The following is a 57671-nucleotide window of genomic DNA, read 5'->3' on the forward strand; positions in this document are numbered from 1 at the left end:
ACGCACTCCGTTCAAGGAGCTCGTTCCGCTGTATCCCGACCAGCGGCTGATCCTCGAGGGGACGCAGGACAACCCGCTCGAGGATCAGCCGCTGGTCGGGATACAGCGGAACGAGCTCCTTGAACGGAGTGCGTTCCATGACCGCCTCGGGGTCGCCGGCGTCGATCGTCGAGATCGACTTGAGCGCGAAGTACTTCTCGCCTTCCTTCGGCGGCCGCAGCTCGCCCTCGACCGTCATGCCCGTGCGCATGGCATAGCGCTGGATCATGGAGGGCGGGACGAAGGGGTCGGTTTCGTGGGGGAGGTAGGAGTTCCTCGCGTAGCGCAGGAACGCGTGGCCGTCGGAGCCCACTTCCAGAAGGCCCGAGCACTTCACCGGCACGTGCTTCTGCAGCCGTTGGAAGGCGATGGCCCAGATCAGGTCCCGGCGCTTTCGCAACTCGGCCCCGTTCTCGACCTTCTCCTTCTTCGCCACCTCGTGCAGGTCCGCGAGCTGGAGCGCGACGAGGTCGTCGTAGCTGGTGGCCTTGGGTTTCGTCTTGCGCGTCGAGGGCGGGAGACTGGCGACGAGCTCCTCGAGCTCCTCGAGGGACAGGTCCGCGGGCAAGGCTTCGTAGTCGATCCGCACCTCGTGCGAGGGCGTGGACATGAGTGCGGTTCCGCCGCCGCCGCCTCCACCGCCGCCGCCCTTGAACTTCTTCTTCCGTTGCCAGTTGCGCTTCTTCGCCATGGTGGGGGGACCCCGGGGTCGGGGAAGGTCCTAGTCGAGATCGAGCTCCCGACGCAGCGCCTGGAGGGCGACGTCGAGCTCTTCGGTGGTGCCGTTGTTGGTGAGAACGTGGTCCGCGCGTCGCCGCTTCTCGCTGAAACATCGCTGCGCCTTGGCAAAGCACTGGGGATGTCCGAAAAGTTCTGGTTTAACTTGCAAGCCGACTATGACTTCAGAATAGCAAAGCGATCTATAACTGGGCTTACACAAATACAACCGCTTGTATCACCAATGCCTTGAATCAAAGCAATCTTTAAGCGAAGTTAGTCAGCAATCCTTTTTGTCACCCACCCGCTGACTTGCCATGCGCCCTACCATCCTATTCTTTTGTGCCGTATTCCTCCTTTCAAGTTGTGAAACGCAAGAATCATCCACAGCAACTGGTCCACCCAACATCGTACTGATTTTTGCAGATGATCTTGGCTACGGCGACCTCAGCATTTACGGCCATCCCACCATCCACACGCCTCGGCTCGATGAAATAGCGCGACAAGGCATCAAGATGACCTCCTTCTACACAGCAGCTCCAGTGTGTACGCCATCACGCGCTGGCCTGCTCACCGGGCGCTACCCCATACGCTTCGGCCTTCCGGGCAATGTGGGCCCTGACTCCCCAAACGGACTCCCGCAGGAAGAACGTACCCTCGCTGAAGCCCTCAAAGAACAAGGCTACCGCACCGGTGCTTTTGGAAAATGGCACCTTGGCGCTGTTGATGGCTACTACCCCACTGACCACGGCTTTGACACATACCTCGGCCTGCTGTATTCCAACGATATGATTCCGCCCTGGGTCAACACCGAGCGGAAAATGTACCTGCACCGCGACAAAACTCCGACAGATGAACACCCGGTCAATCAGCACACCCTGACCAAACGCTACACGGAAGCAGCGATTCAGTTTATCGAGGCATCGGGAGATGATCCCTTCTTTGTGTATGTACCGCATTCGATGCCTCACCTGCCAGTATATGCGTCTGAAGCCTTTCAGGGCACGTCGAAAGGCGGAAGGTATGGCGATGTGATAGAAGAGCTAGACTGGAGCGCCGTCGCCATCCTTGACGCTGTTGTCGATGCCGGCAAAGACAACAACACCCTGTTCATTTTCACCAGCGACAACGGCCCCTGGCGCAACATGCCCCCACGCATGTACACCACTGAACCTGTAGAGAAATGGCACGGCGGCACCACGGCTTCGCTTCGCGGCGCAAAAGCCACAACATTCGACGGCGGATCGCGCGTGCCTGCTATCCTCAGGTGGCCAGGCCAAATTCCTGCCGGCCAGGTAAGCGCTGAAATTGCAACAACAATGGACCTGCACGCAACCATACTCGAACTCGCTGGCACAACCCCTCCGCCCAATCCATTGGATGGAAAAAACATCTGGCCGCTGCTCACCGAAGAAGCACCTTCACCCCATACCTACCACCATTACTTCATGGTAGACAAGCTTGAAGCTGTTCGCGATGCGGAGTGGAAGTTACGCGTGGCAAAGCCGGCTTCCGATTGGGATTCGCCGGAACTGCAAACGGGCAATGAACCCGTTCTGTTAGAGCTTTTCAACATGGAAGACGATCCTTACGAACAGTTCAATATAGCAGCACAGCATCCAGCAGTTGTCGAGCGCCTGCGCAAGCAAATGGTCGATTTTGCCACAGAAACAGGCGCGCAGTTGCTATTTGAACCGTGATTTTGCCTGTATTTTCAGGCATTTTCTCTTACTTTAACATTGGTCTCACCAACCAGGCTAATCGCGTATCATCATATAAAGAAGGGGCAAGTGGAGCAGGCTGATATGCGTATCCCGTTCACCCCCAACCCACTTGACCATGAAACGCACCCTCGGGTTTGCCGCATTGCTGCTGGTATCAGCTTGTACCCCCACGACCTCGCCCCAACAACACGACTGGCCGCATTACAAGGCTGACAAAGCGTCGAGCAGTTACTCCACCCTCGACCAAATCAACAGAGACAATGTTAGCGGCCTCGAAGTAGCCTGGGAATTTCGCACCAATGACGGTGGCAAAGGCCGCATCGAGTGCAGTCCCATTGTCGTCGATGGCATCATATACCTGACTACGTCAGCCTTGCATTTGGTGGCGCTGGATGCCGCTACAGGAGAAGAGCTATGGCGATTTGAACCGTCCAATCACTACGGCGGATTTTTTGCCAACCGCGGCGTCACGTATTGGGAAGATGGAGAGGACAAACGCATCTACTACCCCGCCGGCACCCGCCTGTTTGCTGTTAACGCCACGGATGGCACGGCAATCACTGCTTTCGGTGAGAACGGCAGCATTAGTATGGGCGACAACCTCAGTCGTGATATCGGCGACAAAACAGTGAGTCTGACCACTCCGCCTGTAATTTTTGAAGACCTGCTCATCGCCGGCTCCTCGGTATCCGACAACAACAACACGCTACCCAATCCCCCGGGCGATATCCGGGCGTTCAACCTCCACACGGGTGAACTGGCATGGACCTTCCACGTGATCCCGCATCCAGGAGAATTTGGTTATGACACATGGCCCCCCGACGCATGGAGTACTGTTGGTGCTGCCAACTCCTGGGCCGGCATGGCCCTCGACGAGGAGCGCGGTATCGTGTACGCACCGACAAGTTCACCCGCCCCGGAGCACAGCGGCGGCGTGCGCCCCGGAATGAATCTGTTTGGTAATTCCATCCTCGCGTTGGACGCACGGACCGGCGAGCGGGTCTGGCACTTCCAGGTTGTTCACCATGACATCTGGGACTACGATGTTGCTGCCCCGCCCAATCTTGTTACGTTTGAGCACGATGGCGTCACCTACGACGCAGTGGCGCAAACAACCAAAGTAGGGATGCTGTTTGTATTGGACCGCGATACAGGTGAACCGATATTCGACATTGAAGAACGCCCTGTGCCGCAAACAACGATGCCGGATGAGCAAACCTGGCCCACGCAGCCGTTTACCACAGAAATCCCACCATATACAAAGCACGGTTTTACCGAAGCCGATATCACGGATATAAATCCCGAAGCAACTGCATATGTAAAAGAAACCTACTTTGATAAATTTGGGCCAGCGGTCATCTTCCAGCCCCCAACTACGCAGGGGATGTTCATGATGCCGCAGTTTAATGGGGGGTCTGATTGGGGAGGCGCTGCTTTCGACCCTGAAACGGGCATCCTCTACATCAACTCGAGCGAAGAGCCCGAGGCCATCACCATGCTGCCGGCACCGCCTGATGCCAAACACGACCTGCCATTCGAGGCCAGCGGCCACGATGAAATCTACGACCCAGAAGGCTTCCCGGTATCAAAACCGCCCTGGGGGCTCTTAAACGCTATCGATCTAACGCAGGGTGACTTTGCCTGGCGCGCTACCCTTGGCACGTATCCAGAACTGGAAGCACGCGGCTTTCCACCAACGGGTACGTTCAATTTCGGCGGCCCTATTGTCACGAAAGGGGGCCTCGTATTCATCGGCGCTACCCGCGATGAGCGCTTCCGGGCCTTTGACAAAGCTACTGGAGAAGTACTCTGGGAATTCCAACTGCCTTATGCCGGCTACGCAACCCCAGCAACCTACATGGTTGACGGCAAGCAGTATGTTGTCATTGCCGCAGCCGGCGGTGGTATTCCTGGCACCGAATCAGGCGATGTGTACATGGCTTTTGCGCTGGAATAATGCTATTTACTCAATCCCTCAACTGGCCTTAGCCCCGCGTTTTGCGCCGGCGCTCACGCAACTTGGCCTCCGCTTCCTGTAGCGCATCAGGGAGGTCAAGTTGCGCCTCTGTAGTATTGGGTTCAGCATCTGGGTCTTCCAGCTCCACCATGTCCTCCAACACACTAACCAGCTTTTTTGCAGCGCGTTCTTTTCGTTTAACGATGCCACTAAAAACAGCATAGGCACCGAGCAACCCCAGTGTCAGACAGATGGAAGCCAGCATAAATGCGAGGCCGGGATACCCATTTCCCAGGGCAACAATGGCCGGCATCAAACTGAGCATCGTGGCCGGCAAAAAAGTGGCCAACACCACGCGCGGATAGGTCCAGAACATGCGCACCTTTGTCTGCCCATTTTGAGGCAGCACGGTTACCTGGAGACTGGAACGCTCACTCGTATGCGTCCATTCCAGGGACTTCCCCACCTGCCCAGACCGCCCGACCATCCCAAACGCCTCGCCAATTTGGGCAATCACTTCGGGATACCTCGACTCATCAACCTCGCCAGGAATGACACGTTCGATATGCATCGAGGTAGGGACATTGATCAACCGCTTCCTCTTGCCAGGCTGTTCACCCCGCTCCATCTCTCCTGCCGCGGCAGCAATCATTTTGGGGTCAAACCCGGCTTCTGACGCAATCTCTTGCAACTCTTCCAATGAAAGCCCAAGCGTTTCTTCCGGACTCTCCGTAGCCTGCATTTCGCCGGCACGCTTGAGAATTGCGCTAACTTCCTGATCGCTGTACAGGCGGGATTTCGGCATCAAATAATCTCGACTACTGGCTTTTAAACAACGTGTATTCCTAGTTTACCCGCTGATCCTAACGAATTCAACTGAATCTGTAAATTACATGAAGCAGTTTGAGCATCAAAATATCATAGTAACCGGCAGCACCAGTGGCGTTGGAGAAGCTACGGCCCGTTTATTTGCGGCACGCGGTGCTAGCGGCATCTTGATTACGGGCCGGCACGAAGGCAGAGGCCAAAAGGTAGCCAACGACTTGCAAGCTGCCGGCTGCAACGCTGTTTTTGTTAAAGCAGACCTGGAGCATGTCGCGGACTGCAAGCGCATCGTCTCGGCGGCTGAGGAAGCGTTTGACAAAATACACGTACTGGTCAATGCAGCAGCACTCACCGCTCGCGGCTCCATATTCGACTCTTCTGTTGAGCTATGGGACAAAATGATGGCGATCAATATGCGGGCGCCGTTTCTCCTTATGCAAGGCTGCATCGCAAACATGCGCCAACACAAAATAGAAGGCGCAATTGTAAATGTCTTAAGCGTTGCTGCCCACGGTGGTCAACCCTTTATCGGTACCTATTCCGCTTCGAAAGGTGGCCTCGCGGTGTTCACCAAAAATACGGCGTACGCAACGATGCGATACCGCATCCGGATTAACGGCTTAATGCTGGGGTGGACTGACACACCTTGGGAGCATGATATTCAGATGAAATACCACACCGATGATCTGGATTGGCTCAGCAAAGCGGAGGCAGATTTACCTTTTGGCCGGCTGATCAAACCGGAAGAAGCCGCGCGCACCATTGCCTGGATGGCTTCAAGTGAATCCGGTATGATGACTGGTTCGCTGATCGATTTTGACCAGAGTGTCCTGGGCGCCGGCAACGTTTCACGGCCAGTTGAAGGAGAATTGGGCACCTCTTAACCATTCGAGGTACGTATTCCCCCTTATTACCGTGTATATTTACACAACCCACCTGTATTCTTGACCATCAACAAAACGGAGTAGTTTATGTCCTTTAGTATCAAAAAATGGCCATCTGTCACCAGGGTATTGCTTGCACTGGTGTGCGTGATCCTTGCCGGCTGTTCGGGTGGTGTCCAGCTTACCAGCAACAAGCTGGACCGGGAGGTAGCCATTGATGGCGTTGAGACAGAATGGATGGGGGCCTTGACCGTTGTACCCAAAGAAGACTTCTCCGTAGGCCTGCTCAATGATGATGAGCACCTCTACATCTCATTCATTACCGGCTCACCTAAAGTCCAGCAGCAAATTGTCATGCAAGGGCTCATGATATGGTTTGATCGCGAAGGCGGTAAAGGCAAAAGCGTCGGTATCAAATTTCCGATTGGCCTTTTCTCTTCTGACATCAACCTGAATACAGCAGCGCTCGAACAAAGTCCGGAGTTGATCGAAAGCTATTTCAATGAGTCGCTCAGCCACTTTGAGTTGTTTGACTCAGCAAAAGAACCAGGCGCAAAATATACGCGGCAGGAGTTATCGGGCCTTGAAATGAATGCCAATCTCGAAAATGGCTCTTTTGTGTATGAGTTAAAAATCCCCCTTACGGGCGACCACGCCTATACAGTTAGCCCTTACACGGGCAATCAGTTGGGAATTATCATCGAAGCACCGAAGCTGGATGAAGAGGAGATCGTAGAACAAATTGAAGCAGCTGATCGCGGTTCGGCAACCAGAGGCGGTGGACTTGTTGGCAATACAGGCTATTATGGCAACGCACTATTAGGCGCGAGCATGGGAGGTGCCACCAACTTCAAATATAAAACAACCATGTTGCTGGCAGACTAATTTTTTACGCTTTGCAAGACGCCTCCGCACTGCATCTTTAAAACAGAAGAAGCCGTACAGCAAACACTGTACGGCTTTCTTTCTAGCTCTGACCAGGTCATGGACCTGACATATCGCCAAATGGGTACGTGCGCCCGACCCACTGAAACACACGCACCCAATTTGGCAAAAGGCCCGAGGGGAAGATGTCCGCGCCCGACCCACTCAAACGCTTTCATCCAGCCTCGGATGTAAAAGGTCCGAGGGTTTAAATGTCTGCGCCCGACCCACTCTAACGCACACATTGACCTCGGATGGAAAAGGTCCGAGGGGAAGATGATTGCGCCCGACCCACGTAAACGCGCACACCGACCTCGGATGGAAAGAGGTCCGAGGGGAGATGATTGCGTCCGACCCACGTAAACGCGCGCACCATCCTCGGATGTTAGTAAGGAAAACAACCAGGGAGCTTGTCTGACCCTAAAGACGTGCGCCACATGTTGTTTGAGATTTCCGTATCCCAATTCCTAGAATTTCAATTCGATCAAAGAGCAGCTGAATCCAGTTCTTTTCATCAGCATCTGTCCACAATAGAATCGAACTTTGTGCCATTTGCAGGATCAGGGCGTGCCAGAATTTTCAAATGGTATATCTCGCACACAAAAAAACGCCCTTTTTGGCATCAAAAAAGGCGTTTTTAGAAAAAAAGGAATTTATCTTTACCGGCGAGTCAAGCAAATTTACACAGGCAAATTGACTGTATTATTTTGCAACATTCCAATTTCACCGACAATCCACTGTATAAAAAAAGGACAAAACAGTGTTTGATTTTACGCTTCCACAAGGCGCTAAACACAGCATTTATGCCGTGATTATTGCAGCACTACATCAAAGGTAACGCTACGATTCAGTGCGCGCTGGGCTTCTGAAGTCTCTGTGCCCGGTATAAGTTGATCGCCCTCACCAACGGCAGAAAACAAGCCGGCCGGCATGCCTCGGGCAACAAGGGCATCCCGTACGATACGAGCACGTGCGGCACTCAAGAGGGCATTGGTGTTTGGATTTCCTTCAGCACTGGTATACCCTCTCAACAATACAGCAAGCTGCTGATTACGCGCAGCGCTAATCGTCTGAAGTGTTTCCAGCGCATCATAGACGCTATCGATCTGCTGTAATTCTGCGCTGTTTAACACGGCAGACCCTTGGCCAAACTGTACAGTTGCTGCTTCTATGGCTTCAATTGCTGCCTGGAGATCTGCATCAAGTGTGGACACCACGCGGCTGTCGTCATATCCCGAGAATCCAAGGATAAAGGGAGATTTTTCTCTTGCGTTTTCAATCCATGAATTGGTGGCCGTCCCTGCGACATATAATGTATCTTTCTCCAACATGAACGCAATAGACTCGGGCGCCCTCAGTTGGTTTGTAGCGCGCTTTATAATAATCAATGAATCAAGTGCCAGATAAGACTCCCACATACCGACAACCCTGTCCTGGGGAAAAGCAGATGGCAACAAAGAATCTGGATGCACCGCCATCGGGTCTTTGAGTCCTTCAACAATAAATTGCCCTTTTTCCCACGACGTCTGGGTGACAACAAGTCCCGGTTCATTGCGCAATGTTTCGAGGTACTCGTTCCAAAGCAGGTAATTGCGAAACCCCCATATCAACCACACTGAAAGCAGCAACAGCAGCACGCCGGCGACGAACCAGAGTCGGTATGGGTTGCGGTCTTTGCGTTTATACTTTTCCAGCAAGCCGGCACGCATCAGGGGCAGCACGGGGGTCAATTGCTCTGTATCTCCCTCAAAATCATCGAGCAAGTGTCCATATTGCAAATGGATTGCTTCAATGATTTCTTTGAGCGTCAGATTCAAATCACCCGCAGGAATGCCACGTACTACAGCTGCAAGCACAGCGTCCGGCCCCGGCTCCATCAATACTGTCAGTTCGCCAATCTTAATCGTTTCGAGAACATCCTCCCGTTCAGCACCCAGTGAATCCCGCACAAAATCCTGGATCGCACTCAACATACTCGAAACCAGGTCACTGTCTTTTACATCAACAGTTTCAGCAAAAAGGTGTTGTATCAGGATGCCACTTCGCTTGTCAATAAGGAAAAGCTGCTCAACTCGGTAATTTAGCGTATGCGCTAGCATTACCTCAGAGAACGATCGCCCCGACCGTGCAGCTTCCATGCGCCACTTGAAGCTCTGAAACGACAGGCTATGCTCCATGGTGCGGTTCATGGAATCGATAACAGAGCGGAGTGCTTCCGCAATACTGCGTCGAATTGCAGGGCCAATTACGGGGAAAATAGCATCAGCAAACGGCTTTGGGTCGCGCCGTATGGAGATGCGAAGGGTCTCCTCTATTGTAGGACCAAGTGCATTGGCCAATTGGGCGTTATCCTTGTTATGATAGGCAATAGCTCCAGGGAGCACCCGGCCCATTGCATCCACCTGTCCTTCTTCTTCAAACTGGGCAACAGAACTGAGGCGCTGCTGCAGGCCTTCAATTTGTTTGCCTTCACTCCCGATCAGCAGTCGACGTAGCTCATCCATGTCGCGGTCACGGCTCTGTGTCCGATCTGGCTCACTTGCACGCTGCCCATTGGGCTGTGCTCCATTAGCCGGCGCTTCATGGTCAGAAGCAGCGGAAGTATCATCCGCATTGGTGGGGTTATTTGAAGAATCTTCAGTCATGCTACCTCCTATTATAGCGCAACAAACGCTAAGGAGCTATGATAACGGCACACTAGCGCCTTATTCTGCTGCGCCGTTGGGCGCAATTTCATTTGCGAGACTGGTCAGCATGTCAGCAAACTTGCCGCGATACAGCGCACTTTGCTCCAGCTTCAATAGTGCCTGACGTAATTCCTCAGATAGGTCCTGCATATTTTCCTGCAGGTTTTGCTCAATTTCAGCGCGTTCTTCTTTCATTGCATTTTTGAACGCGGTATCCACGCTATCGAGGCGAGATTCCTGTACGGCCTTAAAGGCATCCATCGTTTCGCTCACTTTACCCAGCTCCTTTTTAAGAGCGTCTCGCTGGTTTTCGCGGTTATTGGTCTCTTTGCCCAATAATTCGAGCATTTCATCAAACTGCGCTTTAAACCGTTCTTCCATTGCCTCCAGTTGCCCGCCCACATCTGTACGGAGGGTATCGAGTGTTTTGGCCACTCTGCCTTCGAGCGCATGCATACGCTCCTCATATACTTTTATCTGTTCGCCAAAAAGTATACTGCGGACTTTTTCGAGTTCACCCATGTGCGTGTTGGTCGTTTCTCCGGGGTCTTCTTGAATGACAGTTGACAGCTCAGATTCGTCTGTCGGCTTACCGTTATTTGTAGCCATAAAGAGAGATGAATAAAAAGAGGACGCAATTGATCAAATATATTGATCTTTTTGCTTTCTCAATGAGAAAAAAGCGTAGCAATGGCTGAAAATAACGCGTTTTTCGATTTAAATTGCAGAATTACCCATTTTCAGCTGCGGCATAAGGCACCTTTGCGTCAAATAAAGGTTCCAATACACTTAGCTTATGCTTATATAACAAAACCTGGCATTAGCTTTCGTCGATTGCGCGGGTACACGTGTACGTGCAACCATGAGGCGCAAACAGGCCTTATTTCATGTATCGCCTGACGAAGCGGGTTTATTTAAGTGACATCGTCACGTTTATCATGAATTTCTAACCCCTGTTGCAAAAAGTTTTTTATTCCGACAATTTGTTTTATTTTGCTACAGCATTTTGCGACACGGCCCACCTCCCTGTTGGATAATTAAAAAATGCACGCAGTCAGGAAAACAATAGCATATCCTGTTCAAGCTTCAGGTCCCCTACAGTATTAAACCATGAAGAAGAAAATTTGTATGCTGGGCACGTTTGCAGTGGGCAAAACAAGTCTGGTACGTCGTTATGTACAGGGGATATTCTCTGACAAATACCTGACAACTATGGGTGCCAAGGTCGACAAAAAAATTGTCGATTTTGAGGGTAAAAGCATCAATTTGATGCTCTGGGACCTGAATGGCGAGGACCGATTCCAGGGATTATCGATGAACTACGTCCGGGGAACTGCCGGCTACCTGCTCGTCATCGACAGCACGCGCCGCTCTTCTTTCGAAGCAGCGCATTTACTGCAGCAAAAAGTTGAGCAAGAGTTGGGTCCCCTGCCTTTCATCGTTGTTTTCAACAAGACGGATTTGAAGACCCCATGGGAGAATCAGGACCGTGAAATACGCCAGCTTGAAGAAAGTGGCTGGACAATCATGTACACCAGTGCCAAAACGGGCACGGGAGTTGAAGAGGTCTTCGAAACCCTCACACAAATGATTATGAACGCGTAGTTTTTTGGTTTCTCCTTGCAAACACACTTAGCAGGTATTTCGGTCGCCCAGGTATTAGCGACCAAACGCCCTTTCAATATGCAGGACTGAAACCATTGAATTGAAACCTGCGGTAAATACCATGTCAGCCATCCTTGCCAGGTTATTCTCCGATCTTGATATAGCTGTACTGGAGCGAGCCAAGGATGGTACGTTCAGCATGCTAAGCGGCACGCCGCCGTGGCTCAAAAACCTCTGGCCGGCCACCGAATCCAGCTCTGAAGGACTCAACCCTGGCGATGTTTTTTATTTCCTGGAAGACTTCCTCGACCGTAACGAAGATTTTTGGCGTGCACCTACCAATGACCGCCGTGCGTCGGGTGTTTGGACGGAAAACACGCCCGACGGAAAAGAACAACTGCTCGAAGCAACGGCCATCTATATTGAAGATACCCCGCTGTTGCTCATCAGAATACCCCATCACCAGCAAGTCTGGCCCATTTTCCAGCAAGCACGCGAGCAACGCCTCGAATATGAGCAGTTGATTGACGAAATCAACAAGCGCGAAGTGCTACTGCACTGTATTGTACACGACTTGTCGAATCCGCTTGCAAGCATTAAAGGCAGCCTGAACCTGCTGCAGTCGGAGGATATGGTGGAGTCAGACGGGGACGAACTCTTGAGCATTGGCCTGCGCCAGGCGGCAAAAATGCAAAACCTGATCCGCAGCATTCTAACAACTTTTGCAAACGAAGTGCGTCCGCTTGTCCCGACACTTATTGGTACAGACATCGCACCTGACCTGCGTTCTTGTGCACAAGAAGTCGTAAAATCGCTCCAGGCTACGGCCAGTCTCAAAGGCATTCAGGTACAACTTACCGACACCACAGCCACCTCACCATTCAAAGTAGTGGGTGAGGCAGAGCGACTCGAACGTGTGCTATACAATTTGCTTGCAAACGCTATCCGTCATTCAGCCAACGGTCAAACCGTATCTGTTGACGTTTTTGATGACGGCGAATTTATCCACGCTAATGTAACGGACCAGGGCGCCGGCGTCCCCGAAGATCTGATTGAAGGGTTATTCGACAGGTTCTCTCAGGGAAAAGACAAAACAGGGCAAGTTGGACTGGGCCTCTATTTCTGCAAAATTACCATTGAAGGCTGGGGCGGGACGATCGGATATGCACATGGCGAATCTGGCGGTGCCCGGTTCTGGTTTCGGCTTCCGAAGCCTGTCGAGCACGAAGACACAACGCCTGAAATCCAACATACCTGATGCCTGTTAGCGGCTGCTTAGTTGCACCATTTGAACACCAGGTTGACCCCAAATTTTTTACTGTATCTACTTAAGAGCCACACATGTCATTTCGCATTTTCATCGTTGACGACGACCCTGAATACAGCGCCCTGCTGCAGTTTCAACTGCGGAAAATTGAGCAGGTCGAAATCAAAACCTTTAGCCAGGGTGAAGAGGTCGTTGACTGCCTGGACCAACAGCCGCATCTCGTGCTGCTTGACCTGGTTATGCCGGGGCAAGGTGGCCTCGAAACCCTGCGCCAAATCAAATTGGCTGCACCAAAGTTGCCCGTCATTGTGGTTTCGTCCCAATCAGTAGTTAGCGTTGCACTTGAGGCGCTTAAACTTGGCGCCTACGATTACATTACCAAAGGCCACGACGACACAGTCAAAATTAACCGGCTTGCGGCTCAAATCGCTGAACGGACCAAACTCACCCAGGAAGTTAGCATGTTACGCGAACAGCTTCGCGTGCCACAAGGCATTCCTGGCATGATTGGAGAAAGCGTCAGCATGGGCAAAGTATTCAGGCTCATTAACAAGACGCTTGTTGGTGACCTCTCTGTGGCTATTGTTGGGGAAAGCGGAACGGGTAAAGAACTGGTTGCCCATACCATCCACTATAATTCTTCCAGGAAACGCCAGGCTTTTGTTGTTGTCAACTGCGCGGCAATCCCGCGGGAGTTGATGGAGAGTGAATTCTTCGGCCACGAAAAAGGCTCATTCACCGGCGCCTATACGCGTAAAACGGGTAAATTTGAGCAGGCCAACCAGGGTACCATCTTTCTCGACGAAATTGGAGAATTGAATCTTGACCTGCAGGCAAAACTGCTGCGCGTGCTGCAAAACCAGGAAGTTCAACGTGTAGGCAGCAATGAAACCATACGGGTAGATGTGCGCGTCGTTTGTGCTACCAACCGTGACATCGTATCGATGATTCACGAAGGCAAATTCAGGGAAGACTTGTATTACCGACTCTTTCAGTTCCCGATCAACCTGCCCCCGCTACGCGAACGCGACCAGGACAACCTCTTGCTGGCCAGCTTTTTCAGAAATGACTTCCTGAAACGCCACAAAGACGTGCAGCCCCGCGAGTTTTCTGCTGCCAGCCGGCGCAAAATCCTTGAATACGCGTGGCCAGGGAATGTAAGACAGCTTAAAAATGCTGTAGAACGCGCCCTGCTCATTTCCGACACGGATGAAATAATCCCTGATGACCTGATGCTGGACGCCATACTGCTTACCAAGCGTCCAACTGCAGCATCTCCCCACCCCGCTGTAGCAGCTTCAGATGTACAGATGGCAGGCGGTGGGCATGCAAACGGTAGCGGTGTTGCTGGTAACCCTATTGGCACAATCCAGACGGTAACCGACCCCAAAGACATCATGCCGCTTGAAGACCTGAAACGCATGGCTGTTTTACAAGCGTACAAGCTTTGCAAAGGCAACGTAGACCAGACTTCGCTCCGGCTTGGTGTAACCCGGTCTACTATCTACCGATTGTTAGAGAAATACAAACAGGAAGGCGTAGAGCTCGAAACCTGATTTCCTGCCCTGACTTTGACGACAAAAGGGGATGTACACTGCTGTACATCCCCTTTTTAATTTTGGTACACTGCCCGATTCACGCGGTCAGCATAAATTTCGATCTAACTGTGCTAAGGGCACCACGCTATGATTCTGCCGGCTGCTCAGCCTCAGTAAAAACACCAGTGCTTTGCTTCTGCGGCCCAATGAACTGATAGGTAGCGTGCTCTGGCCCGCCCTCAGGCACGTGGTAAGTTGTATACTCACCATCTTCAAACATAGATAAAGGCAACATAGCACCACGCAATAACCACCCGACAATAAAGCCGAGAAAAGCGGTTACCAGCAAAAAGAAAAGGAGTTGTCCGGTCAAATATATCATAATAATCCTCTCATTGTAGCTGAATCGGAAAAGCGCCATGTAGCACATTTACAATCCTTGTCCAGGGGATTGGCAACCGCAACAGCCGGCATTTACATCACATACAGCCGGCAAGTTGTCAGCAGAGAATAATTGATGTCTACGTCTCTTAAAAAGACTGTGGGAAGCCTGTAAAAACCCATTATGCAGATATCATACCACATTGTTTTCTAGCGACTTACATAAACGCATAAGCATATATCTTTCCTATTTTGACCACGGCACTGTCAATAATTGAACACAAATTCGCGACATCGCAGGGCAACTGTATAAATAAAAAACCGGATGCCGGCACGCTAAGCCCGACACCCGGTTTCACAGCCTGGCTGTTTACCAGCGCAATATCAAAATAGTATCCACCTTAGTTTGAACGCAGGATCGCACCATCGATGTGAACATCCGTCTGCGGGAATGGGATGCCGATATTGGCAGCGTCCAAACCATTCTTAACCGCTTTCGTCAGCTCATCTTTAACGGCCAGGTAATCAGCCGAATTGCACCATACGCGTGCTTCCCAATCGATAGAAGATCCACCGAGACTTACGAGGTACGCCTGCACCCCAAGATCAGAGATCCGGCCTTGAACACCAGAACAGGCAGCTTCGATCACGCGGCGCGTTTCGTCGAGATCAGCGCTATAATCTGTACCCACCGCTACATCAACACGGCGGGTGTCGTGGAATGTCATATTCTCAATGGTGGCGCCAAAAACAGAGCCATTTGGCACAATGATGCGCCGGTTGTCTGGGGTATTCAGGTTTGTGGTGAAGAGTTCAATTTCGTCTACCACACCCGTTACGCCGCCAACAGATACCAGATCTCCCACCTTGAACGGCCGGAAAACGAGCAGCATGATGCCGGCAGAGAAGTTCGACAACGTACCCTGGAATGCCATACCAATGGCAAAGCCGGCAGCAGCCAAAATTGCAGCAAAACTGGCAGTTTCAATGCCAACCCGCGCCAATACGGCAATGATACCAACAACCAGCACAGCATAACGCGCCATGTTGGAGAAAAATTTTGTCAGCGTAATGTCGACATTCGCGCGCTCCAATCCTTTTCGCACAAGCCTTCTTGCCCATCCAGCTGCGATAAAGACGACAAACAGCAACAACAAGGCAGTCACTGCGGGGATCAAATATTCCTGCACGAGGACGGTGATATTCTCAGGTGTAAGCCAGTCCATTCTAAAGTATGATTTAGGTGATTAATAATGCCAAAGGCGGGTACAAGAGATGTGTCCAAATTGTGTACCACAGGGCGTTTAAACACGCAAAACGACCTTGCTAGCCAAAATAGGTACTACGAGTGTCTGATTTTGCGACAATTCAAAAAATATTTTCAGACAGCCACCCTGATTTAAGAAATATGGAATTTGGTCGATGCATTCAGCATCACCACCCTCCCTACCCGTTGTTTCCATCTTTCTGCTGCTTCGCTCATGAATATTCTGATCGTCGTTGAGACCTATTTTGTAGCCCGAATTCTGCGTGAGCGTCTGGAAGAGCTAGGATATTCGGAAATTATGCTCGCCACGAGCGCTCCGGAAGCTGTCCAACATCTCCGCGTAACAAGCATCGACCTTATCATCGTTGATGCAGAATGGCTCAAGCCGGGGATCGACATTCATGCCTTTCTTACCAGCATTCGTAAGTCGGATGAAGTAAAGAGTATTCCGATTCTGATGTGCTCTTCCAAAAACAAAACGGAAGATGTTAAAATGGCCCTGAACGCCGGCGCCAGCAGCTACCTGCTCAAGCCCTACAACGAAGAGGCCCTGAAAGAACATCTGGATGGTATCTTCGGTGTCGAAGAACTGGAAATCCCTGAAGAAACCGAAGCAGCGGCCTGACGAACCTCCCGATAAATCCAGCGTAAGGTAGCTACACCACCGACTTTACGCTGAACCATGCGTACCCAAAACGAAGCGTTAGCGCCCGACGCTGCCGGCCATACAGAGATCGTCCTGCCCGTAGCAGGCATGGAGTGTGCCGCCTGTGCTGTTCGAATAGAAAAGCAGCTTTCGAAGCGCCCCGATGTATTCTTCGCTCAGGTAAACCTCGCCAACAACCAGGCGCGCGTTGCCTATAACAGCCTGCACGCCAGCCTCCAGGATCTCGTCGATACCGTGGAAAAAACGGGTTTTTCTATCCCGCATACGGTTACCCGGATCTCCCTCACTGACGGCGAGCACACACAACAAAAACTTCAGACAATCCTGGAAGGTGTACCGGGCTTACTGGGCATATCACTACCCGAAGCTGCAGGCGCTCAACATCCAACCAGCGTTGATATTGCCCACATCGCCGATCTGTATCCTGCAGAAGAGCTTCGGCGGCGTCTGGCCAGCCACGGCCTCACCGACCTGGCAGACACTACGCCAGCATCCCCTGCACCAGACACGGGCACCACGCATTACACCAGGCTCCGCAATCGGTTTGCTAGTGCTGCGCTGCTCAGCCTGCCGGTTGTGATTATTTCGATGTCGCATGAGGCCATAACCTTTACAGGGGTAAATTTCTGGCTGTTTGCGCTGACCACACCCGTTGTACTCTGGGCCGGCGGGCCATTTTTTGCTACCGCGCTCCGCCTCCTGCGCTACCGAACGGCAGATATGAACTCGCTGATTGCGCTCGGTGTTGGCGCTGCATACATCTACAGCACAGCAACTACGTTTTGGCCAGCCAGGTTTATGGCTGAAACCGGCCGCCATCCCGATGTTTACTTTGAAGCCGCAGCGGTTATCATCACGTTGGTCTTGCTCGGCCGGCTGCTCGAGGCCCGGGCAAAACAAAAAACTAACGCCTCCCTCGCCCAACTACTTGCCCTGCAACCGTCCACAGCGGTTGTCATCGAAGACGGCATTGAACTTACGTTGCCGTTGACACAAGTCACCGTAGGCATGCAGGTGCTCGTGCGACCAGGAGAACGTATCCCGCTTGATGGTAAAATTGTTGATGGTGCATCTGCGGTCGATGAAAGCATGATTACTGGCGAGCCGTTGCCAGTTGACAAGCTGATGGGTGATACTGTTGTCGGCGGCACGCTTAATCGTACTGGGGCGTTTGTCTTCGAAGTACAACGGGTTGGACAGGAGACTACGCTGCAACAAATTGTTCGCCTGGTAAAAGATGCTCAGGGCCACAAAGCACCTATCCAGAAACTGGCAGATATCGTTGCCGGCGTTTTTGTACCAGCCGTACTGGTTATCGCGATACTCACTTTTGCGACGTGGTACCTGTTTACCCAATCACTGGCCCTGTCTCTTGTAGCTTTTGTCTCCGTACTGATCATCGCCTGCCCCTGCGCGCTCGGCCTTGCAACACCAACGGCTGTAATGGTGGCTACAGGCAAAGCAGCTGAGTACGGGATCCTGATCAAAGGCGGCGACACCCTTGAGAAGCTGCCAAAAATTTCCAAAATAGTACTGGATAAAACAGGCACCTTAACGGCCGGCAATCCGCGTTTAGTGGCCTTCGAGGCGGTAGGTACCCACCTCACACCCGCACGCATCTTACAACTTGCCGGCTCGGCAGAACAGCGATCAGAACACCCGCTTGCGCAGGCTGTACTGGCTTATGTGGAAGCACAGGGGGTAGAATTACTGCCTGTCACCACCTTCAACAGTGTAACTGGCTCAGGCATAGAGGCAACGGTTGACCATACAACCATCCATATTGGAAATGCCGATTACATCAGCAGCAGACATATTGCTTCAGATGGCTGGCAGCAGGCTTATGCTGAGGCACAGACCGCGGGTCACACAGCCATTCTTGTTGCCATTGATGGCGTTGTTGCAGGCGTTATGTCGATCAGTGACGCACTTCGCCCCTCAACTGAAGCAGGGATTGCAGCTATTCGATCGCAGGGTATTGCAGTGGCCATGCTAACAGGAGACCAGGAGGTCACGGCCCACGCCATTGCTGCAGAAGCAGGTATTGAAGAAGTCTACGCCGGCGTCAAGCCATCAGAAAAAGCAGCCCATGTTTTATCGATGCAACAGGCAGGTGATGTTGTAGCCATGGTCGGCGATGGAATCAACGATGCGCCGGCACTTGCAACAGCCGACCTTGGCATTGCCATTGGTGCCGGTACTGATGTAGCTATCGAAACCAGCGACATTACGCTTATGCGGGACGATATCAAAACCGTCTCACAGGCCATTTCGATTGCACGACAGGCCATGCGAACCATCAAACAAAACCTGTTCTTTGCCTTTATCTATAATGTGATTGGCATCCCCATCGCAGCCGGCGTCTTGTTTCCGATATGGGGCATCACCCTCAACCCGATGATTGCCTCAGCTGCGATGGCGTTTTCGAGTGTTTCCGTTATCACCAACAGCTTGCGACTGCGTCGCTGGCAACCTTAACGCTAAAGATTATGAGCACACAAAAAGAAACCATACACATTGATGGCATGAGCTGTGGACATTGCGTGTCTACGGTCAAAAACGCTTTAGAAGCTACTGCCGGCGTTGATGTGGAGCACGTAGAAATTGGCAAAGCGCAGGTACAGTTCGACACCACGCAGGTTTCTGCGGCGCAGCTTGCCTCAGTTGTGGAAGACCTCGGCTTTGAAGTAAAAGCCTGAGTACCAACGCAAGGTACTCAGTTGTAAAAGATCAAATATCGCCTTGCTGTGGGCGCAGGACGATCTCTTCTACAACGGTACGGTCTGACATATGATAGATGTCGAGCACTGCCTTGGCAATGTCTGTTGCCGGCATGAACCGTTCTTCTGGTAATTCAACACCATCCCAACTCGGCGTTAGTGTCGCACCGGGCAACAGGGTCGTTACCCGAATCCCTGTATTACGCGTTTCTTCGCGCACACTGCGTGCAAGGCCAAGTAGTCCGTGTTTGGCTGCGCAATACGCAGCACCGCCCGGGTAGGCTTTCAAGGCAGCAACGGAGGCCATATAGAAAATAGCGCCACTGTTGCGATCCAGCATCGGTTTGAGGAATTGCTGCGTCACACTGAAGGCGCTGACAAGATTCACATCTACTTGCTGCCGAAACGAAGCCAGCGTGGTTTCAAGCAGCGAACCCGGCTGAAAAACGCCGGCATTGTTGACCAGCACATCGGGCGCTCCCCACTTTTCCATGACAGCTAGAGCCATAGCGGCCACAGCAGCTTCATCGGTCACATCACACGGAAAAGCGGCAGCATCCGCACCCCGTGCGCTACAGGCCTTTACCACCTGCACCAGCTTTTCCTCATTGCGGGCAACCAGCGCAATGCGAGCATCTGCCTCCTGTGCAAATGCCTCGGCAATGGCACGGCCTATTCCCTGGCTTGCGCCGGTTACAACAAATACTGGCATATTACCTGGCTCCTATCAGTCGCATAAATTCAAAACGGGTGGCATCTTTGTGGAATTCACCACTTACACAACTGGTCGTTGTCAGGGAATTCTGTTTCTCCGCACCACGCATCATCATGCACAAGTGTTGTGCTTCAATGACCACGGCAACACCAAGCGGCTTGAGCACGCGGTCAATGGCTTCACGTATCTGGAGCGTTAACCGTTCCTGTACCTGTAGCCGGCGCGCAAAAACATCCACAACACGTGGAATTTTGCTTAATCCAACAATTTTGCCATTCGGAATATAGGCCACATGCGCCTTCCCAAAAAAGGGCAGCATATGATGTTCGCACAGCGAATAAACTTCGATGTCTTTAACAACAATCATTTCGCTGTAGCTTTCCTCAAACAGGGCTTTGCGTAGCACTTCGTCCGGATCCATCTGGTATCCATGCGTCAGGAACTGGTAAGCTTTTGCGACCCGTTCCGGTGTTTTGAGCAGCCCCTCCCTTGCTACATCTTCCCCCAGGTCCGTAATGATCTCTTTTACCTGGCCGGCAAGACGATCCGTCACCTCTTCATTGTAATGGTCTTCACGTCTGTAAAGCACTTCGCGTTTGTTATTTGCTTTTTTCGCTGCCATCTATTTCAGTATTGTTTGATGCAAACCAGAGATTTGAAGACACGATCGATGTGTTTACGTATCGCTGTGCTTCTGTTTTGCGCTATTCCGGTCCTGGTAAAGACGCTAAGAAAGCGCATCAATCGGCATTCAATTTGATCCTAAATTCGCATGTTTGTCTAATCAGTATTCACCAGATGAGTAATAAGGCATGTGATAGACGCTGATCTTATTCGCCGCGGTATTCAGCCATATTGCGCTCGGTTTCAAACAACCGGATGCAATGTAGCTTGCCAGCAGGCAGAGCTTCTTCAAGTTGCTGCCAGATCGCCACTACAAAATTCTCCGTAGAAGGCATGATCCCATGCATGAAGTCAACATCTATGTTCAGGTTTGCGTGGTCCACTTTATCAACAACACGTTCTGCCATTACCTTTTTGAGCAAACCAAGGTCAATTACATATCCGGTTTCGGGGTCCGGCTCGCCGGCTACCGTTACTTCGAGGAGATAATTGTGACCATGCCAATTGGGGTTATTACACTTCCCAAACATATCCCGATTCCACGCATCCGATTTGTTCGGATTGTGCAGACGGTGTGCTGCATTAAAGTGCGCTTTACGCGTTACATAAACGAGTGGCATATCCTTCGCTGAAGCAAGAATTAGATGTTATCAGAACGCCTCTGTACCTACGCTACACTAGTGGGTTTCAAACTGGGCCACATCTATTACACATCAAGCGATAAACTACACACAGGGCACGTCTTGCCGGATCCCGCGTACAATCCTCTTTTGTTACCGTACCGCATGCCATCGGGGTACGCTCACATTACACCTCAAGCGCTACATGGCAGAAAAAACGCTTTTCGAAAAAATTGCAGACCGGGAAATCCCCGCAGATCTCGTCTATGAAGATGACCTGTGTATCGCATTTCGCGATATTCATCCGCAGGCACCCACACACATTCTAATTGTACCCAGAAAACCTATCCCAACGCTCGACGCTCTTGAACCGGCAGATGAACAACTGGTGGGACACCTTTTTCTGGTTGCAAAAAAGATTGCGAAGCAGGAAGGCCTGACCAATGGGTATCGGACCGTTTTTAACTGCGGTGAGGAAGCAGGACAAACCGTTTTCCATATCCACCTGCACTTGCTTGGCGGCCGGCCGCTGGCGTGGCCTCCGGGTTAATTTTTGCTCCGCTGCATGTCCTTCTTTGTAAACCCCTCACAATCAATAACACGACAACTGACCTGGTTGCTCTGTACGTGTGCGGTTTACTTACTGTTTACAGCGCCTGCAATTGCCCAAAACCAGCAACAACTCGCTACGGGATTTGAGCGCGATGTAAACCGCTATCGGTGGACAGCCGACTTGCAACTCAGGCAGCAAATCAAAAACTGGCAGTTTGACGCCACAAACAGGTTCTCGTCCGACGCCTTTATCCTGTTCAATAACCTGCTAAGTTTTAGAGATGAAAACCAGCTGTCGTGGATGCTCGACAGGCAGGAAGACAAACTATCTGCGATTCCGCGCTTTAAAGGCCGGCTGGCATGGTACAGCCAGAGCCGGGTCCTTTCGCAAGAGATCTATGCATTTACCACGTTAAAGCTACTCGATGTCTTGGCTTTTGAACCCGCTGTAGGCTTTGCTATGGATCAGCGTCCCGGCGCAAATCGGGAAGATGGGCGCGCCCCGTTGCAATCTGACGCTGGCCCTGCCTTTGGTGGCCAACTTCGCTTCTTGCCAGACAAAAACAGTGCATCCAACATCGCCATTGAAGCCGGCGGCAACCTCCAACTTATTAACCCGAGGCGTGGGCGTTCCATGCGCATGAAAGGGCAGGCAGAACGACTCTTTGCAGAAACCAGACTTGGCTCTACCTTCTCCTACTCGAACGCGCGCCGCGATGCCTACCAGGCCATCTCATTCCTGAACCGCGACACCGATACCAACCTGCTTTCCCAAACCATTGAAGCAACCACAAGCGATACCCTTTTTGTTGGATTGGAGCTGGAATCACCCCTTACCAAATCCCTCAAACTTACAAGCAACATAGATTTCACGGCCAACAACCGTAAAATCCGAACCTTTCAAGCGCCAGACCAATCCATCTTTTTTGATACCGACTTTAACCGAAGAACAGTTGATGCAGAAGTTGGGCTACTCTACGAAACGCGCCGGCTTGTCTCTCATCTGACCATGCTCGGCGGCGCTGAATTTGAGCAGCGGCAACTTGCCAACCGGGATGAGCTCCCCCCCGTCCAGGCAACGCAAAAAGGCGATCTCCTTGAGCAAGCTGACTACGACCGCAGCTTTTTCACCCTCCGCCTCCGCAACCAGATTGCCCTTACACCAAAGCTGGACCTCCGCACCGAAAGCACTGCCAATATCCTCCGCCACGACACCCCACTCTCAAACCAGGACGACCGGGACGAGGCCTTCTTCAACGGGTTGTTGGGCATGCAGTACAGGATCAGCCCCTACCTCCAGGCTAATATGAACGTGTTTGGCTCTTACTACCACACGGTATACCTGAAAGCCCGCCGCTCTGCTGAAAACAATGTGCAACGCACCCTTCGCCTCCGCCCTACCATAATCTGGACGCCAGCGCAGGCCACCTATTTCCGCGTCACTTCAGAAGTGAGGGCAACGTACACCGTAGACGACTTTGTATTGGAGGGCCGGCGCCCAACCGACCAGTCGGCCCGTGAACTGCGATATGAATCTGAATACAAACAGGATCTGGGAGAAGGTTTTCACTTACACGTAACCGGTGGATTTAGCGATCTTCGGCTTGGGCGTTTTTTGCAGGATTCTTTTGCAGAAATACCTTTTGACACCTTGCAGACTTACAGTGGGTGGGTACGCATTCGCTCAGAAGGCCGGCTTAACAGCGAGTTGGGTGTCCGGGTATTTACAAGAACTGATTTTGAACGCGCCAATACGGTGCGCTACCGCCGTATCGACGAAAATGGAAATTTTGTGGTTGACGAAACCGGCGCCGTTTTGCGCAGCACCGTTACCCGACAGGGCCGGCGATGGATTGAGCAGATAGGGCCTACGTTTGCCCTCGTGTTGCCCATGCGGCGCGCATCAGCAATCAGGCTCGATGGTTGGCTCAATTTTCAACGCATCAGACAAACGCTCTATGGTGATTTGCCCGAGGAACTCGCAGATCACATCCAGCGTGAAGCCCAACGGGGTACCCTGAAAACAATCCCGAATGTGGCACTGTCTGTTATATGGAATTTATAACCGTGTTTGCGCCGGACACCGTGCTAAAGCTGGGCTAGAGACTACATTATGACTCCTTCATCTGAAGAAATTTTTTTACTGGGTGTTACCGGCGGCATTGGCAGCGGTAAATCGATGGTTTGTCGTTTTTTCGCGGAGCGCGGTGCCCATGTTGTGTACGCTGATGCAGCTGCAAAAGCACTCATGGTGTCCAATGAAGCCGTACGTGCAGACATCATCGAAGCCTTTGGAAAAGCCAGTTACCATGCAGATGGTAGCCTCAACCGTGCGCACCTGGCCAGCCAGGTTTTTGGAGATGATGCAGCTGTCGCTCGCATCAACAGCATCGTACATCCACGGATGGCCGATGTGCTGATAGAAGCGAGGGATGTGGCGATGGCGGCCGGCAAAAAACTGCTCGTCTACGAGGCGGCGCTGATATACGAATCGGGTAGTGCGGACCGACTGGATGCGGTTGCAGTCGTACACACCCCACTGGTACTCAGGCTACAGCGCGTGATGGCCCGCGACGAAGCAACTGAAGCCCAGGTCAAAAAGCGCATGGATCACCAGCTACCCCCCGAAACCTTGCTTGAAAAAGCAGATTATGTTTTGCACAACGACGGATCTATAGCGCACCTGGAGGCCCAGGTTGACGCGTTATACCACACCATTCTCCAGCTACAAAATACGAACTGATGCGCGACAAATTGATTTCTTCTTGCGAGATCTGTGAAGACACCCCAAAAACAGAACACATCGGGCCTTGGTTGATTTAAGTAAATCAGCGCTTATTCTTTGCACCCCAGTATATAAAAAACAGTATATTTAGCCCATTCAAGCAACAGTACGGGCTACCTGAAGCATATCTGCGGTCATCAACGAGCACCCTGTTCCATTCCATTTTTGTTCTAACAAGCAGAAATTCAGATACCCTGCTTGCCAATCGTCAATCAAGTTATGCACCTTTGTCTTTTTGAAGACCACGAAGTATATCATCTCTCGCCTATCGCCCAAACACGCGGCGTATACCTGATTCGGACTGGCGCGCTGAACAATCTTGTGAGGTTATGGGAAACGTTTGACCGTCCGAAGCTGTCGCTGCACGCCCGTACGGAAATTGAGGAAATTGTGCGCAGCCAGACCGGGCTTCCGGTAAACGAAGGCGAAGACGAAAAAGGGTATTTGTTTGTCAATGGCAGAATTACGGTGCTGCCTATTCAGTTGGTAGCTCGCCTCGCCCGAAAATCTTCCAAAAAGAAAAAAGCGAAAGTTTTTATGCAGCAGGGCATTGTGGTTGCTGCATGGGCGCCCGACATGAAGTCGCTCAAGTTTGACGGCCCGATTGATGCATCCACGTTTGAAGGCCTGCCAACGGAAGAAGTAACGGGCGTTGAGATGATTGGCCGGCTGTGGCATCTGGTAGATGGTCTGCAGGCGCGGCTTGAACAGGACCTTGCCCGTCTATCGCGCAACTACAAACCTGAAACGCCACCGCAGGTACACGCATCGGTCACGCTGTACAACCCTGAGTCCATCTTCATCGGACCAGATGTTGAAATTGCACCCGGCGCAATTATTACCGCTGCAGACGGGCCGGTTTTCATTGCCCGTGGTGTCAAAATTATGGAAGGTGCTATTGTAAAAGGGCCCATCTACCTGGGCAAGCGTAGCACAGTAAAGGCCCGCGCCGAGATTTCGCGGAGCGCCATTGGCCCCATATGCAAAGCCGGCGGGGAAGTTACCGACGTTATCATGCAATCCTTCTCGAACAAAGCCCACGAAGGCTTTCTCGGACATGCCTACCTTGGTTCATGGTGTAATATTGGCGCCGGCACCAATGCCTCCAACCTGCGCAACGACTACAACGACGCGACACTGTTTAATGAACATCTCAATGCGTTCGAACCTACGGGCCGGCAATTCCTCGGTCTCATCATGGCTGATTACTGCAAGATTGGGATCAGTTCCATGGTAAATACGGCATCGGTATTCGGGGTTGGTTGTAATTTGTTTGGGAGCGAATTTCTGCCGCGCCACCTCCCCTCATTTAGTTGGGGAAGCCCTCACACCGGTTTTGAACCTTACCGATTGGATAAAGCCTACGAATCTATCGAGCGGTTGATGGCGCGTCGGGCCAGAACCCTTTCTGATGTCACCAAAAGACAGTTGGAAGTGATTTTCAACAACGCACAAGCGCCGGCCCTGTAAACAGACGTTTGCTATTGGCCCAGTGTACGAACTAACTGACCACTTTCATTACAATCATGGTGAGGTCATCGCTGAGTTGTGTTTCGCTGCCTGTAAAATCAACAATGGCAGTACGTACAGCGTTTAGGATGTGCTGTGCAGATTCGTTCTGGTGTTCGCGCAGAATTGCTTCGAGTCGGTCTTCGTGAAACTCCTCCTCTTCCGGGCTCATGGCCTCCGTAACCCCATCGGTAAAAGAAACGAGAATATCCCCCGGCAACAGGTCTACGCTTCCGCGTTTATACGGCATATCTTGCATTACACCGAGCAAGAGCCCTCCTTCTTCAAGCAGTTCGAGTGCACCATCTTTCCGGAGAAGCATGGGCGGATTATGGCCGGCGTTTACATATTCGAAGCGGCGCGTTTCCGGGTGATATAGTCCAGTAAAAGCCGTAATGAACTTGTCAAAGCTGGTATTCTGGCAGATAACGCGGTTCATATGGCCGATAAACTCTTCCATGGTGAGGTCCATTGGCACCATGGTATGCAAACAGGCCTGCAGGTTTGCCATGAGCAGTGCAGCCGGCACACCTTTGCCGGTCACATCTGCAATTGCAATCAGGATGCTACCATTTTGCTGGGCAACCAGGTCAAAGTAATCGCCGCCTACATGCCGGCTTGGCAGGGCGAGCGAGGCCATCTGTAAGCCAGAAACTTCCGGCGTCTCCCGCGGCAACAGACGCTCCTGAATATCACGCGCAAGCCGCATCTCTTCTTCCAGGCGCTCCTTTTCGATCTGCTGTTCTACGAGATAGCTGTTCTGAATCGATACAAACGCCAGGTTACCGAGGGCATAGAGCAGATCGATGTCATCCGGCTGGTAAGCCTGCCCGGTCATTTTGGGACCAAGGCAAAGAATAGCGCTTGTTTCATTTTTATGCTGAATAGGCAGAATGAGCGCAAGGCCTTCGTCACATAGCGGGCGCCATTCTTCGGGTGCTTCAGCAGGGTTCTCAAACTGTAATTCTTTTTTAAGGCCAGCGAGGTTATCCAATACCTGTGCAGAGCACACTTCCTTTTTCACCCCTTGTGAAGCCACAACCTGAAGCATTGAGGTTTCATCCTCATCGTCTCCACTTCGCTTGAGCAGAAACAGGTGTTTATTGACCAACATCTGCCCCATCAGCGCAAAGGCAAGTAATTTGACGAGTTTCTCGCGATCCACCGTTGAGTTGAATTCCTGTGACAGATCAAACAGGGTGTTCAACTGCTGTACTTTGCCATCCAGCTCTCGATTGGTATGCTGGAGTTCTTCAACCATGAGCGAGTTGAGCACCGAGGCAGACGACATATTGACCAGCGACAGGATGAACTCCAACTCTTCGGGATCAAATGCCTTTCCTGTTGCTTTCGGCCCGAGACCAATCAAACCGATTTTTCGATGGCCAAAGGCAACGGGCAACAGCATGACAATCTGGTGCCGGGCCAGTTCTTCGGGAATGTCATCTGCACCAATCAGTTCACCGGAATGTAATTCATCAAGCCTGATTTTTGCGCCGGCGTCGATGTCGGGCAGCCCTTTCACTTTGAGCACATGGTAACATCCTTCGTCTTCCTTGTACAGCAACGCTACCCCGCGGGTTACGAGCAGTTTGCTCATCGCGGTAAGGAGCAAATTGTTCAGGATAAATTCCAGATCAAGAGACGAGCTCAGCATCTGGCTCGTTTCATACAGGGCCCGCAAATCGTGGCGGGTTGTCCGTTGCTCGTGTGAGGTACTTCCGGGCATGGGCCTCTTTAGGGTACGTGTGGTGTGGTCGCGCGTGTGCGTATCAGGGTAAACTACTTTTCGTCCAGGTGAACCACCTCGACTTGTTTGGCTTTGCCTGCCTCAATTTTTAGTCGTAAACAGGTTTTGACCTGGTGAAATCCCTGCCGGCCTGCAGCGCCAGGATTAATATACAGCATATTGCCGAGTGACTTTACGCGTTCTACCCGCAAAATATGGCTGTGTCCACAGATAAAGATGTCGGGAGGCTCAACGGCCAACTGTTTGTCCATGTTTCGCTGCCAAGCTTTCTGATGGCCTGCGATGTGTGTCATCCAGAACTTCAAGCCGGCATACTTGATCCGCATGTGTTTCTCTGTACGGTGCCGAATGTCTTGTCCATCAACGTTTCCCCATACAGCCCGGGTAGGCGCAAGGGCTTCAAGCTGGTCGAGAATGCTGGTTGTACCAATATCTCCGGCGTGCAAAATCAGGTCTACACCACTGAGATAGTCAGGAATTGCGGGATGGAAATAACCGTGGGTATCAGAGAGAATACCTATGAGCATCAAATAGCGCCTTATCGCAACATAAATCGAACACCAACCTGCCGGCGGGAGCGCGGCCAGTTTCCTTCGCCAGGCACCCACTGCCTGAGAGGCAGCCCAATGTAAGGCATAATCTTAAATCCGGGCCGATGAAACTCGATGCCTGATCGCGCCCAAATTACGCCGCCTACATAATCTTTCGACGTTGTAATTTCTTTTTTGAAAGAAGTTGCGGCATCTAGATTTAATGCCCCAAGCAAAGGTTGCTCGTAAGACGTTTCGAGCAAGTCATAGTTGCCGGCTTGCCCAAGAACCGAGACAAAAATATTACTACCGGCCGGATCTAGGCGGAAGTTATAGCCAAACATCATGTGGACTTCCCATCCCAGCGCACGGGTGTAAATCACATCAAGGTTGTTGCGTTGGCTTGAAAAAGGTCCGGTGCCATGCAGTACAAATCCGGTTGAAAGCCCTGGCTCAGCCAGCACCCACTGCTCATATCCAAGACGCACGCGGCGAATGCCAAATGCAAAGTTGGTTGATGCCAGTGGCGATACCAGGTTTGAAGAAAGCCAGGCGATATCAATTTGAGGAAATCCTACCCGGCCGCCAAAAGAAGGGTCAACAGCGAGCCGCAGTGCATACGAGCGCACATCGCTGTGCTCGTAATATTTGAATACCAGCCAACTGAGCGATAAGCCACGGCGCGTACTGTTGCCAGCAGCATCCACAACCGCGCTCAAATCAAGTCGTTTAGAGAATTGGTAATCCAACCTGAAACTAAGGCCCAGCGGGTTGGGCTCAACCACCTGCAGCTCTTCACCTTGCAGGGACCCGGCATTGCGATACGCCACTTCAGCGGTGAGGGCATAGCCTCCATAAAACTCGCGTTGTGATTCTTCGCCGCGGTATAACTGATCGTACTGGAGGAAAGGACGTTGGGCAAAAGCGTGCGCCGGCATCAGCAAATACAATACGCCCAGCATTGGAAGAAGCAATGCCTGTCTTGAAACGCAAAAATAGCGCTTCCCATGGCGCTCCGAGCGCCACGCTGAGCTCGTATGTGTCGGAATGGGATGCATTTGGACTGCCAGCACAAGTTTAAGCGGCAGGAATCCATGGGCGCAGCCGGGAATTGCGCTAATGGAATGGGGGACCCTGTAAAATACAAAACTTTTGTGAAGAACGAAAGCTAGAGCAAAATCGTTTCCCCAGGAGCCAAAACTTTTGTCTCAAAACCTTTATCAGCCATGCCACCTTCCCATTCTGGCATATCAATTTCGATGGGCGGGAAGGTGTTATAATGCATCGGAATGCTGAGCTTGGGCTTAAGCAAAGATGCTGCGCGGATGGCACCTTGCGGTCCCATTGTAAAACAATCACCCACCGGCATCAGCGCCACATCAATGGCGTGTTCTTCGCCAATCCAGGCCATTTCAGCAAATGGGCCCGTATCACCGAGGTTGTAGATACACTTCCCTGCTATATGCAAAACAAGCCCATTGGGGCATCCGCCGTAGGTCCCATCGGGGAAAGAAGAAGAGTGGGTGGCCTGTACAAAGGTCACTTTCCCCCAATCGAAAGTCCAACTCCCCCCGGTATTCATTGCGTGAACGCGTGGGTGGTTGTGGTTGCGTTTTATGTATTCACAGATCTCATAATTCGCAACCAGTAAAGCCCCGGTACGCAGTGCAATCGGGGCTGTATCTCCCCAATGGTCACCATGCGCGTGCGTAAGCAGAATAACATCAGGATTTAAATCTTCTGCTTTCACAACAGAAGCAGCGAGGGGATTGCCTGTAATGAACGGGTCAAACAACAACGTTACATCGTCTGTTTTCAGCTGGAATGCAGAGTGGCCAAAATAAGTAAGTTCCATGATACGTATCGGATTCAGGAGTAAGATTGGACAGGATTGAAGCGCTTATTGGGACCACGACGTTGGTTCGCGATCCCATCGATGTGCCTTCAGCTGTGTATGCAGCGCTTGTGCCAGGGGTCCTTTTTCGCTGGCTGCCATATTTGCTTCAACGTGTCGTAATTTACGCATTCCCGGAATAATAGTACTAACACTTTGGTTATTGAGAATGAAGCGGAGGGCCATTTCCGGCATATCCATGTCTCCTGGCACCAACGGACGCAGGGCTTCAGCCCGATCTACGCTTGCATGCAAGTTCTCCGGTACAAAATAGGTATTGCGCCAATCTCCCTCTGGCCAGGTTGTTTCTTTGGTTAGAATGCCTGTCAGGGTCCCTTCATCAAATGGTACACGCGCAATGACGGCAACATCCTTTTCCTCACACGCCGGAAAAAGCTCATCTTCCGGGTTTTGGTCGAAAATATTGTAGATCACTTGCACAGCATCCACTGCGCCGCTGCGAACGGCGGCAATCCCATTCCAGGTTTCCCAGCGGTTCAAACTGATCCCAACTGCACCAATCATACCCCGCGCTTTCAGGTCCTCCATTTTACGCAGCCACCGTTCATCTGAGAGCCAGTGGTCTTCCCACACGTGAAACTGCATCAGGTCAATACACTCCAGGCCGGTGTTTTTCAGGCTGTCTACAACGTATTCCTCGATATGCGCAGGCGGATAACAATCGTCCAATGAGAACTCGCGCCGGCTGGGCCAGGTGAAGTTCTTGGCGGGAATTTTAGATGCCGTATATAGTTTCCTGTCTGAATTTGAACGCACCAATTCGCCAAGCAGTTTTTCGCTATGTCCTTCGCCATACGCCCAGGCGGTATCAAAGAAATTACACCCTAACGCTACCGCATGATTGAGTGACTTCAATGATTCCCTGTCGTCAGATCCTTTCCAACCGCCCATGCCCCACATCCCGTAGCCAACTTCGCTAACCTGCCATCCCGTGCGTCCAAACCTTCTGTATTTCATTAATATGCTCTGGGTTTATCCTGGCCCGGGATACTGCTGCAGGACCAGCGTCGTAGAAGATAATTTTCACCCAAGGTACAGCCAAAGCGGGATACAAAAAATGGGCTGGGCGCCGGCGATTGGAAATCATCACCGGGACCCAGCCCCTCATACAAACAGATACTGCTACGTTCCGTTTACTTGAACGCCAGCACGTTAATTCACGCGTGGCTGTGCGCCACCACCACGGCCACCGCGACCGCCGAACTCCGAACGCCTGCGCTCACGCATTTCTGCCTGAATTTTTGTGTATTTCTCCATTTCCTCCTCCGACAACACGGCAGCCAGTTTTTCATTGGTACGGCTTGTCAGTTCATTCATCTCTTCCCGCATCGCCTGACGCGCATTACGGTCCTGCCCCTGGAAACCCGAAAAAATGGTTGTCCGCTCTTTTGCCTCTTCCGATAAGATGCCCCGCACCAACTCAGATTTTTCATCGGGCAATGCCAGCGCTGTGACCAACTCTTCTACCTGGGCTTTCATCCGCTCTTCCATGTTCGCACCACCACCCCGCTCGCCCCGTTGGGCAAAAGCAGACAACGTACCTGCCAGAAGTAGCATCACACAAAGCGTTAGTGTTTTGAGTGCTTTACCCATTGTTTGATTTAAAGCTAAAGTTTTCATCTTGGTTACCCGTTCAATTTTTTACCGTAGGCCGTAGTAAGATATTCACGCCACTAAGACGAACAATGTACCTCTTGCATTCCAAAATGGACAGGTTTAGAAATTAAACTTTCTGCCAATCGAGAATTGGAGGCCCCAGGATGAAGCACCGGAACTGCTGCTGCCGGCTGGCGGCACATAGCGATCCAGGTTTCGACCATAAACTATTTCCAGTAGGCCTAGCATCGGAAGTTGGGCGCGCATGCCAAAGCCGGCCGACCGGAGCAGCCCCTTCACGCTAACCGCTTCAGCATCGTTCCACGTATTGGCAGCATCAAAAAAGGCATAGGGCATTAGCTGCAACTGGGGTTGCTGAACAGCCATCCAGCGAAATTCAGACGTGTACTTGGTCAGAAAACGGGCACCCGTTACATTTTCCTCTGTTGGGTCCTCGAAAGCGCCCAAGGGATATCCGCGCAGGTACACTACATCGGTCCCAAGAATAGGCGTAGTGCCCAAGCCTTGCGCATCCAGCGGCGATCCGCCAAGCACAAAGCGCTCAAAGTTTACAGGCTGGCCATTAAGTGCGCCAATGTACCCCAATTCTGTACCCGCATTAAGCGAAAGCCGACCGTTGCTGGTGAGCGGTAAATTCCAACTCGACTGAAACCGCCACTTGTGGTACTGTACAAATCCATCTACAGGCAGCCCGACTTCACCAGAGAGCCGGTGATGCACGCCCCGCGAAGCAAAAATGGGATGGTTGGTTGTGTTGTGACTGATAAACTGCGTTAATGCCAGTTGCTGGTTTTTCCCTTGCGGCAGCTCTTCATAGATGCTGTTTTTGAAAGATCGGTATTCGACAGACGTGCCAATGTCAAAAAACGGACTGGGCCACCGGAGCCGGCGGTCGTGGAATAGGCGTGTAGCAAACGTATTGAAGCTACCGGTCAAATCAGACGCAACGGCTGCGCCAGCGATGTGGGTATACGATACATCAAAGCCCAGCGGCGCCGGCTTGCCCCTGAACCATGGCTCTGTGAAATTGAATCCGTACTGCTGGTAATTCGCGCCGTTTGCCTGCACGTTGAAACCAATTTGCTGCCCATCGCCTGACGGCAACGGTTGCCATGCGCCTTTTTGCAGGGCTTTTTGCAGCGAGAAATTGTTGAATGCCATGTTAACGCCCAGCACCAGACCAAACTGCCCCACGCTGCCCGTGATCTGGGGACGTGGGAAATTGGCCTCTTCGATGTCGTAGCGCAGGTTAACCCGTTTATTTTCATCGTCAACGGTTACGCCTGGTCCTTGCTTGAGGGTTTGCTGGCTCACGTGCCCTGATTGCATCAGCCGGCGAATCGACTCCTGAATAGCGGCCCGGCTGAACTGCTCACCAGGAATGCTATACAGTTCGCGCCGCACAACGTGGTCGTTCGTCGTGTGATTGCCTGTAATTTCAATATCACCAAAAACGTACGGCTCTCCTTCCTGTACTTCAAAAACAAGATCAAGTTTGTTGCCGGCCACCACCGTGATACTGGGCTGCACCCCAAACCGCATATAGCCCAGGTTCATGTAGCGGCTGGATACATCCCGACTCCCTCCATTTCCATACAGATTTTCTTCTAGTTTCGAGAGATTGTATACGTCGCCGGGCGCCACATCCAGCCATACATTCAAGGCCTCGTCCGCAAACAGTGTATTGCCTTCCCAGGTAACCGAATTGATGGTATACCGGGGGCCCTCGAATACGGTCAATGCAACATTGAGGCCTGGTTTGTCTGCATCAGACACCAGCCATACCGAATCACTCAGCACCCGGGCATCATAAAATCCTTTCCCATGGAGAAAGGTGAGTACCCGCTCCTGGTCCATTTTAAATTGCTTTTCGTCAAACCGTCCCTTGTCCCAAAATTTCCACCAAGTACGCTGCGAAGTTTCCATGGCGCGCCGGATCTCACGATCACTCACTTCCTCGTTGCCTTCGATGGAGATGTTTTTAATGCGTACTACTGGCCCCGTCGAGATGTTGAACTCGATGTCAACGGTACCATCTTCTTTTGGTGTCTGGACAGCTTCAACCTCTGCCAAATGGTACCCTTTTTCGCGCAGCTCGCGTTTGATGGTCCAGCGGGCACGATCAATGTCTGCCGGCCTTACAGTTGCGGTAAAATGCAGCGGTAGTAATCGGCGAAGGTGTTTCTCTTCTTTGGGTGAGATGCCAGTAAAGTGGTAACGGTCCAGTTTGGGGTAGGGAATCACATGAATTTCTACATGCAAACCATCGGTAGAATCCGCCTTTCTGATCTCCACATGTGAAAACTGTTCTAGCCGGTAAATGGCGCGTATGGCAACAGCAAATGCAGGGTCATTGGGCAGCACCACACGCTGCCCTTTTCGGAGTCCGCTTGCGCTCAAGAGGAAGTTCTTGAGGCGCTCGTCGTCAATGCCAGAAACCGTGATGCGCTCAATTTCTGAAGGCGGAACGGAGGTGTAACCCGTTTGCGCAACAGGTTGTGCAACCGGTTGGGCAATGAGCATCGGAGGAGATACCGCCGGCAGTGCCAGAAACGCTATCGTAAGCAGGAAAACGCTAAATACGTGCATGCAAAGACGTCTTAGAATGGTTGTTTGATACAACCCAACGCTTCACGCGGCAACTGGCAAGAGTCGCATTAAAAGCCACACATCGGGTTATACAGGATGAGCCACGTGTGTAACCACGCGGGGGCATGGTTCACTCCTGTTTTCCCTAAACGGCTAATGCGTTGCTTTTATTGTTTAAATCTGGCGGGTAACTCAGTCTACGCCGTGCAGGGTCTCTTTGATCAGCATATCAACCACAACCTTGAGCGCTTGCTGGTGGTCAGCGCCGGCAGACTTCGCCTCCTGATACGCTTTTAACTGCCAGTGCGCACTGGTGCCTTGCCCAAGGATTGTACGGGCATGACGAACTTCTGCAACGCAATCAAAAAACTCGGCGTCTTCCTGGATATGGTCGAGCAACTCGTCAAGCAGTCTTGCATACGGCGTGATGGTGCCATGACCGTAATCAATCAATCCTTTTTCAAAGCCATAACGCTGCGCGCGCCACCGGTTTTCGTTGAGCAGCAAGTTGGCATAGGTGCGCCAACGCTGGTTGTTTACACGGAGACGGTACAGCATCCGGAGCCAGCAGCGGTAAAGGGCCGCGATGCAGATGCCATCTTCCAAATGGGTGCAGATGTCAGCCACGCGCATCTCCAGCGTAGGGAAGCGCATGCTCGGGCGGATGTCCCACCAAACCTTGGAGCTATCTTCAATAACGCCAGCATCCACCAGCACATCGACATGCCGATGGTATTCGGCGAAACTTGCAAAGTGTTCTGGGAGCCCGGTACGGGGCAGTTCATTCCAAACAGCGATGCGATATGACATCAAGCCCGTGTTATCGCCCTCCCAAAACGGAGAAGATGTACTAATCGCCAGCAGATGGGGCAGGATATAGCGCGTCTGGTCCATCATGTCGATGCGCAGGTCATCGTCTTCAATCCCTACGTGTACGTGCATCCCGCTAATTACCATGCGGCGGGCAACAGCCTGCATGTCGCGTGCGAGAATGGCGTATCGGTCTTTATCGGTGTGCTTCTGACTCTCTGTGCTTGTAAAAGGATGGGTAGAGGCCGCGATGATGGCCAGTCCATGGCTTTGTGCAACATCGGAGACTGCGCGGCGCAGGCGCGACAATTCGCCGCGGGCTTCATCAAAGGTATTGCAAACCCGGGTACCCACTTCTATCTGCGACTGAAAGAATTCGGGGGTTACCTGTTTTTCGAGAATGTCTTCGCACTCAGATAACATGGAAGGCGGCGCTTCCCGAATCAGGTTGCCTGTTGCCTGATCTACGAGGAGGTATTCTTCTTCAATACCAACACTAAAACTGGGTTCTTTCAGCATGGACTCACAGGGTCTTGTTTGATACACACCGTGCTTCACCCTCGATCGACGATGCGTAGCACAGAACTGGCTGGGGGAATAAATTTGGGTTAAGATACTGTTTTTTAAGAATTGTGCACAGCTGGGGTACTTGCCGGCGCTTCAATTGCTTATTTGAGGCAACCTCGCGCCGTTGTCCTCATCAGCATGTAACCTGTTAGCCCCGTGTACAAAATCTAATCGGCAGTATCAAAACTGACCGCATGGTCATCCAGTGCATTCCAGATGCCCCAGTAGATATCGTAGCTATTTTCTTTGTCAGAGTCGCTATTCAAAATCATTACCCTCCCAGTAAGGGTCTCTGAATCAAAGAACATCAGGGTGTTTACCCCGGGGTCGCCACCGCTGTGTCCGATGTCATTGTACGCCAGATGCTTTTCGATGAACAGGCCGGCGTTAAATCCTTCTCGCCCGTCCAACTGCGTATCGCTCAACTGTGATGCAAACAGCGCTTCATACCCTTCCGAAGACAGCAACAGACCTCGGCCATTGTACCCCTGTATGAGTTCGGACAGGAAAAGACCAAGGTCCGTACTCGAAGAAATGAGCGCACCATCAGGATAGGACAGGATGGTGTAATACGGCAGTTCTTTATCGTCGAGGTACAGCTTTGAATAAGACGCCATGTCTACGTCTTCAAACCGCCAGCCGGTTGCAGACATACCAAGCGGTTCAAAAATATGCTGGGTGGTAAACGCATGAAATGGCATCTCGGCAGCTAACTCAATAACAAGCGCGCACAAAGCCGTCCCGATGTTGCTGTACTCAAACAGCGCCCCGGGCGCCCTGTCGGCGTACATACTGTCTGCATACCACACCTCTCCTGCTTGCAGGAGTTTACGCAGGTAATCGGCCAACGGCATCCATGCAGAGGAAGGGTTTTGGTAATACGACTTGTAGCGTTCCTGCAGCGCAGGCCCGATCGGTACATCGTCTTTGTTGATGTAGTCGGTTTCCAGGTATGTATCCCCATCAACAATTGAGCTGGTATGGGTAGCCAGGTGCCGCAGCGTGATGGGGACTTCCGGGTGCTTTGGGTTTGCGACAGTAAACGGCAGGTAATCACCTATCGGATCATCAAGGTCAAGCAGATTCAACTCCTGGGCTTTTAACAACGCTACGCCAACAAACACTTTGGAGACAGAAGCAATGTTGATGATTGTCTCTTCTGTATAGGGCCGGCCGGCCGCAACATCTGCAAAACCAAAACCACGGTTGTACAGCAGCCCATCTTCGTTTACAACAGCAACCGAGAACCCTCTATAAACATCTGCCTCGTACAGGCTGTCAAGCCTTGCTGTTAAAGATTGCGACGTTGAATCAGGGACCTTGTTTTCTTTCTGGCAGGAAAACAGGAGCAACAACACGAGGACCAGCAGGCCTTTGTTCATATAACATCTGTGGGTGAGAATCGATAACAACTGTGGCAACACAACGGCCTCAAATGCCAAATGTTACAACCGGCTCACGCGTTATCTCTTGCAGGCGAAGCGCAGGTTCTATCTGCCATACAGGCTCATTTTATGAACCTGCCTGTTTCAACCGTTTCTTAACGTCTTCGTGGGATTTGCCAGGGTAGCTTTGATGGTATGATAGCTCACCGTTAACCAGGCCAGCACCAGTGTTAGCGCGCCGGCGATCAGGAGTGTTTGCCAGCTTATGGCAATTCGGTATGCAAACCCATTTAACCAGACATGCATGGCATAAAATGCTACTGGCGCACTTAATACAAAAGCGATAACAACCAATAGCGTAAAGTCCTTCGACACCAGAAAAAGCACATTCGTATGTGATGCGCCCAACACTTTCCTGATGCCAATTTCTTTGGTACGCTTTGCCACCATATAACTTGCTAGCCCCAATAGCCCCAGGCATCCTATCACTATGGCAAGTAGCGTAAAGTAGCCGATCAAACGGCCAAATTGGGCATCTGCCTGGTACATTTGATCGTATTGGCTGTCAAGGAAACTGTATGTGAACGGATATGCGGGAGACAGGGTAGTCATGGTCTCTTGAAGAAAACCAAGCGTGCGGATTATGTCCTCTGTGCCGGCTTTAACGAACACACGTGAATAATCACCGGGGTCAAGATACAGGGCAAGCGGCGCCACTTTCTGGCGAAATGACTGAAAATTAAAATCTCTCATTACACCAACAATATGGTGATCTGTGCCATTCAGCGTAAGGGACCGCCCTACAGCCTCATTCCATCCGAGTTGTTTTCTCAGCGTTTCATTGATCAGTAAACCCTGTTTTTGGTCAGTAACAATGGCGGCTGAAAAGTCGCGGCCTTCTGTTAGATCAACCCCAAACATGTCCAGATATCCGTAATGGATATTTGAATGGTATACGGAAACCTCCTGCCCCTCTGCAGCGCCTTGCCACGCGCGCGTATCAGATTGCGCATCGATGTAGATTGGATCATGGTGAGACGCAGAGACCGACAATACGCTGGCATCTGCTTGCAAGGCCTCCTTCACTGTGGTGATTCGTCCCCGCAAGTTCGGATCGTTGATTTCAATAGAAATGACCTGTTCTCGATCAATCCCTGTCTCTGCTCCCTGAATAAAGCTTAATTGCTGCCAAATGACGAGGGTACCAATGATGAGTACAATCGTGATCGAGAACTGAACAACCACAAGCACATTGCGCACACGGTAGCGGGCCAGGTATTGGCTTAATTTTCCCTTCATCATATGAACAGGATGCAGCATTGAAAGCCGAAATGCGGGATAACTACCAGCAAGTATGCCTACACCAAGCCCAATGGCAACCAACAGGACCAAGAGCATGCTGTTGTCTGCCAGGGAAATACTACGGGAAGTCAACGTGTTGAATGCCGGCAATAGCACAACGAGGAGCACCAGCGCGAGGATAAGTGCAAGGATGGCCGGCAAAAGCGCCTCTCCCATAAACTGGCCGATGAGTTGCTTTCGGCTCGCCCCAATCGCTTTTCTAACCCCAAATTCTCTGGCACGAACCAGCGAGCGGGCAATTGAAAGGTTAACGTAATTTATACCGGCAACAAGCAATACGAGCAACGCAATGCCCAGAAAAAGAAATACGTACCTGATATCTCCGTTTGCCCCAAACTCGGAATTGATAGTAGACCGCAAATGAATGTCGGTCAGTGCCTGCGGGAAATGAGATACAATTTCTTCCGGATGATTTTCTGCGGACGCATCTGGTGCCAGGTGTTGTTTTGCAACAACGGCAAGCTTGCTTTTAAAATGCTCCAGTGAAAACCCGGAATGTAATGCTGCATACGTGAAGTAATTGCTATTATCCCATTGGTCGATATGCCTGGCATAGTCAGCTGACGACGACATGGATATTATGTAATCGAAAGATAGATGGGTATTTGCTGGTATGTCAGCCATAACGCCCACCACTTGCATATCAACGCCGACAGGTGGTGGTGTTGACCACCAGGGTGCAGAAGGCGTAAAGGTCAACAATTGCCCAATGGGATTGGCCGCACCAAAGTATTTCTGCGCTAAAGACGCAGTAAGTATAACGGTATTAGGGTCAGTGAGTGCTTTACCTCGATCTCCTTGTATGATGGGAAAGCTGAATACATCGAAGAATTGTGGGGTCGCATAAATGCCATTTTCGTAAAACTGCTTTCCATCGTGTGTGAGCAGTGCTTTAACTTTACGCAACTGGGTTGCAACGTCGACTTCGGGAAACGCTTCTTCCAGTGCTCTTAAAAGCGGAGCCGGCGTATCTGTATACTGGTTGCTGCCGAGGTAGTAACCCGTCGGATCTACTTCTGCGACTCTATAAATACGGTCTGCTTTTTCGTGGAAGTCGTCGTAGCCAAATTCGTATCTGACAAACAGGCTAATCAGGATAAAGCACGTTAACCCGATTGCAAATCCGAATATGTTAATAAACCCATAAACGCGCTCTTTTTTGAGGGTACGCAGCGCTGTTTTGAGGTAGCTTTTGAGCATCGACACACGCCAACTGAGCTCCGGAAGCAGCCGCCGTTCGCGTTTCACTTTGCCCCAGAATACTTTCTGGTATTCTCGTTCAACGTTACCGTACGAACCCGTGCGTTTGATAGCAATCTGGAATGCCTCCTGTACAGAGGTGCCGGCATCAACAAGTGTTTTAATTCTTTCGCGCAAACCATTCTCCAGCTCTTCAATGTCTTCTGCTGAGAATGCCGCGTTCACCTCGTACGGGCGCCGCCAAACTGCCAGAGATTTTTCTAGATCGAAAGCCATGATATTATATCGATATACGCGGTTGTAGCCTTCACAGATGCGCCAGCGCGCCCAAACATCAACATACTTGCGCCAGCTTATACCTGGATGATACAGGTAATTTAGACAATTACACCTGGATCATCAAGCCATACAAACTCAAGAGCGACTAAAACTGGAGCGTATTGCGTCTTGCCTGTACATAGCTGATCTTTTTTCATGCAACTTACGTAGGGGTATGCTAAACACAGCGCGCCCAAGCACCTGGCCTGGTAAAGTTAAAAACCATTTCATGAAACAGATCTTCCTTTTACTTGCTGCTTTTGTAGTGGCTGCCTGTACGCAACCAACCCCGCAACAGGCCCCAGAACCCATATCCGACATCCCGCTTGGTGAAAACCAGGAAACTGCAATAAGCAATCTGATGGAGACCCACAAAGCCCCATCACTTGCCATTGGAATCATTAAAAATGGCGTACTTACGGGCACAAGGTACTTTGGCGAACAGGCACCCGGCGTCCCTTTGTCTGCACAGTCCATGTTCAACACCGCGTCCGTTCACAAAGCAATTACTGCAGAGACGGTCATACGGCTCGTTGAAAAGGGGCTGATCAATCTGGATGAACCACTGTCACCGCATTATGTGCATCCGGATATCGCAGCAGACCCCAGGCATGAAAAGCTGACACCACGCATCGTACTGACCCACAAAACGGGATTTCGCAATTGGCCTTATGAATATGATGATGGCAAGCTGGCTTTCGACAACGATCCCGGAGAAGCCTACGGCTATTCTGGCATAGGCTTCATGATTCTTGCGCGCGCCATTGAGGCGAAACTGGAAAAGCCTTGGCCGCAGATTGTGCGGGAAGAAATTTACAACCCGCTTGGCATGGTAGAGGCGACTACCATCCAGGAGCCGTGGATGGCCGGCAACTATGTCATTCCGGTTGATGAAAAAGGAGCGTTTAAAACTGATTTTGAACTGGCTTATGGCTATTGGAATGCTGCTGATGACCTCTACATAACCGTAAAAGACATGGCTAAATTCCTGATTGCCGTTCTGAAGAATCAGGGTATAAGCGACGCGCTGGCCGCGGAGCGCATACGCGTGCAAAGTGACCTCACAAATAACCCGATATGGGGATGTGATGGCGTTGTTGACCCCTGCCCCGCACCATACGGTCACGGCCTCGGCTGGTTTGTGTTTGGCTATGACGGCAATATCAATGTGCAGCATGGCGGCAATGACCGGTCTGAAGCTGCCATCGCCTATATCGAATTGCAGACGGGCGATGGCGCCATAGTCTTTGTCAATTCACCACAAGGGGTATTGCTGTGGCCCAAGGTCGTGGAAATTGTGGATGAGCAGCAGCAGTTTACGCCGGTGTTCAATCATATTATTGCCAAGTTTTTGACGCCTGAGGAGTGAGGAGTGAGGAGTGAGGAGTGAGGAGTGAGGAGTGAGGAGTGAGGAGTGAGGAGTGAGGAGTGAGGAGTGAAATTTAGTTTTTTGGGGGGGCTTTAGGCGAAAAGAGTGCAGAAAGGCGTCTGCAGTTGGCAAATTCATCCTTTCTTTTCCTTTTGCTTTTTTTGACTTCAATCTACAAAACACGTCAGGACATCTTCTTCAAAATAAGGGGGCTGGTTGACCCAGAAAATGTAGTTAACCTTGAGGAAATCTTTAGCAAAGGCGTGGAGTAAGGGCACAATGTTGTTGCGTGCTTTGTCGCTCTGTTCGCTGTAGTCCAGGTCTGCGCCAGTTTGACCGGCATAGTTGCCATCTTGTATGGCAATGCCAATCGGCACCGAATAGTCACCTTCGTGCATAAACCGCAACGGGTGGTTCAATTGTGCTTTGCGCTGTACCATCAAATCCGGCGCGCCGAGGCCAACGCCAATTTCTTGACCATAAGCATAAATGCTGCTGAGATATCCTTTATCATCCCACGGCAGCCATTCTCCGGGCACAAAGTTGGCGTACTGCATGGTCGTTGAAGTTGGGAAAGCCTTTTTGAGCGCCAGCATGTTGGCTTTTAATCCTGCAACATATTTTTCTTCGGTGAAACCATCACCTGGATCTTCTCCAATCTCAATGGCGGTCTCTTGCAGGTTAATACCCTCAATTTTTCCATCAAACGCCTCCCCAAAAGCCTGGAGAAAACGCGCAAATTCCACACGGACCTTTTCACTCCATCTTTTTGCTACCCATCCCCCCGGCTGGCCATCCGCATAGTACTGTGCCACAACGCCGCCATCGTACACATCCGAAAGCAGGTAATTGGGCACTGCTTTGTATTTGGGATAAAACGTCACATCTTGCAATTGCACAAACAGTTTTTTGCCGTGCTTTTTAAGGTAATTCAGGTCTTTTTCTACCATTGAAAAATCGTATCTCCCTTTCCGAGGTTCTAGCTCCTTCCAGGAATACATGATTTGTGCACCCTGAAACTGTGCATTTGCAAGGAATGCATGGTTGATGATCTTTTTTCGATCTTTCGAGAAATAGACAAAATGCTGGATGTTATCAGCAGGAATTGGGCAAGTAGCCAATAGATAGGCCTTGTAAGCATCTCTGTACTGCTCCGCAGGGTTTTCCCAATCTTGCGCAGCACTGATTTGACTGGATACGGCAAAAAACAGTAAAAGCAGCGTTACCTGTTTTATCATGGGTATGGGAGCGTGTTTTGATTCTTTGAGATTGCTTTGCCGATTCAGCATGCAGAGCGCTGTAGTATTCGTCTAACACAGGTCTGATTCACTACACGGTGTTGCCTTTCGGGTCACATTTGCTGTATCCAGATACCGGCGCATGTGATGTACTGCGCCGGCGTCATTGAATTCCATCACCAGGATGGTTCGCCCGGTAAAATCTACCAACTCATCGCGCCGTACATATTGTGAGGATTCAATGTATTCAACGATGGCCACATTTGTGCCCATTGTGATGCTTTCAATGCCCAGTCTAAATTCAAATTTGACCCGGGTCGACTCCAGGTGTGTACTGCGTATTTTTTCCTTTCCATCCAGCGTTACGCCATACACAACGTGAACGTCACTGACGTCTTCCGTCAGGAAAGCAAGATAAGCTTCAACATCTGCGGCCGTTTTATCCGGCTGTCCTGCAGCTTCTTTTGCCAGCACAAAAGCCTGCACACGCATTGCATCTACCTGGGCCAGCACAGGGCTTGCAAAAATAGCAAAGATCATAATCAGGAGCAGGGGTTTCATGTATATCCTTCAAAAAGCGTGTGATATGCTAACGAACAAGAGAAAGACGTACGACACACAGCAGAGTTGCTGATCAAATACGGGGCCCGCCTGCGTTAAATTTTTTTGGTTGCCGTATTCTTTGGATCATTAACATCCATAGCAAGATCTCACACGTTCTGAATCGCAAACACACCGCTGACATTGCCGTCAATTTATCCTACCTTACGAGCCCTGCGTACCATTCCCGCGATTATCGAACCTACTTTCATGCTTGAACCAGACCTATCCGGCGAGCCGGCGTGGATGCCCATTATCCCACCCAGCCTCCTCACGCAGGAAAACTCTTTCATTTCCGGAGACCCCACGGGCAATCGCTTGCGGTTGCGGTACTATTATGATGAAGCCAGTACACAAGTTATAGCCCGTACCTGGTTTGGACCGGGCGCAGAAGGTCCCCCCCGACATGCACACGGTGGCAGTGTTGCCGCAGTGCTCGATGAAGCCATGGGCATGGCGGCCCTGTATGCCGGCCATACAGTTGTCGCAGCCAACATATCCATCAATTACCTGAAGATGGTGCCGCTCGAAACCGTTGCCTCAGCCATCGCGCAGGTAACCCGTGTAGCCGGCAAAAAAATTTACACAGAAGCCAGACTTGTAGGCACCAATGGCACCGTTTTATCGCGAGGGGAAGGCCTCTTCATAACAATTCCCTTCAACAAAATAGCAACCCTTGCAGAGCCAGAATAAAGTCTGCGTTTCAGCGCTCCCCCCCTTTGCTTTAAGACGGAATTGTAGCAACATCTATTTTCGTTCATTGAAAGATAACGTGCATGATTTTACGCTGCCGATCATCCGTTCAGGCATAAAAATCGTCCATTCAATCCATTCTTAAGGCCATTAAGAATTCGATTCAAAATAGATGGATGTTAACGCTTACTTTATATATTAAGACAATAGTTCCCCTGAGCATCTGAACAACATTGGGAAATATGGGTCCAGGACACCCCCATTAGGAAGCCACCGTTTCCAGGACTCTCCAGCAGGTATGCGCTGCTTTGTTGGGATGTGATGGGATTATGAATCACTCACGGAAAACACAATGAACAAAATTCTGAAAATGATTTTTGTGTTGTTTGCTATACCCCTTATGGCATCAGCACAAGACGCTTCCTTGTCGGGTCTTATTACCGACGGAGAAACTGGCAATGCGTTGCCAGGCGCCAGTGTATTGCTTGTCGATACTGAATTGGGTGCCGCAACTTCTATTGACGGTCGTTATGAAATCAACGGGATCACACCCGGTGATTATACGCTGCAAGTTACGTTCATCGGGTATGAGACCTCTCAGACACCGGTAACAATAGCTGCCGGCGAGAACGAGCTGGATATTGTGCTCACGCCAGATTTCACAGGCCTTGAAGAGGTCGTTGTGACAGGCATTGCATCTGCAACCTCAAAAGCACGGGCAGAAGTTGCAGTTTCTTCTGTAAGTACAGAGAAACTGCTCGAGCAAAATGCTTACCAGGACGTTTCCCAACTCCTAAACGGCAAGATCGCCGGGGTAAGTGTACAGCCTTCTTCTGGTAACGTTGGTGGTGGTATCCGCTTCAACATGCGTTCAAGCACAGGCCTCAATGGTGATGGCCAGCCTGTAATTTATGTTGATGGCATCCGTATCGACGCTACTGAAATTGGTGGCCTGGGTGCAGGCGGACAGGATGTTTCGCTGCTCGCAAGCCTCAATCCGGAAGAAATTGAAACCGTAGAAGTACTCAAAGGCCCTGCTGGTGCAGCGCTTTATGGTACCAGCGGCTCGAACGGTGTTGTACTTATCACCACCAAACGTGGCAAGTTGTCTGGCGATGACCGTCCGTTTACGGTCAACTACAAAGGCGTAAGGGGTACAAACTCTCAGTTTGACGAGTACGACCGCTTTACAGCCGGCGCTCCGGAAACAGCCAACGCATTCTTCCGCGATGGCGACATCGAACAGCACACCCTTAGCTTCTCAGGCGGTTCAGAACGTGTACGCTACTTCACGTCGTATGACAACCGCATGGAAGAAGGCCATATCCGCAACAACAAACAGGAGCGCCAGAGCTTCCGGGCTAACTTTGAAGCATTCCCGATCAAAGATCTGACTGTTCGCGCCAACGCCGGCTACGTCCGCAACGACATCAGCCGCCCGCAGAACGATAACAACCTGTTTGGCTACCTCGGCAACACACTACTGGCAAGCAGCCCGTTTGTGTTCACCGATAGCTCAGCCATTGAGGCGCTGCAAAACATCCAGCGGATCGCCCGTTTCTCAGGTATCGTTGAGGCAGAGTACTCGCCGATTGAAAACCTGACGCTGCGTGCGTCTGTTGGATTTGACGGTACAGACCTGCGGAACGACGAAACAAGACCCTCTAACTTTGCCTACTCTAGTACAGTTAATGGCCGTCGCTCTGTATTCAGCCGTCGGAATGAGCAGTACACGTACGACTTCAACGCACGGTACGGCTACAAAATCAGCGATAAGCTGAGCGCAACCACAATTGTAGGTACGCAGTCTTTCAACCGGATCAACCGCAACTTCAACTTCTCCAAAGAGAACTTCTCTACAGAGTTGATTACCAACATCGGTGCCGGTGCTGACTTCAGAAGCTCAGACGAGAACTTCCTGCACACCAGGGAATCCGGTATCTATGCACAGCAGGAATTTGCCTTCAACAACTACCTGTTTGCCACGGTAGGCGCCCGCCAGGACTTTGCAAGCTCCGTTGGTGCCGGCGCGCCGAGCATCTTCTACCCGAAAGCAAGTTTTGCCCTTCGCGTAGACGAGCTCGCAACAATGCCAACAGCGATCAACTTCTTCAAAGTTCGCGCTGCATACGGCGAAACCGGACAGCTACCGGGTAACCTCGACAAGTCATTTGTCCGCTGGCAGGCTGAATCTTCAGGCTACGGCACCGGGGCTGTAACCAGCTTTATCGGCAACATCGACATCGAACCTGAGCGCATCAAAGAATTTGAAGCCGGCATTGAGCTTGGCATGCTGAACAACCGGATTGGTCTCGACCTGACAGGTTACATTCAGAAAGCCCAGGACTCTATCATCGACTTCAACAACCCACCGTCTTCAGGCCTGACCGTTTCTGCGGTACCGTTTAACGTAGGTGCTTCTACCGGTAAAGGTATCGAAGCCAGCCTTTCTGTTGACGTGATTCGCCAGCGGAATCTGGGTATCGACTTTGGCGTCATCTGGAACTACCAGGACAACGAAGTGGATGACCTCGGTGGTGCACAGCCTATTTTCAGTGGCTTTGACACCAACGTAATCAAAGAAGGCCTGCCGCGCGATGCGTTCTACACCTGGGCCTCACGTGCTACGTTCAACGATGACGGTTCTTATGCCGGTGCTGAACTGACCACGACCGATGAAGATGGAGATGGCTCACCTGACCGTGCTTTCTTTGGCGTGCCATACGCTGAGCACAACGGCTCATTCAGCCTGAACATTCGCGTATTGCGCGACATCACCATCAGCGGCCTCCTCGACTGGTCTCTGGGCAACAAGGTGTATAACAACACCCACCTGTTCAGCCGGCGCTTTGGCGCGTTCCAGGAACGCAACATTGCACTCGTCCAGATTGGTGATGTAATGCCTGAAGATGTTGGCCTCGAAGATCAAGGCTTCAGCGCACTTACTGTCGGATCTGATGAGTACCGCGCAGCAGCTGAAACCGTTGCACGGACAGAATTCAGCCTCCAGGGCGTGGATCTCGATGGCAACTGGATTGAAGATGCAGACTTTATCAAGCTGCGTGAAATCAGCGTACGCTACGACTTTACGAACCTCATTCGCAGAGTCAACGCCAACCGCTTTATCAGAAGCGCAAGCTTTACGCTTTCTGCAAGAAATCTGTGGATGTCGACCAAGTACAGTGGATTGGACCCAGAAGTTAACTTCACGGGCGCCCTTAGCAGCACCCGTTCTTCTGACTTCCTGACGCTGCCACAGCCGCGTGTGATTTATGGCGCCATCAGTATTGGCCTCTAAACCTCACGTTTAGTCCATCCATAGACAACGAAATTATATAGCATCATGAATAGATTATTTACCCTTCTGATCGCAGCCCTGTTGCTCCCCCTTGCAGGGTGTGACACCTACGTTGAAGACGTAGATCTGCCGATCGATAGCATCGACGACTCGCAGCTGAATGATGAAACCCAGGTGGAATTCATTATCAAAGGTGTGCAGTCCCGTTTCTCAACAACCTACGACCGTATCGCCGTGTTTGCCGGCGGACTCTCTGACGAATTATTCTTCGACCAGAACGTCCCGAACGCAACCTTCCCGAGCTTTCAGGAAATTGACATCGGTGATATCACATTTGCCAACAACTCCAATGACGGTCTTTACAACGACCTCGGTGAGTTGCGTTTCTTTGCAGACAACATGCTTGCACGTTTGGCTGACGTAGAATTTGAAAATGCAGACCTCCGTACAGAAGCTGAGTTTACAGCCCAGTTATACGGTGGACTTGCGCGGTATTTCTACGCAACCTACTACGGCCTCGACAAGCGTGAAGGTGGTGGTGTAATTACGGAAGATCCGACCAATCCGGCTCCTTTCACACCATCAGCTGCCATGTTCGACCTTGCCCTGGATAAACTGAACAGCGCAAGAGCACTGGCGGATGAATACCATACCCGTGTTATCAACACAGTTATCGCACGCATCCACCTGATCGAAGGCAACTATGGTGAAGCTAGAACCGCTGCCAATGCCGGCATGATGGACGGTGACGCACCATTCAGCTCGCTGCACTCCGTGGAAAGCACAAACTACTACTACTCGCAGGCCGGCGTAGGCCGTAACCAGTGGGTAGCAGATTTCCGCTTCCTCGAGTACCAGATTGCTGATGCTGCTGAAGCCGGCCGCCTGCCACTGGAAGAGATCACAGGTAATGACGGTACGCTTTACTACCGCCAGGGCTTGTATCCAAACCAGGATTCGCCCCTGCCATTTGCAACATGGCAGGAAAACAGCCTGATGCTTGCTGAGCTGGACATCCGTGACGGCGCAGGTGGGTTGGATCACATTAACGCTGTGCGCGCAAGCCACGGCCTGGCAGATCTCGCAGCTGCAGACATGGACGTGCTGATTGAAGAGCGCGACAAAGAGCTCTTCACGATGGGCCTCCGCCTGGTTGACCAGCGCCGTATGGACCTCTGGCATCTCGGCGACGATACCTGGTGGTATCTGCCGATCACCCAGAACGAGCGCAACATCAATGAAAACTTCTAGCGATAAAAACGCCTAGCAGTTGATTGTTGTCAATACAACCGTTGTAAACCAAAGAGGCTGCTTCAACCGAAGCAGCCTCTTTTTTATGTGAATCACTGGCCGATAATCCTCGTACATGAATTAGTGATTGTTTAACAACCTGATGCACGTCATCCAAGACCGTTCGGAAAGTTATGGAACATCCGTTACAACGTTGTTGGCTTTATCTCCTTTCCAGCCTTGCGCTGTGCATCACGTTTTATCAACCTGCGGCTGCCCAGGCAACCTACCAGGAACCCCTCATCAACCAGGCCATTGCAGCCATCCAACGGGGCGTTACCGACCCTGCTATTGATTCGCTGGCTGTTTATGTTGCAGCATCACCCGGTGCAGCATCCGCAATTCATGGCCCCCTTTCGTACTGGCTCGGCAAAGCCCATCTGGATGCTGGCCAACCCGACGAGGCCATCAACATCTGGCGGTCCGGCATTCTGGCCATGAATGACGCCGACTCGTTTGATCACCGGCTTGGACTTACATTTCTTAACGCTGTTTTTGCATACGGCAGCAGCCAGCACTATGCGCTTGGCACCGCGGTATACGAGCGTCTTTTGGCAGATGTGGGCCGGCCTGTGTCTTCACTCTTCCAGACCGCCTTTACACCTTACCTGGAAGCCATTGCGTTCATTCTCCCTACAGCCCAACGCGAGGCATGGCAATTGGATAACGGCTGGCAGGCATCAGCAGCTACAGCTGCAAATCTTTGGTGGCGCAGCAAAGACCCGGCGCCGGCTACGCGAAATAACGAACTCCTCGAAGAACACCTCGAACGCGTTGCCTATGCCATGGCCAATTACCGCTTTAGAGACCAGTTTGACGACCGTGGCGCCGTCTACATTCGTCTAGGGCCACCCACGCGCACTACATCGATCCAGTTCGACAAATCCAATTTTCGCAATAAAGTGCTCGACCAGAATCTGACAATCACTGAGTCGGATTTCCCAGGAAACGAATTCTGGTTCTATGCGCACATTGATAATGCAGCGCAGTTTCTCTTTCACGATACCAGCGGCCTCTACAGACTCGGACAAACCCGCAATCTGTTGCCCTCTTCGCTGCGTTCAGGACTGGGTAACTCTACCCGTGGCAAAGCAAAAGCCCGTGCCATGGTCCGCACCCTCGAAGAAATATACAAACAACTTTCGCTCTACCACCCAACGTTTGCCACGCGCTACACCGATGTGGCCGCATTCTCAAGCTTGCTCGACGATGCAGACATAGCCTCTCAATTAAACGCCGCACAGCAGAGCGAAGATGAGTCCGTTGAATCGCTGGGAAATGCCCTCAACGCAGACTTGCTGGCCAATAGTCGGGCAAGCGGGATCGCAGACGCCGGCATGCCGGGCAGCGCATTCAACCCAAATCGGCCTGACCTTTTTGTCAACCACACCATGGCGGCTTACAAAGTGGAAGATGACATGCTGGCGGTGCAACGCGAAGACTATGTCCCGCAAGTGCGTACCAATGTTTTCGACGCCATCGCACCGCTTCCGCTGTACTTCCGTACGGCGCGTTTTCTCGAAGAAGATGGTACAACCCGGACTGAAATCTATTGGCGGCCGGCGGCCAATGCCCTGGCGCTAGACAACACCTCGCAAGACAAGGTAGAACTCGCCGGCATTACACCCGACGATTACCTGATTGTAACCTCTGTTGTACAAAAAACACCAGATTATCTCGACCGCCAAATTGCACATGACCGCGCGATGTTACCAGGGATCGCCACCGGGCTCGACGTATCGCTGCCGACACAAACCGTCTCAACAACGGGTGACTTGGGGCTATACCACCTGGCGCTTCAGATAGACATGTACGCCGCAAACATCGAAGATGGGCAACTACGCAAAATCGGACCACATGTAAAAGCCAATACCTATCAACAGGATTCGCTCAACGCGCTGCCATCAGACACGGGGACATTGACCATGAGCGACCTCAAGCCTATGATTTTGCCGGCCAGCATTCAGGAAATGCCCGATATAGACGAAGAAATTATCCAACTGTCTCTCGTTGACCCTTCGCCTGTAATTGACGGGCAGACACCACTGGTACTCTATTTTGAGGTATACAACTTACAAAACAACGCATCAGGCCGTACACAGTTTGACGTCAAATATGAAATCAACAGCCCCAAACGACGCGGATTGTTTAGGAAAGCCGGGACAGACAAAACAACCTTTACATCCACTATCGAAGGCAACACAGCCAAAAGCGAAGAATTCCTCGTACTGGATTTGAGCGACCAGCGAAAAGCTGGCCCGCTGAACATCACGGTAGAAATTTTCGACCACACCACCCAGCAAACTGTATCGCGTCAGATTGCATACGAAATCAAACCCTAACGTATACTTCTACAACCTGACAAAACAGCCACACCTCTCTATTTCTTCTTGAAAGGCTGGTAACAACTGCGCATGTTAGCTGTCGAAGCAAGGGACGACATTAAAGCCATCACAAACACCCTGTGACATCGTCATATTGGTTTTTGGTCGATGGTTTTAGATATTCGGACTTGTTTACCAATCGACAAAGAACCATTAAGCGCGAAGTACACATGGATACCTATTACAAGCCTGAGCACCTCCCCAAGTTTGGCACCATTGCCGAAGGCAACAAAGAACTGGCCGATGCCTTCTTTGCTTACTATGGAAAAGTATTTGAAGACGGCGCCCTGACAGCGCGGGAAAAAGCATTGATTGCCCTTGCGGTTGCGCACACGATTCAGTGCCCCTACTGCATCGACGCCTACACATCCGGATCTTTGGAAAAAGGCGCCGACCTGGAGCAGATGACAGAAGCTGTACACGTTGCCACCGCGATTCGAGGCGGCGCATCGCTCGTCCACGGGATTCAGATGCTAGACAAGGTTAAAGATATGACCATGTAGTGTGTAACAGACCTCCTGTTGAGCACACAAAAATGCTTAAGACTGTTTATAACAAACGGTAAGTGCTGTGTCATTACAGCCTGTATTTTACCGCATACTGGCAGAAGAGGGACGCGGTAATCCCGCAGCCGCCTGTCAGTCCCCACCAAACACGTCACAATGTTTTTATGAGTAACGCTGCAGACGACATGATTCCGTTGACGCTCGCTGGCGACGGAGCCTCTGTAAATATCGAAGGACCGCGGACAACAACAAGCCTCCGGTTCAGAAGATCACCCCTGGCGAGTCCGGAAGAGCAAATCCGACAATTGGAGGCTGTAGATTTGGCAGTTGGTCCAACCCAGTCGGGCAACTTCTTTGCGGACGTTTCGCACAGCGGCTGGCCCACCCTCAAGCCGGCGCAGTTGGACATTTTTCAGATCAACCTCGGCAAACTCTGCAACATGACGTGCCGGCACTGCCATGTTGACTCTGGTCCAGATCGAACAAAAGAGAACATGGACCGCGCTACCGTTGATGCCTGCATCGAAGCCATCGAGAAATCGGGCGCCCATACGGTAGACTTGACGGGTGGCGCACCCGAATTAAATCCGAATTTCGAGTACCTCGTTGATCGTGTTACGCAGATGGGCAAACACGTGATCGACCGATGCAACCTCACCATTCTTACGGTCAGGCGCTACCAACACTTGCCCGCCTGGTTTGCCAAGCGTGGGGTTGAAGTGGTTTGCTCACTGCCCCACTACCGCAAATTGGGCACGGACGCCCAGCGAGGTGACGGCACCTATGAAAAGTCGCTCAAAGCATTGAAAATGCTCAATGAGGTTGGCTACGGCCAGGGTGATCCCAGGCGAAAGCTGACGCTGGTAACCAATCCGGTTGGTGCTTTTTTGGCCGGCAACCAGGCTTCGCTGGAGACCGAGTGGAAAGATGCGCTTAAGAAAAACCACGATGTTTCGTTTGATACCCTGATTGCCTTGAACAACATGCCTATGTCCAGATACCTGGAATGGCTGCTGGAAAAAGGCAAACTGGACGAGTATATGCACAGGCTGCTAGACGCATTCAATCCTTCCACCATTGCCGGCCTGATGTGCCGCAACACCCTCTCGGTGTCATGGGATGGAAAAATGTACGACTGTGACTTTAATCAGCAGCTCGAAATGGAAATAGATTTCCCAGGCGAAGAACGGCTTCACGTGCGTGATTTTGATCTCGACAAATGGCTGCAGCACAACATCCGTACGGAGCGCCATTGTTATGGATGCACCGCCGGCGCCGGAAGCAGTTGTGGTGGTGCCATCACAGAGTAAGCACCACTGATTCGCGGCTACAGTTCGTGTAGCCCATTCCCCGAAATGCAAGTAATGAGATAAGGTTAACCACCATGGAAGTAACAAAAGCAACCGCAAACGGCCACGTTGAAGCCGGCGTAAAAAACTATTATGGCCAGGTGCTTGAAAGCAAAGACGACCTGAAAACCAGCGCCTGTTGCGCGCCGGATGCGGTCCCCGAGCATCACAAACCCATCCTCGCCCAACTCGAAGACGAAATCCTGGCGCGTTTCTATGGGTGCGGCTCCCCTATCCCGCTTGCACTGGAAGGATATACCGTACTCGACCTGGGTTGCGGCACCGGACGCGATGCTTACCTGGTGTCCAAACTGGTCGGTGAAGCAGGGTCTGTCATTGGTATAGATATGACCGAAGAACAACTCGCGGTGGCAAATAAATACGAGCAAATTCAGGCCGAGAAATTTGGGTATAGCACACCCAATACAAGTTTCAGGCTCGGCTACATAGAAGACCTCAAGGCTGCCGGCATCGAAGATAATTCTGTTGATGTGGTGATTTCCAACTGCGTCATCAACTTGTCTACCGACAAGAAAAAAGTGTTTTCCGAGATTCTACGTGTCCTCAAAGAAGGCGGCGAACTGTACTTTTCAGATATTTTTGCAGATCGCCGCATCCCCAAAGATGTTGCTGACGACCCGGTACTGCGGGGCGAATGTCTGGGTGGTGCGATGTATATCGAAGACTTCCGCCGCATGATGTTTGACCTTGGCATCAAAGACTTCCGCGTTGTGGCACAGCATACGGTCGAAGTTGAGGACCAGGCCCTTGCAGACAAACTGGGCAACACTAAATTTACGTCGCTCACCATTCGCGCCTTTAAGCTGGCAAGTATCGAAGACCGCTGCGAAGACTACGGCCAGGTTGCGTATTACAAGGGCGGCATGACAGCCTCCGAACACAGTTTTGAACTGGACGATCACCACCTGTTTGAAAAAGGCCGGCCCATGCTTGTGTGCGGCAACTCAGCCGCGATGGTGCAGGACACCCGTTTCGGCAAATACTTCACCATAACCGGAGACCGCACCACACACTTCGGGTTATTCGATTGTGGTGACGCTACCGTTTCTGTCGACGCTGAAAACGCTGCCGTCTCTTGCTGCTGAAAACAGGTTCAAAGTTGAAAGTTAAGGTATTTGCTAACATTCAACATTTAACTTTTAACCTTCAACTAATAAAGCGCCATGTCGAACATGCGGCGGTGCTTTCTTGTGAGGGGGTGTTGCGGCCCGAGGAGGTTGAAAATTGCGATGACGGCTTTGCGTGAGCCATCGTCGTCGTAGTAGCGGTTTTGCTGGATTACGCTGATGAACTTTTCCAGCGCAGCATCCCACTCGTTGTTTAGCAGATGGATGGTTGCTTCGAGATATGCAGCTTTGCCATTCTCTTCCGGCATCGCTTCCCCGGTAGCAGACAGGCTCGCGAGCCTGCTCAGGGTTTTAATGCTCTCTACCACATCAAGCGTACTGGCTGCATTTGTCGGTAAAGACGCGATCAATGCGCCGGCAGCAGAGAGATCGCTTTGGGCGGTTACTTGCGCCAGTAATACGATGGCCGGTATATGGTCAGGATCTTGTGCCAATACTGACTCTAGCATCGCTTTGCCGCCAGCAGTATCGCCGGCCTGAATGGCAGCCTCCGCAGTCTGAAAAAGCCTGGCATCTTCCGTAGGAATTGATTCATCAAGCCACTTGCGCACCGCGTGTTCGGGTAAGGCACCGGTAAACTCATTTACCACATTACCATCGACAAACAGCTTGACCGCAGGTATCCCTTTTATACCATACTGGCCAGAAATATGCTGGTGCTCATCCGTGTTTACTTTGATCAGTTTCCAGCGATCAGCATGCTCTGTAGCGAGTTTTTCAAGTACAGGTCCTAACGCCCGGCATGGTCCGCACCAAGGTGCCCAGAAATCTACCAAAACCGGTTGCTGATGGCTTGCCTCAATCACATCACGCTGAAAATCTGCTACTTCGTACGCCATATTTTAGTCAATTTATTTATAAGGGCCGAACTTATTGGCTGCTAAGATTTAGCAATAAAAAGAGGTCTAAAAAATTAACTTGACGCAAAGGGCTCCTTCGCTATCGCTGAGGGTTCAGCTTTGGGTCCGTTCAATTTTGATGTTTCAGACAAAGACCAGTTTGTTGTCTTATTAATATTTACATAGATGTTTATGCTACCGTCATGGAGCCGTTCAGGATTCAGCCTGGCGATACTTTTGTCCGCTTTTTTCTTTACCGCATGCCAGCCGGCGCCACCGCCCGAGCCGGAAGCCCCGGCCTACGACCGCGCAAGCGATATTATGCGTTATGACGGCGAAGACCACATCCGTAACATTCGCCAGCTCACGTTTGGCGGCAACAACGCCGAAGCATACTGGAGCGAAGATGGAGAACAGTTGGTATTCCAAAGCGACTGGGATCAGATTAACGGCCAGGGCTGTGATCAGATTTTTGTAATGAATGCTGATGGTAGCAAACTTGCCAACGGAGAAACCTATCAACTGGCCTCTACGGGTAAAGGCCGTACAACGTGTAGCTACTTTATGCCTGATGGTCGCATTGTTTATGCTTCCACACATGAAAGCGACCCTGCATGCCCTGCTCCTGTAATGTTTAACCAGGGCCGCTATGTTTGGCCGATCTACGACTCGTACGATATTTATACCGCAACAACAGACGGTACAGATACACAGCTGCTCATCGATGGAGAGGGTTATGACGCCGAAGCTACCGTCTCACCGGATGGCAAATATGTCATCTTCACGTCTACGCGCTCAGGTGACCTGGAATTGTACCGGTATGAAATAGCAACGGCTGAGGTGCTACAGCTCACCGATACCCTCGGCTACGACGGTGGCGCTTTCTTTTCTCGTGACAGCAAAAAAATTGTCTGGCGTGCCAGCCGGCCTGAAGGTGAAGCAGCTGAGACGTACCAGGCCCTCCTGAAAGATGGCTTTGTCGAACCTAGCGCGCTCAACATTTTCATTGCCGACATCGACGGCACCAATGTCCAGCAAATCACCGACCTACCTGGCGCAAACTGGGCACCGTTTTTTCATCCAGATGGCGAGCGGGTGCTCTTTACCTCCAATCATCATTCGATGGAGCAGGGCGGCCGCCTGTTTGACATCTTTATGATCAATGCTGATGGCTCAGATCTGAAACAGCTGACCCATTCGGGCACCTTCGATGCCTTCCCCATGTTTTCCCTTGATGGCAAGCAGCTCGTCTTTGCTTCAAACAGAAACGAAGCCGGCGAGGACTCTCGTGAAACCAATGTTTTTGTGGCCGACTGGGTTGACTAGGCTTATATCTGGTTCTTTTTCAGGGCAGTGTCAATTACCGGCACTGCCCTTTTTTACGGATGCTATTTTTGCCGGCCAGTCTTCTCCCCTTTCTGGAGCAATCCCATCCCGTGATACCGGCCTCAGTTCATATCCAGCCCCGTCCTTTCACCCCAAATTCACCATTTCCCATGCTGGTTAAATTTATTTTTAGCTGAAACTAACTTTCTATTCTGATCGTACGTTCAGAACATTTAACAAAAGGGCACACACGCAACTATGGTGGATATGTACAATCAAAATCAGCGCGCTAATCAGTTTGTACTAGCTTTGGTCATGTTGCTGCTTTTTACAGGCTGTCAACCATCGGATACAGGTGATACGGTAAAGGACTTTTCGAGCAGGAAAATCAAAATTGTCGCGACAACCAGCATGATTGCTGATCTTGTCACCGAAATCGGCGGTGACCGCGTAGAGGTTGCAGGGCTCATGGGCCCGGGTGTTGACCCCCCTCTCTACAAAGCAAGCGAAGGCGACGTACTCAAAATGGCCGGCGCAGACCTGGTTGTTTACAACGGACTCCATCTTGAAGGCAAAATGACCGAGGTGTTCGAGCAGATGGCAAAACGCAGCATCCCAACCCTTGCCGTGGCCCAGGATGCGGTACCTGACTCTTTGCGCTTAATGTCGGCAACCTATGCCGGCAATTTTGATCCACACGTATGGTTTGATGTGACCCTGTGGCAGCAAGTGGCAGACCACGTGCATGTTGTGCTTGGTGAACTGAGCCCGACCCATCAAGCAATTTTTGCAGCCAACGCGGCGCAATACATTGAGCAGCTGGAAGCACTGCACACGTACGTTACCACCCAGGCCGCTGCCATCCCGGCATCAAGCCGCGTGCTAATTACCTCACACGACGCCTTTGGATATTTTGGCCGCGCCTATGGATTTGACGTACATGCGCTGCAAGGCTTGAGCACAACCACGGAGGCCGGCACTGCTGACGTGCAAGAGCTTGCAGACTTCGTCGCTACAAACCGGATCCCGGCCATGTTTGTAGAATCTTCGGTATCACCGCGGGGGATTGAGGCCGTTAAGGCAGCTGTGGGCGCACGAGACTTTGAAGTACAAATTGGTGGCTACCTCTATTCAGATGCACTCGGCGACCCTGAAAGCCCCGAAGGTACCTACATCGGTACTGTTCGATACAACATCGACACGATTGTAGCAGGATTGAAGCAGTGAGCATGCGTACAGCACTTGCCCACACACTGCCTGCCTGAACAAATAGCTCCAGAAACCATGTCTGAAACCATCCCATACGCCATCGATGTACGCGACCTTACGGTTGCTTACCGCGAAAAACCTGTTTTATGGGACATCGACCTTACTGTACCGCAAGGGCTGCTGATGGCGATTGTCGGCCCCAATGGCGCCGGCAAAACTACGCTAATCAAAGCCATTCTGGGCCTGCTAAAAACCGCAGCCGGACAGGTCCTTGTGTATGGACAGCCCTACGAAAAACAGCAACACCGCGTAGGCTATGTCCCCCAGCGGGGCAGTGTAGACTGGGATTTCCCCGCCAGCGTGCTTGATGTT

At 51.4% G+C, this 57671-nt stretch carries 48 protein-coding genes (1 of these 48 running past the window's edge); 26 read left to right on the top strand and 22 right to left on the bottom strand.

Features of this window, described 5'->3' with window-relative positions; genetic code table 11:
- On the bottom strand, nucleotides 1-730 hold a 730-nt coding region (locus AAF564_02275; GenBank protein MEM8484341.1), incomplete at its 3' end, for a hypothetical protein.
- Between AAF564_02275 and AAF564_02280 the strand changes: the two genes are divergently transcribed.
- The 3 genes from AAF564_02280 (at nucleotide 707) to AAF564_02290 (ending at nucleotide 4437) form a co-directional block, all read left to right on the top strand.
- A complete protein-coding gene (locus tag AAF564_02280) occupies nucleotides 707-1009 on the top strand; it encodes a hypothetical protein (GenBank protein MEM8484342.1) in 303 nt (100 codons plus the stop codon). The two genes, AAF564_02275 and AAF564_02280, sit on opposite strands and share 24 nt — an antisense overlap.
- A gap of 64 nt (nucleotides 1010-1073) precedes the next feature.
- Nucleotides 1074-2456 (top strand): sulfatase, encoded by a 1383-nt coding sequence (locus tag AAF564_02285; GenBank protein ID MEM8484343.1) that lies wholly within the window; start codon nucleotides 1074-1076, stop codon nucleotides 2454-2456.
- Between the two features lie 139 nt (nucleotides 2457-2595).
- The gene (locus AAF564_02290) at nucleotides 2596-4437 is read left to right on the top strand and encodes a pyrroloquinoline quinone-dependent dehydrogenase (GenBank protein ID MEM8484344.1); all 1842 of its coding nucleotides are present in this window, start codon (nucleotides 2596-2598) and stop codon (nucleotides 4435-4437) included.
- Nucleotides 4438-4465: 28 nt separating this feature from the next.
- Here the strand turns inward: AAF564_02290 and AAF564_02295 are convergent, their stop codons facing one another.
- Nucleotides 4466-5242, bottom strand: coding sequence for a hypothetical protein (locus AAF564_02295; GenBank protein MEM8484345.1), 777 nt, complete (start codon nucleotides 5240-5242; stop codon nucleotides 4466-4468).
- An 88-nt stretch (nucleotides 5243-5330) separates the two neighbouring features.
- Here AAF564_02295 and AAF564_02300 point away from each other — a divergent pair, with 88 nt between their 5' ends.
- Together AAF564_02300 and AAF564_02305 are read left to right on the top strand one after the other, a co-directional pair.
- The gene (locus AAF564_02300) at nucleotides 5331-6146 is read left to right on the top strand and encodes an SDR family oxidoreductase (protein ID MEM8484346.1); all 816 of its coding nucleotides are present in this window, start codon (nucleotides 5331-5333) and stop codon (nucleotides 6144-6146) included.
- Between the two features lie 87 nt (nucleotides 6147-6233).
- Nucleotides 6234-7031 carry a hypothetical protein gene (locus AAF564_02305; protein MEM8484347.1) on the top strand — a complete coding sequence of 266 codons (798 nt, stop codon included), beginning with the start codon at nucleotides 6234-6236 and terminating at the stop codon, nucleotides 7029-7031.
- A gap of 851 nt (nucleotides 7032-7882) precedes the next feature.
- On the opposite strand, the gene AAF564_02310 is transcribed toward AAF564_02305, so the two are convergent.
- Both AAF564_02310 and AAF564_02315 read right to left on the bottom strand, forming a co-directional pair.
- A complete protein-coding gene (locus AAF564_02310) occupies nucleotides 7883-9715 on the bottom strand; it encodes an OmpA family protein (protein MEM8484348.1) in 1833 nt (610 codons plus the stop codon).
- A 60-nt stretch (nucleotides 9716-9775) separates the two neighbouring features.
- Nucleotides 9776-10366: a hypothetical protein gene (locus AAF564_02315; GenBank protein ID MEM8484349.1), complete on the bottom strand. Its 591-nt coding sequence runs from the start codon at nucleotides 10364-10366 to the stop codon at nucleotides 9776-9778.
- A gap of 501 nt (nucleotides 10367-10867) precedes the next feature.
- On the opposite strand from AAF564_02315, the gene AAF564_02320 reads away from it, so the two are divergent.
- The 3 genes from AAF564_02320 to AAF564_02330 all read left to right on the top strand — a co-directional run bounded on the left by AAF564_02320 (nucleotide 10868) and on the right by AAF564_02330 (nucleotide 14185).
- Entirely contained in the window at nucleotides 10868-11362 is a 495-nt protein-coding gene (locus AAF564_02320) for a Rab family GTPase (GenBank protein MEM8484350.1), read from the top strand.
- A gap of 121 nt (nucleotides 11363-11483) precedes the next feature.
- On the top strand, nucleotides 11484-12620 hold the full coding sequence (locus AAF564_02325; protein MEM8484351.1) for a HAMP domain-containing sensor histidine kinase: 1137 nt from the start codon (nucleotides 11484-11486) through the stop codon (nucleotides 12618-12620).
- Nucleotides 12621-12703: 83 nt separating this feature from the next.
- A complete protein-coding gene (locus AAF564_02330) occupies nucleotides 12704-14185 on the top strand; it encodes a sigma-54 dependent transcriptional regulator (protein ID MEM8484352.1) in 1482 nt (493 codons plus the stop codon).
- Nucleotides 14186-14312: 127 nt separating this feature from the next.
- Here AAF564_02330 and AAF564_02335 read toward each other — a convergent pair whose 3' ends face one another.
- Nucleotides 14313-14549 carry a hypothetical protein gene (locus AAF564_02335; protein ID MEM8484353.1) on the bottom strand — a complete coding sequence of 79 codons (237 nt, stop codon included), beginning with the start codon at nucleotides 14547-14549 and terminating at the stop codon, nucleotides 14313-14315.
- A gap of 400 nt (nucleotides 14550-14949) precedes the next feature.
- Nucleotides 14950-15774, bottom strand: a complete 825-nt coding sequence (locus tag AAF564_02340; GenBank protein MEM8484354.1) for a mechanosensitive ion channel domain-containing protein — start codon at nucleotides 15772-15774, stop codon at nucleotides 14950-14952.
- A gap of 255 nt (nucleotides 15775-16029) precedes the next feature.
- Here AAF564_02340 and AAF564_02345 point away from each other — a divergent pair, with 255 nt between their 5' ends.
- The 3 genes from AAF564_02345 to AAF564_02355 are packed head-to-tail and all read left to right on the top strand — an operon-like array spanning nucleotide 16030 to nucleotide 19181.
- Nucleotides 16030-16440 carry a response regulator gene (locus AAF564_02345; protein ID MEM8484355.1) on the top strand — a complete coding sequence of 137 codons (411 nt, stop codon included), beginning with the start codon at nucleotides 16030-16032 and terminating at the stop codon, nucleotides 16438-16440.
- A 57-nt stretch (nucleotides 16441-16497) separates the two neighbouring features.
- Nucleotides 16498-18960, top strand: a complete 2463-nt coding sequence (locus AAF564_02350; protein ID MEM8484356.1) for a heavy metal translocating P-type ATPase — start codon at nucleotides 16498-16500, stop codon at nucleotides 18958-18960.
- An 11-nt stretch (nucleotides 18961-18971) separates the two neighbouring features.
- Complete coding sequence (locus AAF564_02355; GenBank protein MEM8484357.1) at nucleotides 18972-19181, top strand: cation transporter; 210 nt, start codon at nucleotides 18972-18974, stop codon at nucleotides 19179-19181.
- A 31-nt stretch (nucleotides 19182-19212) separates the two neighbouring features.
- Here the strand turns inward: AAF564_02355 and AAF564_02360 are convergent, their stop codons facing one another.
- The 3 genes from AAF564_02360 to AAF564_02370 all read right to left on the bottom strand — a co-directional run bounded on the left by AAF564_02360 (nucleotide 19213) and on the right by AAF564_02370 (nucleotide 21161).
- Nucleotides 19213-19914: an SDR family oxidoreductase gene (locus AAF564_02360; GenBank protein MEM8484358.1), complete on the bottom strand. Its 702-nt coding sequence runs from the start codon at nucleotides 19912-19914 to the stop codon at nucleotides 19213-19215.
- 1 nt (nucleotide 19915) lies between these two features.
- Nucleotides 19916-20539, bottom strand: coding sequence for a GTP cyclohydrolase I FolE (folE, locus tag AAF564_02365; protein MEM8484359.1), 624 nt, complete (start codon nucleotides 20537-20539; stop codon nucleotides 19916-19918).
- Nucleotides 20540-20747: 208 nt separating this feature from the next.
- The gene (locus tag AAF564_02370) at nucleotides 20748-21161 is read right to left on the bottom strand and encodes a 6-carboxytetrahydropterin synthase (protein ID MEM8484360.1); all 414 of its coding nucleotides are present in this window, start codon (nucleotides 21159-21161) and stop codon (nucleotides 20748-20750) included.
- A gap of 205 nt (nucleotides 21162-21366) precedes the next feature.
- Here AAF564_02370 and AAF564_02375 point away from each other — a divergent pair, with 205 nt between their 5' ends.
- The 4 genes from AAF564_02375 to AAF564_02390 all read left to right on the top strand — a co-directional run bounded on the left by AAF564_02375 (nucleotide 21367) and on the right by AAF564_02390 (nucleotide 25968).
- Entirely contained in the window at nucleotides 21367-21711 is a 345-nt protein-coding gene (locus tag AAF564_02375; protein ID MEM8484361.1) for a histidine triad nucleotide-binding protein, read from the top strand.
- A 15-nt stretch (nucleotides 21712-21726) separates the two neighbouring features.
- The gene (locus AAF564_02380) at nucleotides 21727-23778 is read left to right on the top strand and encodes a hypothetical protein (protein MEM8484362.1); all 2052 of its coding nucleotides are present in this window, start codon (nucleotides 21727-21729) and stop codon (nucleotides 23776-23778) included.
- 48 nt (nucleotides 23779-23826) lie between these two features.
- Nucleotides 23827-24456, top strand: coding sequence for a dephospho-CoA kinase (gene coaE, locus AAF564_02385; protein ID MEM8484363.1), 630 nt, complete (start codon nucleotides 23827-23829; stop codon nucleotides 24454-24456).
- A gap of 261 nt (nucleotides 24457-24717) precedes the next feature.
- A complete protein-coding gene (locus tag AAF564_02390; GenBank protein MEM8484364.1) occupies nucleotides 24718-25968 on the top strand; it encodes a putative sugar nucleotidyl transferase in 1251 nt (416 codons plus the stop codon).
- A 31-nt stretch (nucleotides 25969-25999) separates the two neighbouring features.
- On the opposite strand, the gene AAF564_02395 is transcribed toward AAF564_02390, so the two are convergent.
- The 10 genes from AAF564_02395 to AAF564_02440 form a co-directional block, all read right to left on the bottom strand.
- Nucleotides 26000-27736, bottom strand: coding sequence for a SpoIIE family protein phosphatase (locus AAF564_02395; GenBank protein ID MEM8484365.1), 1737 nt, complete (start codon nucleotides 27734-27736; stop codon nucleotides 26000-26002).
- 53 nt (nucleotides 27737-27789) lie between these two features.
- Complete coding sequence (locus AAF564_02400; GenBank protein MEM8484366.1) at nucleotides 27790-28284, bottom strand: metallophosphoesterase family protein; 495 nt, start codon at nucleotides 28282-28284, stop codon at nucleotides 27790-27792.
- Between the two features lie 11 nt (nucleotides 28285-28295).
- Complete coding sequence (locus AAF564_02405; protein MEM8484367.1) at nucleotides 28296-29345, bottom strand: hypothetical protein; 1050 nt, start codon at nucleotides 29343-29345, stop codon at nucleotides 28296-28298.
- A gap of 110 nt (nucleotides 29346-29455) precedes the next feature.
- Complete coding sequence (locus AAF564_02410) at nucleotides 29456-30142, bottom strand: metal-dependent hydrolase (protein ID MEM8484368.1); 687 nt, start codon at nucleotides 30140-30142, stop codon at nucleotides 29456-29458.
- A gap of 45 nt (nucleotides 30143-30187) precedes the next feature.
- Nucleotides 30188-31159 carry an aldo/keto reductase gene (locus tag AAF564_02415; GenBank protein ID MEM8484369.1) on the bottom strand — a complete coding sequence of 324 codons (972 nt, stop codon included), beginning with the start codon at nucleotides 31157-31159 and terminating at the stop codon, nucleotides 30188-30190.
- 195 nt (nucleotides 31160-31354) lie between these two features.
- Entirely contained in the window at nucleotides 31355-31822 is a 468-nt protein-coding gene (locus tag AAF564_02420; GenBank protein MEM8484370.1) for a hypothetical protein, read from the bottom strand.
- Between the two features lie 96 nt (nucleotides 31823-31918).
- Nucleotides 31919-34408, bottom strand: coding sequence for an outer membrane protein assembly factor BamA (gene bamA, locus AAF564_02425; GenBank protein ID MEM8484371.1), 2490 nt, complete (start codon nucleotides 34406-34408; stop codon nucleotides 31919-31921).
- 192 nt (nucleotides 34409-34600) lie between these two features.
- Nucleotides 34601-35734 (bottom strand): carboxylate-amine ligase, encoded by a 1134-nt coding sequence (locus AAF564_02430; protein MEM8484372.1) that lies wholly within the window; start codon nucleotides 35732-35734, stop codon nucleotides 34601-34603.
- A 218-nt stretch (nucleotides 35735-35952) separates the two neighbouring features.
- Nucleotides 35953-37167: a serine hydrolase domain-containing protein gene (locus AAF564_02435; protein ID MEM8484373.1), complete on the bottom strand. Its 1215-nt coding sequence runs from the start codon at nucleotides 37165-37167 to the stop codon at nucleotides 35953-35955.
- Between the two features lie 147 nt (nucleotides 37168-37314).
- Nucleotides 37315-40008, bottom strand: coding sequence for an ABC transporter permease (locus AAF564_02440; protein ID MEM8484374.1), 2694 nt, complete (start codon nucleotides 40006-40008; stop codon nucleotides 37315-37317).
- 271 nt (nucleotides 40009-40279) lie between these two features.
- Between AAF564_02440 and AAF564_02445 the strand changes: the two genes are divergently transcribed.
- On the top strand, nucleotides 40280-41419 hold the full coding sequence (locus AAF564_02445) for a serine hydrolase domain-containing protein (GenBank protein MEM8484375.1): 1140 nt from the start codon (nucleotides 40280-40282) through the stop codon (nucleotides 41417-41419).
- A 167-nt stretch (nucleotides 41420-41586) separates the two neighbouring features.
- Here the strand turns inward: AAF564_02445 and AAF564_02450 are convergent, their stop codons facing one another.
- Complete coding sequence (locus AAF564_02450; GenBank protein MEM8484376.1) at nucleotides 41587-42657, bottom strand: hypothetical protein; 1071 nt, start codon at nucleotides 42655-42657, stop codon at nucleotides 41587-41589.
- A gap of 72 nt (nucleotides 42658-42729) precedes the next feature.
- Nucleotides 42730-43218 (bottom strand): nuclear transport factor 2 family protein, encoded by a 489-nt coding sequence (locus AAF564_02455; GenBank protein ID MEM8484377.1) that lies wholly within the window; start codon nucleotides 43216-43218, stop codon nucleotides 42730-42732.
- Nucleotides 43219-43467: 249 nt separating this feature from the next.
- Here AAF564_02455 and AAF564_02460 point away from each other — a divergent pair, with 249 nt between their 5' ends.
- The 7 genes from AAF564_02460 (at nucleotide 43468) to AAF564_02490 (ending at nucleotide 53883) form a co-directional block, all read left to right on the top strand.
- On the top strand, nucleotides 43468-43950 hold the full coding sequence (locus tag AAF564_02460) for a PaaI family thioesterase (GenBank protein MEM8484378.1): 483 nt from the start codon (nucleotides 43468-43470) through the stop codon (nucleotides 43948-43950).
- A gap of 352 nt (nucleotides 43951-44302) precedes the next feature.
- Nucleotides 44303-47248, top strand: coding sequence for a TonB-dependent receptor (locus AAF564_02465; GenBank protein MEM8484379.1), 2946 nt, complete (start codon nucleotides 44303-44305; stop codon nucleotides 47246-47248).
- A 45-nt stretch (nucleotides 47249-47293) separates the two neighbouring features.
- Complete coding sequence (locus AAF564_02470) at nucleotides 47294-48499, top strand: hypothetical protein (GenBank protein ID MEM8484380.1); 1206 nt, start codon at nucleotides 47294-47296, stop codon at nucleotides 48497-48499.
- A gap of 173 nt (nucleotides 48500-48672) precedes the next feature.
- Entirely contained in the window at nucleotides 48673-50880 is a 2208-nt protein-coding gene (locus tag AAF564_02475) for a GWxTD domain-containing protein (protein MEM8484381.1), read from the top strand.
- A 212-nt stretch (nucleotides 50881-51092) separates the two neighbouring features.
- Nucleotides 51093-51425 (top strand): arsenosugar biosynthesis-associated peroxidase-like protein, encoded by a 333-nt coding sequence (locus tag AAF564_02480; GenBank protein MEM8484382.1) that lies wholly within the window; start codon nucleotides 51093-51095, stop codon nucleotides 51423-51425.
- Between the two features lie 167 nt (nucleotides 51426-51592).
- On the top strand, nucleotides 51593-52738 hold the full coding sequence (arsS, locus tag AAF564_02485) for an arsenosugar biosynthesis radical SAM (seleno)protein ArsS (protein ID MEM8484383.1): 1146 nt from the start codon (nucleotides 51593-51595) through the stop codon (nucleotides 52736-52738).
- Nucleotides 52739-52812: 74 nt separating this feature from the next.
- Nucleotides 52813-53883: a methyltransferase domain-containing protein gene (locus AAF564_02490; protein MEM8484384.1), complete on the top strand. Its 1071-nt coding sequence runs from the start codon at nucleotides 52813-52815 to the stop codon at nucleotides 53881-53883.
- Nucleotides 53884-53948: 65 nt separating this feature from the next.
- Here AAF564_02490 and trxA read toward each other — a convergent pair whose 3' ends face one another.
- A complete protein-coding gene (gene trxA, locus AAF564_02495) occupies nucleotides 53949-54764 on the bottom strand; it encodes a thioredoxin (GenBank protein MEM8484385.1) in 816 nt (271 codons plus the stop codon).
- A gap of 186 nt (nucleotides 54765-54950) precedes the next feature.
- Between trxA and AAF564_02500 the strand changes: the two genes are divergently transcribed.
- The 3 genes from AAF564_02500 to AAF564_02510 form a co-directional block, all read left to right on the top strand.
- Nucleotides 54951-56090: a hypothetical protein gene (locus tag AAF564_02500; GenBank protein ID MEM8484386.1), complete on the top strand. Its 1140-nt coding sequence runs from the start codon at nucleotides 54951-54953 to the stop codon at nucleotides 56088-56090.
- Nucleotides 56091-56357: 267 nt separating this feature from the next.
- Nucleotides 56358-57317, top strand: coding sequence for a zinc ABC transporter substrate-binding protein (locus tag AAF564_02505; GenBank protein ID MEM8484387.1), 960 nt, complete (start codon nucleotides 56358-56360; stop codon nucleotides 57315-57317).
- Between the two features lie 57 nt (nucleotides 57318-57374).
- Nucleotides 57375-57671, top strand: the start of a protein-coding gene (locus AAF564_02510) for a metal ABC transporter ATP-binding protein (protein MEM8484388.1). 462 nt of this gene lie beyond the right edge of the window; the window shows 297 of its 759 coding nt (coding positions 1-297); its start codon is at nucleotides 57375-57377; its stop codon lies beyond the right edge, outside the window.

Source organism: Bacteroidota bacterium, from assembly GCA_039111535.1.
Lineage (GTDB): Bacteria > Bacteroidota > Rhodothermia > Rhodothermales > JAHQVL01 > JBCCIM01.

What these genes read in the sequence shown, in the direction of transcription:
- AAF564_02285 (MEM8484343.1), top strand. Translation starts at nt 1,074, where the DNA reads ATGCGCCCTACCATCCTATTCTTTTGTGCCGTATTCCTCCTTTCAAGT.
- AAF564_02290 (MEM8484344.1), top strand. Translation starts at nt 2,596, where the DNA reads ATGAAACGCACCCTCGGGTTTGCCGCATTGCTGCTGGTATCAGCTTGT.
- AAF564_02295 (MEM8484345.1), bottom strand. Translation starts at nt 5,242, where the DNA reads ATGCCGAAATCCCGCCTGTACAGCGATCAGGAAGTTAGCGCAATTCTC.
- AAF564_02300 (MEM8484346.1), top strand. Translation starts at nt 5,331, where the DNA reads ATGAAGCAGTTTGAGCATCAAAATATCATAGTAACCGGCAGCACCAGT.
- AAF564_02305 (MEM8484347.1), top strand. Translation starts at nt 6,234, where the DNA reads ATGTCCTTTAGTATCAAAAAATGGCCATCTGTCACCAGGGTATTGCTT.
- AAF564_02310 (MEM8484348.1), bottom strand. Translation starts at nt 9,715, where the DNA reads ATGACTGAAGATTCTTCAAATAACCCCACCAATGCGGATGATACTTCC.
- AAF564_02315 (MEM8484349.1), bottom strand. Translation starts at nt 10,366, where the DNA reads ATGGCTACAAATAACGGTAAGCCGACAGACGAATCTGAGCTGTCAACT.
- AAF564_02320 (MEM8484350.1), top strand. Translation starts at nt 10,868, where the DNA reads ATGAAGAAGAAAATTTGTATGCTGGGCACGTTTGCAGTGGGCAAAACA.
- AAF564_02325 (MEM8484351.1), top strand. Translation starts at nt 11,484, where the DNA reads ATGTCAGCCATCCTTGCCAGGTTATTCTCCGATCTTGATATAGCTGTA.
- AAF564_02330 (MEM8484352.1), top strand. Translation starts at nt 12,704, where the DNA reads ATGTCATTTCGCATTTTCATCGTTGACGACGACCCTGAATACAGCGCC.
- AAF564_02335 (MEM8484353.1), bottom strand. Translation starts at nt 14,549, where the DNA reads ATGATATATTTGACCGGACAACTCCTTTTCTTTTTGCTGGTAACCGCT.
- AAF564_02340 (MEM8484354.1), bottom strand. Translation starts at nt 15,774, where the DNA reads ATGGACTGGCTTACACCTGAGAATATCACCGTCCTCGTGCAGGAATAT.
- AAF564_02345 (MEM8484355.1), top strand. Translation starts at nt 16,030, where the DNA reads ATGAATATTCTGATCGTCGTTGAGACCTATTTTGTAGCCCGAATTCTG.
- AAF564_02350 (MEM8484356.1), top strand. Translation starts at nt 16,498, where the DNA reads ATGCGTACCCAAAACGAAGCGTTAGCGCCCGACGCTGCCGGCCATACA.
- AAF564_02355 (MEM8484357.1), top strand. Translation starts at nt 18,972, where the DNA reads ATGAGCACACAAAAAGAAACCATACACATTGATGGCATGAGCTGTGGA.
- AAF564_02360 (MEM8484358.1), bottom strand. Translation starts at nt 19,914, where the DNA reads ATGCCAGTATTTGTTGTAACCGGCGCAAGCCAGGGAATAGGCCGTGCC.
- folE (MEM8484359.1), bottom strand. Translation starts at nt 20,539, where the DNA reads ATGGCAGCGAAAAAAGCAAATAACAAACGCGAAGTGCTTTACAGACGT.
- AAF564_02370 (MEM8484360.1), bottom strand. Translation starts at nt 21,161, where the DNA reads ATGCCACTCGTTTATGTAACGCGTAAAGCGCACTTTAATGCAGCACAC.
- AAF564_02375 (MEM8484361.1), top strand. Translation starts at nt 21,367, where the DNA reads ATGGCAGAAAAAACGCTTTTCGAAAAAATTGCAGACCGGGAAATCCCC.
- AAF564_02380 (MEM8484362.1), top strand. Translation starts at nt 21,727, where the DNA reads ATGTCCTTCTTTGTAAACCCCTCACAATCAATAACACGACAACTGACC.
- coaE (MEM8484363.1), top strand. Translation starts at nt 23,827, where the DNA reads ATGACTCCTTCATCTGAAGAAATTTTTTTACTGGGTGTTACCGGCGGC.
- AAF564_02390 (MEM8484364.1), top strand. Translation starts at nt 24,718, where the DNA reads ATGCACCTTTGTCTTTTTGAAGACCACGAAGTATATCATCTCTCGCCT.
- AAF564_02395 (MEM8484365.1), bottom strand. Translation starts at nt 27,736, where the DNA reads ATGCCCGGAAGTACCTCACACGAGCAACGGACAACCCGCCACGATTTG.
- AAF564_02400 (MEM8484366.1), bottom strand. Translation starts at nt 28,284, where the DNA reads ATGCTCATAGGTATTCTCTCTGATACCCACGGTTATTTCCATCCCGCA.
- AAF564_02405 (MEM8484367.1), bottom strand. Translation starts at nt 29,345, where the DNA reads ATGCATCCCATTCCGACACATACGAGCTCAGCGTGGCGCTCGGAGCGC.
- AAF564_02410 (MEM8484368.1), bottom strand. Translation starts at nt 30,142, where the DNA reads ATGGAACTTACTTATTTTGGCCACTCTGCATTCCAGCTGAAAACAGAC.
- AAF564_02415 (MEM8484369.1), bottom strand. Translation starts at nt 31,159, where the DNA reads ATGAAATACAGAAGGTTTGGACGCACGGGATGGCAGGTTAGCGAAGTT.
- AAF564_02420 (MEM8484370.1), bottom strand. Translation starts at nt 31,822, where the DNA reads ATGAAAACTTTAGCTTTAAATCAAACAATGGGTAAAGCACTCAAAACA.
- bamA (MEM8484371.1), bottom strand. Translation starts at nt 34,408, where the DNA reads ATGCACGTATTTAGCGTTTTCCTGCTTACGATAGCGTTTCTGGCACTG.
- AAF564_02435 (MEM8484373.1), bottom strand. Translation starts at nt 37,167, where the DNA reads ATGAACAAAGGCCTGCTGGTCCTCGTGTTGTTGCTCCTGTTTTCCTGC.
- AAF564_02440 (MEM8484374.1), bottom strand. Translation starts at nt 40,008, where the DNA reads ATGGCTTTCGATCTAGAAAAATCTCTGGCAGTTTGGCGGCGCCCGTAC.
- AAF564_02445 (MEM8484375.1), top strand. Translation starts at nt 40,280, where the DNA reads ATGAAACAGATCTTCCTTTTACTTGCTGCTTTTGTAGTGGCTGCCTGT.
- AAF564_02450 (MEM8484376.1), bottom strand. Translation starts at nt 42,657, where the DNA reads ATGATAAAACAGGTAACGCTGCTTTTACTGTTTTTTGCCGTATCCAGT.
- AAF564_02455 (MEM8484377.1), bottom strand. Translation starts at nt 43,218, where the DNA reads ATGAAACCCCTGCTCCTGATTATGATCTTTGCTATTTTTGCAAGCCCT.
- AAF564_02460 (MEM8484378.1), top strand. Translation starts at nt 43,468, where the DNA reads ATGCTTGAACCAGACCTATCCGGCGAGCCGGCGTGGATGCCCATTATC.
- AAF564_02465 (MEM8484379.1), top strand. Translation starts at nt 44,303, where the DNA reads ATGAACAAAATTCTGAAAATGATTTTTGTGTTGTTTGCTATACCCCTT.
- AAF564_02470 (MEM8484380.1), top strand. Translation starts at nt 47,294, where the DNA reads ATGAATAGATTATTTACCCTTCTGATCGCAGCCCTGTTGCTCCCCCTT.
- AAF564_02475 (MEM8484381.1), top strand. Translation starts at nt 48,673, where the DNA reads ATGGAACATCCGTTACAACGTTGTTGGCTTTATCTCCTTTCCAGCCTT.
- AAF564_02480 (MEM8484382.1), top strand. Translation starts at nt 51,093, where the DNA reads ATGGATACCTATTACAAGCCTGAGCACCTCCCCAAGTTTGGCACCATT.
- arsS (MEM8484383.1), top strand. Translation starts at nt 51,593, where the DNA reads ATGAGTAACGCTGCAGACGACATGATTCCGTTGACGCTCGCTGGCGAC.
- AAF564_02490 (MEM8484384.1), top strand. Translation starts at nt 52,813, where the DNA reads ATGGAAGTAACAAAAGCAACCGCAAACGGCCACGTTGAAGCCGGCGTA.
- trxA (MEM8484385.1), bottom strand. Translation starts at nt 54,764, where the DNA reads ATGGCGTACGAAGTAGCAGATTTTCAGCGTGATGTGATTGAGGCAAGC.
- AAF564_02500 (MEM8484386.1), top strand. Translation starts at nt 54,951, where the DNA reads ATGTTTATGCTACCGTCATGGAGCCGTTCAGGATTCAGCCTGGCGATA.
- AAF564_02505 (MEM8484387.1), top strand. Translation starts at nt 56,358, where the DNA reads ATGTACAATCAAAATCAGCGCGCTAATCAGTTTGTACTAGCTTTGGTC.